This is a genomic window from Escherichia sp. E2748 (assembly GCF_005781125.1).
Classification (GTDB): domain Bacteria; phylum Pseudomonadota; class Gammaproteobacteria; order Enterobacterales; family Enterobacteriaceae; genus Escherichia.
In genome coordinates this window covers 1-57,671 of the sequence record NZ_VATP01000012.1, presented here as the reverse complement: position 1 = coordinate 57,671, position 57,671 = coordinate 1, and the positions used below count along the sequence as shown (strand labels likewise).

Genomic DNA, 57,671 nt, shown 5'->3' with positions numbered 1-57,671 from the left:
GCGCGATGCTTGACTCCACACCAGAGGGCAGCACTTTGACACGTTGCCCGACTTGCACGCTGCCGGAAGCCAGCGTTCCGGCGTAGCCACGAAAATCGAGATTAGGGCGGTTAACGTACTGAACCGGGAAGCGCATCGGCTGGGCATCAACCACTCGCTGAATCTCCACGGTTTCCAGCACTTCAAGTAATGTTGGGCCGCTGTACCACGGCATTCTTTCACTTTGCGAAGCTACATTGTCGCCTTCCAGCGCAGAGAGCGGCACAAAGCGAATATCCAGATTGCCCGGCAATTGTTCGGCAAAAGTCAGGTAGTCTTCACGAATGCGGGTGAATGTCTCTTCACTGTAATCCACCAGATCCATTTTGTTGATCGCTACGACCAGATGTTTGATCCCCAACAGCGTGGAGATAAAACTGTGACGACGGGTTTGATCGAGCACGCCTTTACGGGCGTCGATCAATAAGATCGCCAGCTCACACGTTGACGCGCCAGTCGCCATATTGCGGGTGTACTGCTCGTGCCCAGGGGTATCGGCGATAATAAATTTACGCTTCTCGGTGGAGAAATAGCGATAAGCCACATCGATTGTGATGCCCTGTTCGCGTTCCGCTTGCAGGCCGTCCACCAGCAGCGCCAGATCCAGTTTTTCGCCCTGGGTGCCGTGACGTTTACTGTCGTTATGCAGCGATGAGAGCTGATCTTCGTAGATTTGGCGGGTATCGTGCAGCAGGCGACCAATCAGGGTACTTTTGCCGTCATCGACGCTACCACAGGTCAGAAAACGCAGCAGGCTTTTATGTTGTTGCGCAATCATCCAGGCTTCGACGCCGCCTTCATTGGCGATTTGTTGTGCAAGTGCGGTGTTCATCTTAAAAATACCCCTGACGTTTTTTCAGCTCCATAGAGCCTGCCTGGTCGCGGTCAATCACGCGCCCCTGACGTTCACTGGTGGTGGAAACAAGCATCTCTTCGATGATCTCCGGCAGCGTTTGTGCATTCGACTCAACCGCACCGGTCAGCGGCCAGCAGCCCAGCGTGCGGAAGCGCACCATCCGTTTTTTAATCACTTCGCCCGGTTGCAGGTCGATACGGTTGTCATCAATCATCATCAACATACCGTCGCGTTCCAGAACCGGACGTTCAGCGGCGAGATACAGTGGAACAATGTCGATATTTTCCAGCCAGATGTATTGCCAGATATCCTGCTCGGTCCAGTTAGAGAGCGGGAAGACGCGGATGCTTTCGCCTTTGTTGATCTGCCCGTTATAGTTGTGCCACAACTCCGGACGCTGGTTTTTCGGATCCCAGCGATGAAATCGGTCACGGAAAGAGTAGATTCGTTCTTTGGCGCGGGACTTCTCTTCATCGCGACGTGCGCCACCGAAGGCGGCATCAAAACCGTATTTGTTCAGAGCCTGTTTCAAACCTTCGGTTTTCATAATGTCGGTATGTTTGGCGCTGCCGTGCACGAACGGGTTAATCCCCATCGCCACGCCTTCCGGGTTTTTATGTACCAGCAACTCGCAGCCGTAAGCTTTCGCCGTACGATCGCGGAACTCATACATCTCGCGGAATTTCCAGCCGGTATCGACATGCAGCAGTGGGAACGGCAGCGTACCAGGATAAAACGCCTTGCGCGCCAGATGCAGCATGACGCTGGAATCTTTGCCGATGGAGTAAAGCATCACCGGATTTGAGAATTCTGCCGCCACCTCGCGAATGATGTGGATGCTTTCCGCCTCCAGCTGTCGTAGGTGGGTAAGTCGTTTTTGATCCATAACCGTTCCTTTGCAATACCGCTATTTTCTTGCCATCAGATGTTTCGACTATAGGGAGCGCAGGAGAACGAATGAAATTACCAATTGGAATGAGTAGTTCCTTAACGGAATAACGCTTTGGCAAAGCAAATATCAAAAAGTGCTTAAGCTACCGAATTTCGGGCGTTTAGGAAGATTTGAAATTGTTTTAGCGCAGCGGCAGTTTCATACTATGGCGGTAAAAATTTTGCATGGTATTTAAGGACTCACTATGTTTTCCGCATTGCGCCACCGTACCGCTGCCCTGGCGCTCGGCGTATGCTTTATTCTCCCCGTTTACGCCTCATCACCTAAACCTGGTGATTTTGCCAATACACAGGCGCGACATATTGCCACTTTCTTTCCGGGACGAATGACCGGAACACCCGCAGAAATGTTATCTGCCGATTATATTCGGCAACAGTTTCAGCAAATGGGTTACCGCAGTGACATTCGAACATTTAATAGCCGATATATTTATACCGCACGCGATAACCGCAAAAACTGGCACAACGTGACGGGAAGTACGGTGATTGCCGCTCATGAAGGCAAAGCGCCGCAGCAGATCATCATTATGGCGCATCTGGATACCTATGCCCCGCAGAGCGACGCAGATGCAGATGCCAATCTCGGCGGGCTGACGTTACAAGGAATGGATGATAATGCCGCAGGTTTAGGTGTCATGCTGGAGCTGGCTGAACGCCTGAAAGATATTCCGACTGAGTATGGGATTCGTTTTATTGCCACCAGTGGTGAAGAGGAAGGGAAATTAGGTGCTGAGAATTTACTCAAGCGCATGAGTGATACCGAAAAGAAAAATACTTTATTGGTGATTAACCTCGATAATCTGATTGTTGGCGATAAGCTGTATTTCAACAGTGGCGTAAAAACACCTGAAGCAGTAAGGAAATTAACGCGCGACCGGGCGCTGGCAATTGCCCGCAGTCACGGAATTGCCGCCACCACAAATCCAGGTTTGAATAAAAACTATCCGAAAGGCACTGGGTGTTGTAATGACGCAGAAATATTCGACAAAGCGGGCATTGCTGTACTTTCGGTGGAAGCGACAAACTGGAATCTTGGGAATAAGGATGGTTATCAGCAACGAGCAAAAACAGCCGCATTCCCTGCGGGAAATAGCTGGCATGACGTAAGACTGGATAATCAACAGCATATAGATAAGGCACTTCCTGGAAGAATAGAACGCCGCTGCCGTGATGTTATGCGGATAATGTTACCGTTGGTGAAGGAGCTGGCGAAGGCGTCTTGATGGGGTTGAAAATGAGAGTTGGGAGTTCCCCGCTGGCGCGGGGAACACGCCGCTCGATCAACCCTTCAAGAATGCACGACATGTAAGCGTCACAGGCGTGGATCTCATCAGCCAGCAGGATTTTATTACTCAGCCCCAGAAGCCGCAGATTATTATGTTTGAACGGCATCACCGCCATCATCGCCTGATCCAAAGTGCCGACGCCAATTTCAGCCAGTAACGCCTTCTTGTTACTGTCGGCAAACCAGGCCGCACATCCCTGACTGAACGTTTGTTCATCCGATTCTTCTGACCCGACTAAATCACCGGACCAGAGTGATTCATTAAAGCGGTCCATTAATGTGCGGGCACTGTGTGCCAGCACCAGGCTGGGGCGAGATTCTGGAGAATAGAAAGCAAGCCAGGTTTTGACCAACCGATCGTACATGGCATTGGCCGTTGCCATTGTTGGCAGGCCAAAAAACAAACCCTGTGCTTTCCCCGCAGCCATCAACCTGTGCGCCAGGATAAGAGCCGCTTCTGTTTTACCTGCGCCAGTCACATCTTCCAGAATAAATAATTGTGGCCCTGGCTGGCTGATATCCAGATCCAGCACCTTTTGCTGTAACGGTGTCGGGTGCTCAATAAAAGGAAACAGCGTATTAATTCCGGTGAAAGGTGCAGTTTTTGCTTTTGGAGGAAAGACGGTTAATGCGTTTTGAGCCTGAACTAAAATTTTCTGCCAGTAATCTTCAATATCCATAGCACGTGCGACGCGTGGAAAAAACCGCGTTGACGAACCCGTCCAGTCTGCGAGTACGACGGTTGCAGAGATATACCAGGAAAGTTGTTTTAAAAGTTCAACGCCCTCGTCATCATTCCAGAATGCGGGGATCTCGATGAGCGGAAACAGTGCCTTGATTTCAAGGAGAAAATCTCGTGCGGCAGCTTTGTCTTCAGGCAGAAAATTATCCAGTTCATCAATACGATCTGGGGGCCGACCATGATGCCCGGTAGTCATGGGCATCCACATCTCCATCACCCGTTTAAGTTTGCGCGGAGAGAGTAAAGAGGAAGGAAGCAATTCTTCGCATTCACTTAAATAATGATGCCACAACCAGTATGAATGAGAGATCTTTTCGTAATTCTTTCTTGCGCCTTCCGGAACCTTGAGTTGTGGGTTCAGGTAAAGTTGCTGAAATGAGCGGGCAAATTTTCCAATATCGTGCCAGCACAGCAACCAGGCGAAAAATTGTGCCGCCTGTTCCCTATCTGAAATACCTAATTGACGAAAATAGTCAGCCAGCCCGAAGCAATTACTTTTGACCATTAAATAGCCCATCGCGGCTACATCGAGCGAATGCCAACAAAGAAGATGATAGTCGTCCCCCCCTCTTTCTCGGCACGTCGGGTTTTTCCCCAGAAATCAAAGAAAGTCACAATGTTTTTATCCTTCAGTAAAACTTAAAGGATATTTATGCATATATTAAAAATTATCTGTGATATATATCGTTCAATAAAATATCTGCATTATGAATAATTAAATGACTTTCATCCGTAATATATATGAATAATAAATACAGGCATAATATTCACATAAACAATATAAATTAAAAAAGGGTGCAGGAGACCAAACCATCACAATTCAGTACGCGGGGTTTTACCCCCGCGTGGTGGCTACTTCTTCGATTCGTAAGCGAGAACAGCCTTAAACTCCATACCACGTTCTCTGATACTCAACTCACACAACGAGTCGCCTACCATCAGCGTGAATCCCAGTACTGTACAACACAGTACGATGATTGCCGCAAGGGCATATTTTGTCAGCATGTCTTGCCTCCCTGCAAAGAAGAGACTAACATTCGAATTGTTTGGGTTCGAACGTAAGCCTCAGGTTGATAGAAATATCGCCTGGGGCTTTTGTCCATCTGGAACCTCGCGAATGCTTAACGCCAGACAGCCTCAAGCACCCAATGCCATTCTATACCTGTTAATTCTCCCTGCGACGCTCACGTTTAAATGCCGGAATGCTGCTCGCAAAATAAATACGCCCCCATCGTTTCCGACAGGGGCGCTTATTAACGGTACCGATTTATTACCCTTCGTGAAGCCCACATTCTCTTTTTAATCCAAAGAAACGCGTTTCTTCTTCCGCCATGCCAGGTTCCCATTTACGGGTTGTATGGGTATCTCCCACCGATAAATATCCTTCATCCCATAATGGGTGATATTTCAGGCCATGTTTTTGCAGGTACTGATATATCATCCGGTTATCCCAGTCGATAATCGGCAGCACCTTAAATACGCCACGCTGAATTGCCAGCACCGGTAAATTAGCGCGGCTGCCGGATTGTTCGCGGCGCAGGCCAGCAAACCAGGTTTGCGCATTCAGTTCTTTCAGCGCCCGGTTCATCGGTTCAACTTTGTTGATGTCATTGTATTTTTCAATGCCTTCAACGCCCTGCTCCCACAGTTTACCGTAGCGCGCTTCCTGCCAGGCGGCGCTTTCGGTAGCACGGTACACTTTCAGGTTGAGCTTGAGTTTGTCCGTTAACTCGTCAATAAAGCGGTAAGTTTCCGGGAACAGATAACCGGTATCGGTGAGGATCACCGGAATGTCCGGGTGAATCTGATTCACCAGATGCAGGCTCACCGCCGCCTGAATGCCGAAGCTGGAAGAAAGCACATATTCACCGGGCAGATTATCCAGCGCCCAGGCAACGCGGCCTTCAGCGTCCAGTTTTTCCAGTTCGGCGTTAGTTTGGGCCAGCGCCAGAATCCGGTCTACCTTTGGCAGTTCGTTCAGGGTGTTTAGATCGAGTTTGGACATAAGTTCCTCACTGTTTGCCTTGCCTGATGCGACGCTGACGCGTCTTATCAGGCCTACAAGACCGGGCTCAACCGTAGGTCGGATAAGGCGTTTACGCCGCATCCGGCAAAGGTGCCAACTTGCCTGATGCGACGCTGGCGCGTCTTATCAGGCCTACAAGACCGGGCTGATGGTTAATCCCACAAATCGCGCGCCGGGTCGAGCACCGGGCGAATGATGCCCGCACGCACCGTAAAGTCGCCGAAGCCTTCACCCGCTTCACGCTCTTTCGCCCAGCGCCCTATCAGTTCATCAAGCGACGCCAGGATTTCCGGCTCGGAGATGTTTTCTTTATACATCCGTGGGATACGTGTCCCCATGCGGTTGCCGCCAAGATGCAGGTTGTAGCGACCCGGCGCTTTACCCACCAGACCCACTTCCGCCAGCATCGCGCGACCACAACCGTTCGGGCAGCCTGTTACACGCATCACGATATGCTCATCGCTAATGCCATGTTTCGCCATTAAATTATCGATGTTATCGATAAACGACGGCAGGAAACGCTCCGCTTCCGCCATCGCCAGCGGGCAAGTCGGGAATGACACGCAAGCCATTGAGTTTTCACGCTGCGGCGTGACGGCATTCATCAACCCGCTCTCTTTGGCGATCTTCTCGATCTTCGCTTTCTCACTTTCCGGTACACCGGCGATGATCAGATTCTGGTTCGCCGTAATGCGGAAATCGCCTTTGTGGATCTTCGCGATCTCCAGCAAGCCGGTTTTCAGCGGACGCCCAGGATAATCAAGGATGCGACCATTTTCGATAAACAGCGTCAGATGCCAGTTATCATCAATGCCCTTAACCCAGCCAATACGATCACCGCGTCCGGTAAACTCATACGGACGGATCGGTTCAAATTTGATCCCCGCGCGACGCTCCACTTCCGCTTTAAACGTCTCAACACCCACGCGCTCCAGCGTGTATTTGGTTTTGGCATTTTTACGATCGGTTCGGTTACCCCAGTCACGCTGAGTTGTCACGACGGCTTCCGCCACCGCCAGCGTATGCTCCAGCGGCAGATAGCCAAACTCGCTCGCCGTGCGGGCGTAGGTTTTCTTGTTACCGTGCTCCATGGAAAGCCCACCGCCCACCAACAGGTTAAAGCCCACCAGCTTGCCGTTTTCCGCGATCGCCACGAAATTCATGTCGTTGGCATGCAGATCGATATCGTTCTGCGGCGGGATCACTACCGTGGTTTTAAACTTACGCGGCAGGTAGGTCTGACCAAGGATCGGCTCTTCATCAGTAGTGGCGACTTTTTCCTGATCGAGCCAGATCTCCGCGTACGCGCGAGTACGCGGCAGCAGATGTTCAGAAATTTTCTTCGCCCATTCATACGCTTCCGCATGCAGCTGCGACTCGAACGGGTTCGAGGTGCACAGCACGTTACGGTTCATGTCGTTGGCGGTGGCTAACGCATCCAGACCAACCGAGTGCAGCATCTGGTGCGCAGGTTTGACGTTCTTTTTCAGAATACCGTGGAACTGAAACGTCTGACGGTTGGTCAGGCGGATGCTACCGTAAATGGTGTTTTCCACCGCAAATTTATCGATCGCCTGCCACTGTTTGGTGGTGATAACACCGCCAGGCAAACGGCAGCGCAGCATCATGGCGTGGCGCGGTTCCAGCTTCTGCTCAGCACGTTCAGCGCGGATGTCACGGTCATCCTGCTGATACATACCGTGGAAACGGATCAGCAGGAAGTTATCGCCCTTAAACCCACCGGTCAGGCCGTCATTTAAATCTTCAGCAATCGTGCCGCGCAGATAGTTGCTTTCAAGCTTCATGCGCTCGGCGTCTGCCAGTTTACCTTCGACCACTAAAGGCCCTGGATGTTTTTCGCTCATTAGTAGACATCTCGCTGATAACGGCGCTCTACGCGCAGCTCACTTAAAAATTCATCCGCCGCTTCGGTGTCCATGCCACCAAATTCGGCAATCACTTCCAGAAGCGCCTGTTCAACGTCTTTCGCCATGCGATTAGCGTCGCCGCAGACATAAATGTGGGCACCGTCATTGATCCAGCGCCACAGTTCTGCGCCCTGTTCGCGCAGTTTGTCTTGTACGTAAATTTTTTCTTTTTGATCGCGCGACCAGGCGAGATCGATGCGCGTCAGCACGCCTTCTTTCTCGTAACGCTGCCATTCCACCTGGTAGAGGAAATCTTCCGTAAAGTGTGGGTTGCCGAAGAAAAGCCAGTTTTTGCCCGGCGCTTCGTCGGCGGCACGTTGCTGCATAAAGGCGCGGAACGGCGCAATACCAGTACCTGGGCCAATCATAATCACCGGGGTTTCCGGGTTAGCAGGCAGGCGGAAGTTGTCGTTATGTTCGATAAAGACGCGGACTTCGCCCTCTTCTTCCACGCGATCCGCGAGGAAACTAGAAGCACCACCGGCACGGGCGCGGCCTTCCACGTCGTAACGCACCACGCCAACGGTGACGTGTACTTCGTTCTCGACTTCCGCCTGCGAGGAGGCTATGGAATAGAGGCGCGGGGTCAGCGGGCGCAGCAGATTAATCAGCGCTTCGGCATCCAGTTGTGCCGGCGAGAAACGCACCATGTCGACAATCGGCGTGGTCGCGGCGTAATGCTGCAACTTCGCTTTATCGCCCACCAGCGGCAGCAGCGTTTCGCTGCGCGTTAAGGTAGCGTAGTTCTCAACGATATTGGCGGTGTTGACGGTCAGTTCGAAGTGCCACTGTAGCGCCTCATTCAACGGCAGGGTTTTGCCCTCAACGGTGACAGGTTCATCGCCTTTCAGCCACAGCAGTTCGACAAGTTCTTTCACCAGTGCCGGATCGTTCTGATACCAGACGCCCAGCGCGTCACCCGGCTGGTAACGCAGGCCTGAGTCGCCTAAGTCAATTTCGATATGACGAATGTCTTTTTCAGAGTTACGCCCGGTAATTTTCTGGTTAACCGAAAGGCTAGCCACCAGCGGCGCGTCTTTGCTGTACGGGCTGGTGTGGATTTCATTTAGCGCGCCAGTAGCGACGGATTGTGAAGGTGCTGCGACAGGCGCGCGCGATTTAAGCGCATCAACCACGCGGGCGCGCCACTCGCTGGCAGCGGCCTGGTATTCAACGTCGGCATCGACACGATCGAGCAGGCGTTCACCGCCCAGTTCCGCCAGCTTGCTGTCGAAATCTTTCCCGGACTGGCAGAAAAATTCATAAGAGCTATCGCCAAGGCTAAACACGGCAAACGCGGTGTTTTCCAGCTTCGGCGCTTTTTTGGAGAACAGAAACTTATGCAGCGCGACGGCTTCTTCCGGCGGTTCCCCTTCCCCTTGTGTTGACGTCACCACGATAAGCAGTTTTTCGCTGGCGATTTGTTTGAATTTATAGTCGCCCGCGTTCACCAGCTTAACGTTCAGTTTTACCGCTAATAAGTCATCGCGTAACGCTTCGGCGACCCGACGCGCATTGCCGGTTTGCGAAGCGGAGATAATAGTAATACCCGGCATTTCTGCGGCGGGCGCTGGCGTCGCTGCAAGCGTAGCAGGCTGCTGATTGAGCACGCCCCAGAAATAGCCAGAAACCCAGGCAAGCTGGGTGGGCGTTAAATCGGTCGTGGCCGCCTGGAGGCGTGCCAGTTGCTCCGGGTTCAGCGGAAGCAAAGCGGAAGGTGGGACCTGTGTCGTCATGCGTCGTTATGTTCCAGTAAGCAAAGCTGTTTATCGGCCCTGTCAGCGCCCATAAAACAGAAGAGAAGGTAAGGTTAACGGCGCGAAGGGGGTGGATTAAAGACGGGATAGCGATAACTAATAACCAAATCGACTAACCTGTTTTAGCAATAGTCTTTAACAACAAAATAGATTTATTAACTCAATGAAAAATAAATAAATATCGACCGCAATTAAGTTAAATCGGTCATTTTGCGCAACAAACCCGTTTTTAGTAATGCGAAAAAACAGGCTTTCCGGTACTCTACGGCGGTTTTATCGTCCTGTAGAGAAATTATGATGTCCACCACGTTATTTAAAGATTTCACCTTCGAAGCCGCTCACCGTCTGCCGCACGTCCCACAGGGACATAAGTGCGGGCGCTTACACGGGCATTCTTTTATGGTGCGCCTGGAAATCACAGGGGAAGTCGATCCACATACGGGCTGGATTATCGATTTCGCTGAACTGAAAGCGGCGTTTAAACCAACCTACGATCGCCTCGACCACTATTACCTCAATGATATACCCGGTCTGGAAAACCCAACCAGCGAAGTTTTAGCAAAATGGATTTGGGATCAAGTTAAACCCGTTGTGCCGCTATTAAGTGCGGTGATGGTGAAAGAAACCTGCACTGCAGGCTGTATCTATCGCGGCGAATGATAAGAGTGTGTCGGCGGTCAATTTCCCTTAAGTAACGCTATGTTAGGGTGTTGCGCTCAGGATATCTGGAGCACACCATGGAAGATGACTGCGACATTATTATCATCGGTGCGGGTATAGCAGGCACCGCTTGTGCTTTACGCTGCGCGCGGGCAGGTTTGTCCGTTCTGTTACTGGAACGCGCTGAAATTCCCGGCAGTAAAAACCTTTCCGGCGGGCGTTTATATACCCATGCGCTCGCTGAACTCCTCCCGCAATTTCATCTGACCGCGCCCCTTGAGCGTCGCATCACCCACGAAAGCCTTTCTTTATTAACACCAGATGGCGCCACAACATTTTCCAGCTTACTGCCCAACGGCGAGTCATGGAGCGTGTTACGCCCGCGATTCGATCCGTGGCTGGTTGCCGAAGCCGAAAAAGAAGGTGTCGAGTGTATCCCTGGTGCGACGGTAGATGCGCTGTATGAAGAAAACGGCAGAGTGTGTGGCGTTATCTGTGGTGACGATATTCTCCGCACCCGTTATGTCGTCCTGGCAGAAGGTGCCAATAGCCTCCTGGCGGAACGCCACGGATTAGTTACCCGCCCTGCTGGCGAATCAATGGCGTTAGGAATCAAAGAAGTGCTGGCGCTGGAAACATCCGCTATTGAAGAACGTTTTCATCTGGAGAATAACGAAGGCGCAGCGTTGCTGTTCAGCGGCGAAATCTGTGATGACTTGCCCGGCGGCGCATTTCTTTATACTAATCAACAAACGCTCTCGTTAGGGATTGTTTGCCCGCTCTCTTCCCTTACGCAAAGTCGTGTTCCGGCAAGCGAGCTGCTGGCCCGCTTTAAAACGCATCCAGCAGTGCGCCCGCTTATCAAAAACACGGAATCGCTGGAGTATGGCGCGCATCTGGTGCCAGAAGGTGGCCTGCACAGTATGCCGGTGCAATACGCCGGTAACGGCTGGCTACTGGTGGGCGATGCGTTACGCAGTTGCGTCAATACTGGAATTTCCGTACGCGGCATGGATATGGCGCTGACTGGCGCACAGGCGGCGGCACAAACGCTGATAAGCGCCTGCCAGCACCGCGAGCCGCAAAATCTGTTTCCGCTTTATCATCAAAACATAGAACGCAGTCAGCTGTGGGATGTTCTACAACGTTATCAGCATGTTCCGGCGCTTTTGCAACGCCCGGGATGGTACCGTGCGTGGCCTGCGTTAATGCAGGATATTTCCCGTGATTTATGGGATCAGGGGGATAAACCTGTTCCGCCGCTGCGCCAGTTACTCTGGCGTCATATACGTCGTCATGGCCTGTGGCATCTGGCGGGCGATGTTATCAGGAGTCTGCGATGTCTGTAGCCCGTAATCTCTGGCGCGTTGCTGATGCGCCGCACATTGTTCCGGCTGACTCCGTTGAGCGTCAGACGGCAGAACGATTGATTAACGCCTGTCCGGCAGGTCTTTTTTCGCTCACGCCGGAAGGGGACTTACGTGTTGATTATCGCGGTTGCCTTGAGTGCGGAACCTGCCGTTTGCTGTGCGACGAAAAAACACTACAACAGTGGCGCTATCCGCCTTCCGGATTCGGCATCACCTACCGCTTTGGATAAATAATAAGGATAATTTATGTCCCTCTTACACCTGCTCCGCCAGAATCCGGTGATTGCTGCCGTTAAAGATAATGCCAGCCTGCAACTGGCAATCGATTCTGAATGCCAGTTTATTTCCGTGTTGTACGGCAATATCTGCACCATCAGCCATATCGTTAAAAAGATTAAGAACGCCGGGAAATATGCCTTTATTCATGTCGATTTGCTGGAAGGTGCATCGAACAAAGAAGTGGTGATTCAGTTTCTGAAACTGGTGACCGAAGCGGACGGCATTATCAGCACGAAAGCATCGATGCTGAAAGCGGCAAGAGCGGAAGGTTTTTTCTGTATTCATCGCCTGTTTATTGTCGATTCGATTTCGTTTCACAACATTGATAAGCAGGTTGCGCAATCGAACCCAGATTGTATTGAGATCCTCCCAGGCTGCATGCCCAAAGTGCTGGGCTGGGTGACGGAGAAAATCCGCCAACCGCTGATTGCTGGTGGGTTGGTGTGCGATGAAGAAGATGCGCGTAATGCGATTAACGCGGGTGTGGTGGCGCTTTCCACCACGAATACCGGGGTCTGGACGTTAGCGAAAAAATTGCTTTGACGGGATAATCGTAACGAATTGAATTTGTGTGATTTGTAGGCTGTATGCCAAATCCGGCATTCAGCGCCTGATGCGACGCTTGACGCGTCTTATCAGGCCTACAAGTCCCGAGCCTGGCCCCCGTCCACGCCGCATCCGACTGTACGTTATTGGCGGTCTGCGTGAATGTTTGTCACCAGTGCCTCCAGCACGGCTTTCCAGTCATCTACCACACCAACATCTGCCTGCGAAAATACCGCCGCGCTGGCGTCATGATTAATCGCCACCACAAACTTACTATTACGTACGCCCGCCATTAACGCTGCCGCACCGGATGCGCCCGCCACAATGCAAACATCTGGCGCCAACAAATGCCCGGAAATGCCAATGACCTTTTCGGCTTCAAAGCCACCGTTCATCACTCGCGCCCGACTGTAGCCCACTTCTGCCCCCAGCTTTTCAGCCAGCGTAGCGATGTCATGGCTATCTGCCTCGCCGCCCTGCCCCACTACCAGTACTCGTCTGGCCTCAGCTAATGGGTCACGGGTAACATTTTTAAGATCCTCTGTGCTAACCAGCCAGTCGGGAAGCGCCCCGGGAACAATGTTCAGTTGCTGCATACCAGAGGGCAACGTGGCGTTTTTCGCTGCTCCCACCTGACGTGCCAGCGAAAGGCATAGCGGGCGTTTTTCTGTTTGCAACGTCGCCGTTAGCGCATTTCCCCAGTGGGATTTGCGCACGCTTACGGTTGGAATATCTAACGAAGTCACCTGGCAGATGCTTGCACCATGTAAACGCCAGGCCAGCCGGGTCGACAGTTCATCACCAAACGTTCCCGGCGGAAAGAGAACAACGTCCACAGGCGTTCGCTGCCACTGTTCTACCAGCGCATCCAGCACCTGTTCCGCGACCATCGGCTGCGGCTCGATTTGCCAGTGCGTTAGTGTGCTGCCGCTGAAATCCTGCTCCACCAGCCAGCCCGCTATTGCGGCATGTTCCTGATTTATTGTCACAATTGCGATATTCATGGCTGCATCCTTTGGCGTAAATAGTCCTGCCATAGCTTTTGCGCTTTTTCTGCTACCGTTTGCCCATCAATCAGCGTCGCTCTGCGTCGTTGCTCTGGCCTTGCCAGTTGCAGGCACTGCATCGCTGGCGATTCAGCAGCAACAGTTTTGCGGATAATTTCCGCTTTCCCCGCCGTCATACGCTGGCGCATTCCCGGTACTGGCAAGGCCACTTCGCCACACTGGCGCACAGCAATCACCACGGGCAAGCGGACACGACAACAGCGCAGCCCATTTTCAGTACGCTGTTCGAGGGTGATAAACGGCGCGTCGAGAGTGAAACGCTCCACCTGGGTGAAACAGGGCCAGCCCAGCATTTCCGCCAGCAAAAATGGCGTTTGCCCATTCTGTCCTTCGCTGCTTTGGCAGCCGGTAATTAGCAGATCCAGCGGATTCTGGCGCTGCCATTCGCCAATATGCCAGGCGACAAATTCCGGCGCAAAGCGCAGATCTGCCGCCGTCTCCAGCAATACAGCTTCCTCAAACCCAAGAGCCATGAGATAGCGCAGCCAGTGCAACGCCCGTTCATCGCCTATGCTCAACGCGGTTAAAGTCATCGGCGTGCCATTTTTTCTCTGCGCCAACAGCAGCGCGGCAGCGGCCTGTTCATCAGCACCGAGTAAACTTCGCAGTAGCGAAACATCCGGTCCGCTATTACCCTGAGCCGCCGCCAGCCACTCTTTTTCCGCCAGCATCCCGGCATCCGGTTCGGCTTTAAACGCTAACAGTATGTTCATTCGCACCTCATACATTTCCCGCCGCCACCAGCAGGAGGGCTTTAGTTTCTGGTGCCCATAGCCAGGTCACGACAAAACCAACTAACAACACTGCCGCCAGGATCAATAAGGTAATTTGCATCCCCCACTGCGCCAGAATCCACGGCAGCAGACCCGTACTTACCGCCGCGCCAAGTCGACTCATGGCAGTGGCAAAACCGACGCCCAGCGAGCGAATGTCAGTAGGAAAACTTTCCGCAGGCAAAATGCCCACCAGATTACTGACCGCCGAAATGGTGGTGCTGAAGAGAACAAAAAGCAGTAGCGTTAATGAACTGCCGGAAGGCAAACAGGCCATCACTACCAGCGTTGCCGCCAGCAGCAAAAAACTTCCCAGCAAAAATTTGCGATGTGCCAGCAAGTGCGTCAGAACTAATCCCAGCAGCGCGCCCACAATTAACAACGCATTAAGCATCAGGCTGGCGGTCAGCGCATCTTCCAGACCAATAGTTTGGGCAATGGTCGGCAGCCAGGTATAAATCACAAACCATGGGATTACGAGGCAGACAAAGAAGACGCTGTTAAACGCCGTGCGCCGCCAGTAGCGCGAAGAGAACAAGGTTTTGATGTGTTTATGGGTCGCCGCTGCCACTTCATCGCCCAATAAAACATGGGGACCAAAATAGCGATGTACGATAGCGTGAGCTTCTGCAAAACGTCCCTGGCGAAGTAGCCAGCGTGGCGATTCTGGCGTTCCCCAGCGTAATAACGTAATCAACAACGCGGGCAGAGCTGCCGATGCCAGCAGCCAGCGCCAGGCTTCCGGGTTTTCGGAAATAAAGTGATGTCCGGCGATACTTGCCAGCACATAGCCTACGGTCCACACCACGCTGAATGCGCCCAGCAAAATACCGCGATGGCGGCGCGGGGAAAATTCAGCCAGCAAGGTGTGACCGACTGAGTAATCGCCTCCCAGACCAATGCCAATCAAAATGCGCAGTCCAATAAGATGCTCTGGCGTGGTGGCAAAAAATTGTAAAAACGAAGCAAGCGTAATCAGCAAAAAACTGAAGGTGAAGATTTTTTGTCGCCCAATATGGTCGGAGATCCACCCCAAAACCAGGCTGCCGATAAACAGGCCAAGTAACGCCGAGCCGCCAATCATACCCGCCATAAACGGCGTCAGTTGCATGGCTGGAGTAAGCTGAATAATGGCGTAACCAATGACGCCGAGGACATAACCGTCGGTCAGGTGCGCACCGAAAGTGAGCGCAGCAATGCGGCAGTGAAAACGGTTAAGTGGTAAATCATCCATTCGCACCGGTGAAGTGTTCATCTTTACCCCTTCATTGTCCGGTAATAAGAACGGCTTCCTGGTTGAGAAGCCGAAAAGGCAACGCCCCGACATCACGGGACGCTGCCTGACACATTATTTTTCAATCGGATAGATAGTACCCGTATTCATAATGCCGTTAGGATCGAACTGCTTTTTCAGCCCTTCCAGCAACGCCCACGCGCTGCCGTGTTCCAGTTTGCTCCAGTGAACGCGATGTTTACCGATACCGTGGTGGTGCACCATCGAACCGCCGAGGCGAATGGTTTCTTCGCAGATGATTTTGTTGAGCGGATTGTGGTACTTGTCGATTTCCTCTTCCGGCTTACAGTCAACGACGTTGTAGTCGTAGACGAAGTACATGTTGGTGCCGTTCTGGTAGCTATGAGAGGAGTGACCGCCCAGCATGGTGATGTCGTCGGCGTGCGGGAACTCGGTACGAATACGGTTAATAACGCTTTCGTAGATTTCGTGGATGCAGCTCCAGCAGCCGGACACTTCAGTGGTAAAGCCCATGTTGCCGGTTTTGAGGATCTGCACACGTTCGGCAGCCACTTTATCTGGTCCCCAGTTCAGATTGTTAAACCAGGTTTCGATCAGCTTGCTGTCCACGCGCTGGCATTGCGGGTAGCGGGCAACGATTTCCGCAATCCCTTCGCCCGTCGCCTTCGCAATGCGAGGGTTACCTTCAGCCATAAAGATCAGCACGCATTTTCCGTCGGCAAAATGGGTGAAGTGTTGGGTGCCATCTTCAGCGTCATACAAACGAGCGATCGACGGACGATACCCTTCCACCATGATTTCACGCAGGATGTTGAAGCCGGTTTTCATGTCTTCCAGGATATAGCCGTAGAAGAGGTTGTTTTCCGGGGTGAATTTAAAGATTTTCACTGTTACTTCAGTGATATAGCACAATGCACCTTCGTTGCCGATGATGATGTGACGAATGTCCGGGCCAGCCGCGCGGCGTGGCACGTTTTTAATGCGTGTCACAGTGCCATCTGCCAGTACTGCTTCCAGACCAACGACCATATCTTCGATTGCGCCGTAGAGTGTGGAGAACTGCCCGATACTGCGGGTTGCTACCAGGCCGCCCATCTGAGCCAGCGGTTTTGATTGCGGAGAATGCCCCGTGGTGTAACCTTTTTCACGCAACGCGTTTTCCAGCACCTCCAGCGGAACGCCACATTGCGCCGTGGCTTGCATATTCTCAATATCAATATTAATGATTTGATTCATGGCGGAGCCGTCGAGCACCACCGAGTTTTCCACAACGGTTTCCAGCCCACCTTCAGTGGCGGAAGCACCGGTACGCGGCACACCGTTAATTTTGTGCGCATTCATAAAATTCAGCACACGGGAGACTTGTTCTGTGGAACCGAGTTTTACGACCGCTGCCGGAATCGGCAAAGTATAAATGCCATGAATATCCGGAAATTTACGAAAACGGTCAATACTGTTTTTCTTTAATACGGTTTCATCGGTAATTACGCGATCTGCACCAACAATTTCCTTTAGCTGGTCGACAATCGCTGCGCGAGATAAAGACATAGTAATTCCTTCCTGATAATAAAAATGGAATAATCATTAATAAGAGAAAACAGAAACCACCGTTATGGGTTAGCGCACTAAATAACCGCCATCAACCACTAATAAATGTCCGTTGACATAATTTGAAGCCGGACTTGCGAGGAATACGGCTGCGCCCATTAAATCCTGAGTGTCGCCCCAACGGTTTGCCGGAATATGATCAAGAACGCGCTGGTTAGTTTCTGGATTACTACGGGTCGCCAGAGTGATATCGGTAGCGTAATATCCCGGAGCAATACCATTCACCTGAATATTATATTGGCCTAATTCATCGCAATAGGCTTTGGTGAATCCGGCAAGAGCATGTTTAGTGGCAGAATAAGCAGGTGACCATTGTCCACCTAAGTAAGAGAACAATGAACAGATATTAATGATTTTACCGCTTTTCTGCGGGATCATAATTTTTGCCGCTTCATAGCTTAACTCGAATGCGGCGGTCAGGTTCACATCAATCATTGGATCCCAGTCGGCACGACCGAAGTCCAGCACTTTATTCAGCTTACAAATACCGGCATTGTTAACCAGAATATCGACGGTACCGAAGCGCTCACAGCAGGCAGCGATAATCTTCTGCGGTGCGCCTTCTGCGGTGATATCCACCTGCATGAAGTCCACTTCAACACCCTGTTTTTCAATCATTTCCTTTGTTTCGCCGTTATCTTTGACAAAACTTGGAATAAAAATATTTGCGCCAGCTTTGGCCAACGCCATTGCAAATGCCTGACCTAAACCGCTATTCCCGCCGGTAACAATTGCTGTTTTACCTTTCAGGGAGAAAAAATCCATTGAGAACGCATTGAGAGATTCGATTGACATAGTTAGCTCCAATTTCCGTAAGGCAAAAAAAAAGAAAGGTAACTTCCCCCGCGAGAGGGAAGTTACCTTTCTCATTATCTCTGGTAACTGGAGATAATTTTTAGCATAAGGGCATAACTGCTAATGTGATCGTAATCACAGTGTGCTGTTCGTATTATCAAATAGTTTTAAAAAGCAGAAGCGTGATTACTCTCACACAACACCTTTTCTTTCCATGTTATTTCTTATCGCAATTACTAGAGACCTGAGAAAAGTAATCCACCTGAAAGGGCGGCTTACTTTTCTCTTTTTTTTGTCTATTACAAATGGGAATACGATATGCAACACAACTCATATCGCCGTTGGATAACCCTCGCGATAATTAGTTTTAGCGGCGGCGTAAGTTTTGACCTGGCTTATTTACGTTATATTTATCAAATTCCCATGGCGAAATTTATGGGATTCAGCAATACCGAGATAGGTTTAATAATGAGTACATTTGGTATTGCGGCCATTATTCTTTATGCCCCCAGCGGCGTTATTGCCGATAAATTTTCACACCGCAAAATGATTACTTCCGCGATGATCATTACTGGGTTGCTGGGCCTGATAATGGCAACCTATCCACCACTCTGGGTAATGCTCTGTATTCAGGTCGCCTTTGCCATAACCACTATTTTAATGCTGTGGTCAGTGTCGATTAAAGCCGCCTCATTACTTGGCGATCATAGCGAGCAAGGGAAGATCATGGGCTGGATGGAAGGGCTGCGCGGCGTCGGTGTAATGTCGCTGGCGGTGTTTACCATGTGGGTCTTTTCTCGCTTTGCACCGGATGACAGCGCCAGCCTGAAAACGGTCATTATTATCTACAGTGTGGTTTACATCTTATTGGGGATTCTGTGCTGGTTTTTTGTTAGCGATAACAACAACCTGCGCAGTGCCAATAACGAAGAAAAACAGTCATTCCAGCTTAGCGACATCCTGGCCGTTTTGCGCATCAGCACCACCTGGTATTGCAGCATGGTGATTTTTGGCGTCTTCACCATCTACGCCATTCTGAGTTACTCCACCAACTATCTGACCGAGATGTACGGCATGTCGCTGGTGGCGGCGAGCTACATGGGGATTGTGATCAACAAAATCTTCCGCGCACTGTGTGGTCCACTTGGCGGCATCATCACCACCTACAGCAAAGTGAAATCCCCTACCCGCGTGATCCAAATCCTTTCCATCATCGGCCTGCTGGCACTGACTGCCCTACTCGTTACCAACTCTAACCCGCAATCGGTCGCGATGGGGATTGGCCTGATTTTACTACTGGGATTCACCTGTTACGCCTCACGCGGGCTGTACTGGGCCTGCCCCGGCGAAGCGAGAACACCGTCTTACATTATGGGTACCACGGTAGGTATTTGTTCGGTGATTGGATTCCTGCCGGATGTCTTCGTTTACCCGATTATCGGTCACTGGCAGGACACCCTGCCCGCTGCAGAAGCCTACCGCAACATGTGGCTGATGGGCATGGCGGCGCTCGGCATGGTGATCGTCTTTACCTTTTTGCTGTTCCAAAAAATTCGTACTGCTGATATCGCCCCCGCAACGGCTAACAGCAAGTAAGCCAGAAAAATTACAGGAGAAAAATCATGTCGAAGAAATACATCATAGGGATTGATGGCGGAAGTCAGAGCACAAAAGTAGTGATGTACGATCTGGAAGGTAATGTAGTTTGCGAAGGTAAAGGCTTATTACAGCCGATGCACACGCCGGATGCCGATACCGCAGAACATCCTGACGACGATTTATGGGCATCATTATGTTTTGCCGGTCACGATTTAATGAGCCAGTTTGCCGGGAATAAAGAAGATATTGTTGGCATCGGCCTGGGATCAATCCGTTGCTGTCGTGCGTTACTAAAAGCCGATGGCACGCCTGCTGCTCCGTTGATTAGCTGGCAGGATGCACGCGTTACACGCCCTTACGAAAATACGAATCCTGATGTGGCGTATGTCACCTCTTTTTCGGGTTATCTGGCGCACCGTTTAACGGGGGAATTAAAAGATAATATCGCCAACTATTTTGGTCAGTGGCCAGTTGATTATAAGCGCTGGGCATGGAGTGAAGATGCTGCGGTAATGGAGAAGTTTAATATCCCCCGCCAGATGCTTTTTGATGTGCAAATGCCAGGCACTGTTCTTGGGCATATCACACCTCAAGCCGCGCTGGCGACGCATTTCCCGGCAGGACTGCCGGTTGTTTGTACCACCAGTGATAAACCGGTAGAAGCTCTGGGAGCCGGGTTACTGGATGATGAAACGGCAGTAATTTCTCTTGGCACTTACATCGCATTGATGATGAACGGTAAAGCACTGCCGAAAGATCCGCTGGCGTACTGGCCGATTATGTCTTCTATTCCGCAAACGTTGCTTTATGAAGGTTACGGTATCCGAAAAGGCATGTGGACGGTGAGCTGGCTGCGCGACATGTTAGGCGAGTCGTTAATTCAGGATGCCAAAGCACAAGATCTTTCACCGGAAGATTTGCTCAACAAAAAAGCTTCTTGTGTGCCACCTGGCTGTAATGGTCTGATGACAGTGCTGGACTGGCTGACCAATCCGTGGGAACCCTACAAGCGTGGGATTATGATCGGCTTTGATTCCAGCATGGATTACGCATGGATATATCGCTCGATACTGGAAAGCGTGGCGCTAACGCTGAAGAACAATTACGACAATATGTGTAATGAAATGAATCACTTTGCGAAGCATGTAATCATTACTGGCGGTGGTTCGAACAGCGATCTGTTTATGCAGATTTTTGCCGATGTATTCAATCTTCCGGCGCGCCGTAATGCCATTAACGGTTGTGCAAGCCTGGGGGCGGCGATCAACACGGCTGTAGGGCTTGGTCTGTATCCAGATTACGCAACGGCTGTCGACAAAATGGTTCGCGTGAAAGATGTCTTTATGCCGATTGAGAGCAATGCCAAACGCTACGATGCGATGAATAAAGGTATTTTCAAAGATTTAACCAAACATACTGATGTGATCCTGAAAAAATCGTATGAAGTGATGCATGGTGAGCTGGGGAATGCAGATTCAATCCAGAGCTGGTCGAATGCGTAAGTGAGGAAGGCCGGGCGGGAAACTGCCCGGCCTGAACATACCTGAATGGTTATCCCCGGCTGACGCGGGGAGCTCATAGTCGAAGTCTTCATGACTTCCTTGATATTCGGTTTATCCCCGCTGGCGCGGGGAACTCCATAGGGAAAAAGGGTGCGGCTCCGCAAGGAGGCGGTTTATCCCCGCTGGCGCGGGGAACTCTCTAAACATAACCTATTATTAATTAATGATTTTTTAAGCCAGTCACAATATACCAACTTTACAGGATCACACAAACAACATACCCATTATGTTAAAGAGCACTTAATCCATTGATTGAAAAGATAAATATATAAAATAACTCTATACAAACTAAAATCTACCAAACTCCGACGTAATAATTTTCACTCCAGTGAAAAATTAACGCCACAGAATTTGTAGAGAATGACAATGATTAGCCCGGAATGGGCAAAATGGATGAGTGTTCAGAGGCGACAAAAAATATAAATGAGTGGGAGTCTTTACAAACCCCACCCATTTACAACGCTTATAAATGTTTAATCAGGCAATATTTAAATATTTATGTGTTTGCATCGACAAACGCCAGTTACGCGCAATGCAAGTTTCAATGCACAAACGCGTAGCATCTTCCTTCTGGCTAATTGGCTGAAGTGCAATGACTCGCGGTTTATCATCGGTCAGCGTCGCCAGCAATTCATCCAGTGCTTCGATATCCCGTACGCGTCCAACTGGGTGTTTGATTTCGTTAGCTCGCTCCAGGGCTTGCGACAATACTTCATAACCGCCACGCATATTCAGTTTTGGCGACACGGTGACCCAGGTATTCGGCGTACAACGCACTTCATGAGTACCGCTGGTTTCTATCTGGCAACTGAAACCGTTCTTTTCGAGCAGGTCAGTTAGTGGCATCAAGTCATGAATACAAGGTTCACCACCCGTAATCACCACGTGACGCGCGGTGTATCCCTGACGACCGATGACTGCGAGCAAGTCTTCACTGCTTGCTGCTCCCCACTTATCACTCTCTTTCGTTTTCCCCAGAATGCTGAAAAGGGAAACTTCCCGATCCTCAAGCTTTTCCCATGTGTGTTTGGTGTCGCACCAGGCACAGCCGACCGGGCATCCCTGTAAACGAATAAAAATGGCGGGGACGCCGGTAAAGTAACCCTCACCTTGCAGGGTCTGGAACATCTCGTTAATCGGGTACTGCATAGCATTCTCTGAGAAGTGGATAATTGTTAATTATTGCAGATCCTGCCGCAATATTCATGCTTTATTAACATTCTGTTACAGGCGGGTTTAAGGTAAAAAGTGAATCAGATCATTAAGAATAAAATGAAGCGGCGTATTATGTTTTAAGGAATTAAATAAAAGGGATTTAAACATGTTTAGAATATTCATCGTATTTATATTTATTTTCAATTTATCAGGTTGCGGTTATAACGATATTCAAACCTATGATGAACAGGTCAATGCCTCCTGGTCAGAAGTATTGAATCAGTATCAACGCCGTGCAGATCTTATTCCTAATCTTGTCGCCAGCATTAAAGGTTATTCCAGCCATGAAAAAGAGGTACTGGAGGCCGTTACGTTAGCTCGTAGTCAAGCTAATCGTGCCAGCAGCGATCTTCAGCAAGCTCCGGGAGATGAGCAAAAATTACAAGCCTGGCAACAAGCTCAGGCGCAGGTAACTCGCACTCTCGGGCAGTTAACGATTATTAGTGAACGTTATCCAGAATTAAAGGCTCAGGAACTCTATCAAAATTTAATGGTACAACTCGAAGGAAGCGAAAATCGAATTGCTGTCGCGCGAGGAAGATACATTAAAGCCATTGAACAATATAATGTCACTATCCGCAAATTTCCCGCAGTGTTAACCGCAAAGGTCATGGATTACACACCAAAGAAAAATTATTTGCCGGATGATGTCGCCGCAGTAAGCAAAGCCCCAACAATAGATTTTAGCCAGAATTCTAATGCTCATTAGGCGAGTTAATTATATGAAAAATTTTATCTTACTTCTTGTTCTGGTCTGTTCATCTGCGTTTGCAGTGCAAGTTCCAGTACCTGAATTACCTAAATATATGAATGATTTAACAGGGACATTAACCAGAGGGGAAGTAAGTACGCTGACCAGCCAGATTAAAGCCCTGACGCAAAAAGAACAGACGCAGCTTGTGGTATTGGTGGTTGAAACCACAGGCGAAGAAACCATCGAGCAATATGCAACACGTGTGTTCGAGAGTTGGCAGCCCGGCCATAAAGGTCGTGATGACGGTATTTTACTGGTAGTTGCCTGGCAAGATCATACAGTTCATATTGAAATCGGTTACGGGCTTGAGGGTATTCTTACTGATGCACAGTCCGGGCAAATTATTCGCAACAGTATTATTCCAGCGTTTAAAAAAGGCGACCTTACTGGCGGCTTGCAACAGGGTATCAGTGATATTGAAACCCGACTATCAGGAAATGATTTAGTCAATAACACATCGCCCGATCACCCTTTGCCCTTTAGCGGTTGGTGGGCTTTGATAGTCTGGGCGATAGTACTGACCTTTATTTCCGCCAGAGGATATGTCAAAACGCTGGGAGTGATTTGCTTTGCTGCCATAGTACTGGCTTTTGTACTTCCCATCGCTGGATATAGCGGGAGCTGGGGAGTTCTTGCCACATTATTATGTTTCGCCACACCATTCCTGACCGTAGCTATCGCTTTCACACCTTTCGGCAGAAAGGTGCGTGATTCAATGCGTAGCGCCAACCGACCATCACGTTACGAAAGAAGCAACTCGGCCTCCTGGCATTCTTCATCATCGTCGTCATCTTCCTCTTCATCCTCTTTCGACAATGACAATTTCAGCGGTGGCGGCGGTTCGTCTGGTGGCGGTGGCGCTTCCGGGCGCTGGTGATCGTAATGCGCTTAATCTTTATTTTACTCGCTTTGTGGTGCCTTCCGGTGCTTGCCCAGCAAATTGCTGTGCCGGAGTTGCGCCAACAGGTGACCGATATTACTGGTACGTTAAGCTCGTCTGAACAACAATCACTGACACAACAGCTGCAGGATATTACACAAAAAACACGAGCCCAGGTCGCCGTATTAATTGTGCCATCCACCGGGGACGATACCATTGAACAATATGCAACTCGCGTTTTTGATAGCTGGAAACTGGGGGATGAGCGGCGTGACGATGGTATTCTGATCCTGGTCGTCTGGGAAGATCGTAAAGTTCGCATTGAAGTGGGCTACGGGCTGGAAGGGGTGGTTACCGACCTGCAAGCGGCGAAGATTATCCGTGATATATTAATCCCTGCTTTCAAAAGTGATGACCTTATGGGTGGGTTAACACTGGCAAGCGAAAATATTGGCGCACTTCTGCTGAATGGTGAATTACCGGAAAACAGGGGGAATTACTACAGTATCAATCCCCCTATTCCATTATCGCTTGCTGTAATTATATTACTGGCGGTGCTTTCATATTTTATTGTTTTTACCGATCCGTCAAATCTCCCCTGGATAGCACTCACTGGCGCCATTTACGGGATGGTATTCCTCTATGTTGCCGAGCCTGGGCCATGGACGTCTTTAATCGTTGCCTGCGGTATGTTAACGCCTTTCGCGATCGTAGTGCTGCTTATCTTTTGGCTTATCGTTAGTAAAAAACTACGCGCCAAATATAAGAAACTCGGTAAAGAAAGAGCTTCAAGAAAAGGTTCTTCTTCATCCTCTGCCGGTGGTGGCTCAAGTGGTGGTGGGTTTAGCGGCGGTGGCGGATTTAGCGGTGGCGGTGGTTCATCTGGAGGCGGTGGTTCCTCAGGCCGCTGGTAACTCGACCATAAAAAATGCCAGCCCGAAGGCTGGCATTTTTAAATCAGATAAAGTCAGACTTATGCCTGGCCTTTGATCTCTTTACGACCGTTGTACGGTGCTTTTTCGCCCAGAGCTTCTTCGATACGAATCAGCTGGTTGTATTTAGCAACACGGTCAGAACGGCTCATAGAACCAGTTTTGATCTGGCCTGCAGCAGTACCAACAGCCAGGTCAGCGATGGTAGCGTCTTCAGTTTCGCCAGAACGGTGAGAGATTACTGCAGTGTAGCCAGCGTCTTTCGCCATCTTGATTGCAGCCAGAGTTTCGGTCAGAGAACCGATCTGGTTGAATTTGATCAGGATGGAGTTAGCGATGCCTTTTTCGATACCTTCTTTCAGGATCTTGGTGTTGGTTACGAACAGGTCGTCACCAACCAGCTGGATTTTGTCGCCCAGAACTTTGGTCTGGTATGCGAAACCGTCCCAGTCAGATTCGTCCAGACCGTCTTCGATAGAAACGATCGGGTACTGTTTGGTCAGTTCTTCCAGGAAGTGAGTGAATTCTTCAGAGGTGAAAGCTTTGTTGCCTTCGCCAGCCAGAACGTATTTACCGTCTTTGTAGAATTCAGAAGCTGCGCAGTCCATCGCCAGAGTGATGTCTTTGCCCAGTTCATAGCCAGCAGCTTTAACAGCTTCAGCGATAACAGCCAGAGCTTCAGCGTTGGAACCCAGGTTCGGCGCATAGCCACCTTCGTCACCAACTGCAGTGTTCATGCCTTTCGCTTTCAGAACTTTTGCCAGGTGATGGAAAACTTCAGAACCCATGCGGATGGCTTCTTTCACAGTTTTCGCGCCAACCGGCTGAATCATGAATTCCTGGATATCAACGTTGTTGTCAGCGTGCTCACCACCGTTGATGATGTTCATCATCGGAACCGGCATGGAGTATTTGCCCGGAGTACCGTTCAGTTCAGCGATGTGCTCGTACAGCGGCATACCTTTAGCAGCTGCAGCAGCTTTGGCGTTAGCCAGAGACACAGCCAGGATTGCGTTTGCGCCGAAGTTAGATTTGTTTTCGGTGCCGTCCAGGTCGATCATGATCTTGTCAATGCCAGCCTGATCTTTGGCATCTTTGCCAATCAGCGCCTGAGCGATCGGGCCGTTAACCGCAGCAACAGCTTTGGTTACGCCTTTGCCCAGGAAACGGGATTTGTCGCCATCGCGCAGTTCCAGAGCTTCACGGGAACCAGTAGAAGCACCTGATGGAGCAGCTGCCATACCGACGAAACCACCCTCCAGATGTACTTCGGCTTCAACAGTCGGGTTACCACGGGAGTCGATGATTTCACGACCGATGATTTTTACGATTTTGGACATTAGGTTTTCCTCAAGTCACTAGTTAAACTGAAACTCCAGACAAACAACGCGTACCCAGGGTACGCGTTGCCGTTCTAACTTTTTTACTTACTTCGCCTGACGTTTCTGGAACTCGCTGGCGGCTTTTACAAAGCCAGCAAACAGCGGGTGGCCATCACGTGGAGTAGAAGTAAACTCCGGATGGAACTGACAAGCCACGAACCACGGGTGATTCGGAACTTCGATGATCTCGACCAACTGATCATCCCCGGAACGGCCCGCAACGCGCAGACCTGCATCTTCAATCTGTTTCAGCAGCATGTTGTTGACTTCGTAGCGGTGACGATGACGCTCAACAATTGTCGGCGCATTGTACAGCTGGCGAACCAGGCTATTGTCAACCAGCTGGCACTGCTGTGCGCCAAGACGCATGGTGCCACCGAGATCGCTCTTCTCGCTACGAACTTCAACGTTGCCGTTTTCATCGCGCCACTCGGTAATCAGCGCCACAACCGGGTACTTACAGTCTGGCACAAATTCCGTAGAGTTGGCGTTCTCCATGTTGGCAACATGGCGAGCGTAATCAATTAGCGCCACCTGCATACCCAGGCAAATGCCCAGATAAGGAATATTGTTCTCACGCGCAAAGCGCGCGGTAGTAATCATGCCTTCTACGCCACGATAGCCGAAACCACCAGGTACGAGGATCGCGTCCAGACCTTTAAGGATTTCAACACCGCGCGTTTCAACATCTTGTGAATCGATCAGTTTGATGTTGACGCTGACACGATTTTTCAGCCCGCCGTGTTTCAGTGCTTCAATCACTGATTTGTAAGCGTCCGGCAGTTCAATGTACTTACCGACCATACCGATGGTGACTTCACTCACCGGATTCGCTTCTTCGAAGATAACCTGTTCCCATTCGGACAGATTCGCTTCCGGGCAGTTTAAGCTGAATCGTTTACAAATATAATCGTCCAGCCCCTGAGATTTCAACAGGCCCGGAATTTTATAGATGGAATCGACGTCTTTCAGAGAAATAACCGCTTTTTCCGGAACATTACAGAACAATGCAATCTTCGCACGTTCGTTCGCCGGAACGGCGCGATCTGAACGACAAATCAGGATGTCAGGCTGGATACCGATGGAGAGCAGCTCTTTTACAGAGTGCTGGGTCGGTTTGGTTTTGACTTCACCAGACGCTGCCATGTACGGCACCAGCGTCAGGTGCATAAACAGAGTGTGCTCACGGCCAATTTCAACAGCCAACTGGCGAATCGCTTCGAGGAACGGCAGGGATTCGATGTCACCTACGGTACCGCCGATTTCGACCAGAACCACGTCGTGGCCTTCGCCACCTGCAAGAACGCGTTCTTTGATAGCGTTAGTGATGTGTGGAATAACCTGTACGGTTGCGCCGAGGTAGTCACCGCGGCGTTCTTTACGCAGAACGTCTGAGTAGATACGACCCGTGGTGAAGTTGTTGCGGCGGCTCATTTTGGTACGAATGAAACGCTCGTAGTGACCCAGGTCCAGGTCGGTTTCAGCGCCGTCTTCAGTAACGAACACTTCCCCGTGTTGGATTGGGCTCATAGTACCTGGATCGACGTTGATGTACGGATCCAGTTTCATGATAGTCACATTGAGGCCACGGGCTTCAAGAATGGCTGCGAGGGAGGCTGCGGCAATGCCTTTACCCAGAGAGGATACGACCCCGCCGGTCACAAAAATATAGTTCGTTGTCATGCTGAACCTGAGAAGTTAGGTTGAAAAGACGATGGAATAACCAGGACGGGAAAGCAGTATACCCGAACATGACCTGTGCCACAAACTTTCATTATCCCTCCTCTTCGCCAGCGCACCATTGAAATCAGGAGTGAGAAAATAGCCCCTTTGGGGTAAATGTTTTTGACGCAAATCAAGCGCTTGTCATTTAAAAAATGACACAAATGGCGCTTGACCGCGTAATTCCCTTAGAGATCAATTTCCTGCCGTTTTACCTGTTGCCAGACTTCTTCCATTGTTTCGAGGTCAACACCTGTCATTTCCAGTCCACGCGCGGCAACAATACGCTCCACTTCGCGAAAACGACGCTCAAATTTTTCGTTCGCTTTTTGCAATGCGATTTCTGCTTTCGTCCCTAAATGGCGAGCCAGATTAACCGTGGCAAACAGCAGGTCGCCCATTTCCTCCTCCAGTTTAGCCTGGTCGACAACAGCCTGCCGCGCCTCGTACATCACCTCGTCGATCTCTTCGTAGACTTTATCAACCACCGGGCCAAGCGTCGTCCAGTCGAAGCCAACGTTGGCACAACGTTTCTGGATTTTTTGTGCGCGCATTAAAGCCGGCAAACTGCGAGGAATATCGTCCAGCGCCGAATGCTGTGCTTTCTGCGCGCGTTCTTCGGTTTTGATCTGCTCCCAACGGGCGAGAACTTCACTGCTGTTTTCGGCAGAACTATCAGCAAAAACATGCGGATGGCGACGCTCTAATTTATCGCTGATCGCAGCACAAATATCATTAAAGTCAAAGCGCCCTTCTTCCTGGGCCATTTGCGCGTAAAACACCACCTGGAACAACAGATCGCCCAGTTCACCGCGCAGATCGTCAAAATCTTCGCGGGCAATGGCGTCCAGCACTTCGTAGGTTTCTTCAAGGGTATAAGGCGCAATAGAAGCAAATGTCTGCTCCTTATCCCACGGGCAGCCGTTTTCCGGATCGCGCAGGCGCTGCATGATAGTGAGTAAACGGTCGATTTGATTCATTGGAATGTCCTGAAAATTGCGGGTCTGTCAGGTGGAAGCCTGTGACCAGAATAGAAGTGAGTTAGTAACACTTACCCAATCAGCACGTTAATTTTGGCTTTAATGAGTTGTAATTCCTCTGGGGTAACCGTTCCTTTCTTCGTTGCTCCTCTTGCCCGCCAGGCGATACTTTTTACCTGATCAGCTAACGCTACGCCATCACATTCCTGACCGGATAAAACAACTTCGAACGGATATCCTTTTGATTGTGTTGTACAAGGAACACACAGACACATACCTGTTTTGTTGTTATACATGAACGGACTCAGGACAACAGCCGGACGATGTCCGGCTTGCTCGCTACCTTTTGTCGGGTCAAAATCAACCCAAATCAGATCGCCCATATCGGGTACGTATCGGCTTACCATTACCAGACTTCCTTATCTTTCGGCTCCCCCCAGTCGATATTCTCGTGGAGGTTTTCCGGTGTGATGTCGTTGACCAGTTCAGCAAGCGTAAATACGGGCTCTTTACGCACTGGCTCAATAATTAATTTGCCATCCACCAGGTCAATCTTCACTTCATCATCAATATTCAGATTGAGCGCCTGCATTAACGTAGCCGGGATCCGCACTGCAGGAGAATTTCCCCAACGCTTTACGCTACTGTGGATCATAACCCTTTCCTCAAACCGCTATCATATGTAGATACAGTATATATCAATCTACATTGTAGATACGAGCAAATTTCGGCCTAACTCCCGTGCAGTCGACGCGCGTCGATAACATCCGGCACCTGATTGAGTTTACCCAGCACGCGGCCCAGCACCTGCAGGTTATAAATCTCAATGGTCATATCGATGGTTGCCAGTTGCTGTTTGGTATCGCTACGGCTGGCAACGCCAAGCACGTTCACCTTCTCGTTGGCGAGAATGGTCGTGATATCACGCAACAACCCACTACGATCATTAGCCAGCACGCGGACCACCAGCGAATATCCGGCGGAGTAGCTCTCGCCCCATACTGCATCAACAATGCGTTCTGGCGCATGGGAGCGTAGCTCCACCAGTTGTTCACAATCGGCGCGGTGCACAGAAATACCGCGTCCCTGAGTAATGAAACCAACAATTTCATCACCAGGAATCGGCTGACAGCAGCGCGCGATGTGGTGCATCAGATTGCCGACACCTTCTACTACCACGCGCCCGTTATCTTTACTGCGGTTTTGCGGGGCATGGCTTTTTTGCTGAAGCTGCTTCAGCGCGGCGGCATCCTGCTCTTCGGCACTCGGCTTATTAAATTGCGATTGCAGGAAATTCACCATCTGATTGAGCCGGATATCCCCGCCACCAATCGCCGCCAGCAACTCGTCGACATCATTGAAGTTGTAACGCGGCAGCAGGTGTTTTTCTGCTTCTTTCAGGCTGATCCCCAGATGTTCCAGCTCGTCATCAAGGATTTGTCGTCCAGCCAGAATGTTTTTGTCACGATCCTGTTTACGGAACCAGGCATGAATTTTCGAACGCCCACGGCTGGTTGTGACATAGCCCAGGTTTGGGTTTAACCAGTCACGGCTGGGATTGGGCTGTTTCTGGGTGATAATTTCAATCTGGTCGCCCATTTGCAGCTGGTAGGTGAACGGCACAATGCGCCCGCCAATTTTTGCCCCGATGCAGCGGTGTCCGACATCACTGTGGATGTGGTAAGCGAAGTCCAGCGGCGTTGATCCCGCAGGCAAATCAACGACATCACCTTTCGGCGTAAAGACGTATACCCGGTCGTCAAAGACCTGGCTGCGTACTTCGTCGAGCATTTCGCCGGAATCAGCCATCTCTTCCTGCCACGCAATCAGTTTACGCAGCCAGGCAATCCGGTCTTCATGTCCCGAACGCGCCCCGCCAGCAGCCGCACCTTCTTTGTATTTCCAGTGCGCAGCGACACCCAGCTCTGCATCTTCATGCATCTGTTTGGTGCGGATTTGGATCTCAACGGTTTTGCCACCCGGCCCCAGTACCACAGTATGAATAGACTGATAGCCGTTTGGTTTCGGATTTGCGACGTAATCATCAAATTCATCCGGCAAGTGGCGATAGTGAGTGTGCACTATCCCCAGCGCGGCGTAGCAGTCTTGTAAACGCTCGGCAACAATACGAACTGCACGGACATCAAACAGCTCATCGAAGGCGAGGTTCTTTTTCTGCATTTTGCGCCAGATGCTGTAGATGTGTTTCGGACGACCATACACCTCAGCTTTAACGCCTTCAGCTTTCATCTCAGCGCGCAGATGACCGACAAACTCTTCGATATAGTGTTCGCGGTCGAGACGGCGTTCATGCAGCAATTTGGCGATGCGCTTGTATTCAGTCGGGTGGAGATAACGGAAGCAGTAATCTTCCAGTTCCCATTTCAGTTGCCCGATCCCGAGACGGTTCGCCAGCGGCGCGTAGATATTGGTGCACTCTTTTGCTGCAAGTACGCGTTCATCTTCTGGCGCATCTTTTACTTCGCGCAGATGAGCAATACGCTCCGCCAGTTTGATGACCACGCAGCGAAAATCATCGACCATCGCCAATAACATCCGGCGAACGTTATCGACCTGTTCGGAGGAAACAGAATCAGTGTGCGTCGCTTTCAGCTGGCGGATTGCCGCCATATCGCGCACACCGTGAATAAGATTAACGACCGACTTACCGACGCTCTCGCGCAGTACGTCTTCGCTGACTACATTGGCATCGGCCAGAGGGAACAGCAGCGCCGCCCGCAGCGTGTCAATGTCCATACTTAATGTCGAGAGGATCTCCACCATCTCGACACCACGCCACAACAGCAAACTGGCATCCGGATGCCCCTGCGTCTGCTGCAGACAATACGCCCAGGTTTCGGCTAAGCACTCACACGACTTCTGGCTGGCAATCCCCAGACTTGCGATCCATTTGTCCGGATCAAATTCACCAGCCTTATTGATATGTGCACTTCTTACCGCAACCATTGTCCTCTCCTTTAGGGACCTGACCTGCCGAAATCAGCAAATCGTAACTATTTAACGCGCGAAAAAAGCACCATCGATTCCAGATGCCCCGTGTGTGGGAACATATCCAGCATCGCCAGTCGCGCAATGGTATATCCTGCTTTTAATAACGCCTCGCTATCCCGAGCCAGCGTCGCAGGGTTACAGGATACATAAACTATACGAATGGGTTCCAGTTTTATAATTTGCTGCATGACGCCAGCAGCACCTGCTCGCGCCGGGTCCAGCAACACTTTGTCAAAGCCGTTTTTAGCCCACGGTTGCTTTGTGACATCATCTTCAAGATTCTCATGATAAAACGTCACATTTTGTAAACCATTAAGTCGCGCATTTTCCTGACCTTTCTCCACCAGCGCCGCAACACCTTCTACCCCTACCACGCTAGCCGCTCGTGTCGCTAATGGCAGTGTGAAATTGCCCATACCGCAGAACAGATCAAGCACGCTGTCTTCAGCCTGCACATCCAACCACTCCAGCGCGCGAGCCACCATTTTCTGGTTCACACCCGCGTTGACCTGAATAAAATCACGCGGGCTAAAAGTTAAACGCAACCCATTTGAGTCATACCAGGGCATCTCGCCAGAGACGGTTTCGAGTATCTCACTATCGGGAGCGAGAAACAGATCCAGGCCTTCAGAATGCGAAAAGCGTTCCAGTTTTTCACGATCAGCCGAACTTAGCGGTGCGGTATGGCGTAAAATCATCAGCGTGCCGCTGGTTGCCTGCACCAGTTCAACGTGACCAAGATGGCGCATGGCTTGTAAGCTGGTCAGGCATGCCCTGACTTTGGGCAGCAATGCTTCAAGTTGGGGCGCTAAAATGGGGCATTGCTTAACATCGACAATGTCACTGGAACCCGCTTTGCGAAATCCCATCTGTAATTGTTGTGTTTTCGGCTGATAGTTCAGGCTTAAGCGCGCGCGGCGACGGTACCCCCAGGGAACATCGGCGATCACTTCAGAGACGTCGTGCTTCATTAACCGGGCGAGCGCCGCACTTTTGCTTCGCTGCTGTAGTTCGATGCTGGCGTGTTGTTGCTGACAGCCGCCGCATACGCCAAAATGAGGGCAGCGTGGCGTTTCGCGTTCCGGGCTGTCGCTTAGCCTGCGCACGACTTTAGCGCGGGAATACTGTTTTTTATCTTCAGTAACAGTAACTTCCGCGTCTTCCTGCGGCAATAGCCCGGGGATAAATAACGCTTTTCCGTTATGTCGTGCCACGCCCTGACCAAAAGAGTCGAGGTCGTTGACTGAAACGGTTATGATCTGACGCGTCGTCACGCGTCGTTTTGCAGAGTAGAATTGCGCCATTGGCGAGACTTTCTCAATTTAACAGTGTGACCTTAATTGTCCCATAACGGAACTCCATGACCAACTACAGCCTGCGCGCACGCATGATGATTCTGATCCTGGCGCCGACCGTCCTTATTGGTTTATTGCTCAGTATCTTTTTCGTCGTGCATCGCTATAACGACTTGCAGCGTCAACTGGAAGATGCCGGTGCCAGCATTATTGAGCCGCTTGCAGTTTCTACTGAATATGGCATGAGCCTGCAAAATCGCGAATCTATCGGTCAGTTGATAAGCGTTTTGCATCGTCGCCATTCTGATATTGTTCGCGCCATTTCAGTTTACGATGAAAATAACCGACTCTTTGTCACCTCCAATTTTCATCTCGACCCTTCAGCAATGCAGCTCGGTAGTAACGTGCCATTTCCGCGCCAGCTCACTGTCACACGTGATGGCGATATTATGATTTTGCGTACGCCGATTATCTCCGAGAGTTATTCTCCCGACGAATCGCCCATTAGCGATGCCAAAAATAGTCAGAATATGCTGGGGTATATTGCCCTTGAGCTGGACCTTAAATCGGTGCGCTTACAGCAATATAAAGAGATTTTTATTTCCAGCGTGATGATGCTGTTCTGTATTGGTATTGCGCTTATTTTTGGCTGGCGACTCATGCGCGATGTAACCGGCCCGATTCGCAACATGGTGAATACTGTCGACCGCATCCGCCGAGGACAACTCGACAGCCGGGTGGAAGGATTTATGCTCGGCGAGTTGGATATGCTGAAAAACGGCATCAACTCGATGGCAATGTCTCTGGCGGCTTATCACGAAGAGATGCAGCACAATATCGACCAGGCGACGTCCGATCTGCGTGAAACGCTGGAGCAGATGGAAATTCAGAACGTTGAGTTGGACCTGGCGAAAAAGCGCGCCCAGGAAGCGGCGCGTATTAAGTCCGAGTTTCTGGCGAACATGTCACATGAGCTGCGTACACCGCTGAATGGGGTTATTGGCTTTACCCGCCTGACGCTGAAAACAGAATTAACGCCAACGCAGCGCGATCACCTGAACACGATTGAACGCTCGGCAAATAATTTGCTGGCAATTATTAATGATGTTCTCGACTTCTCGAAACTGGAAGCGGACAAGCTGATTCTGGAAAGTATTCCGTTCCCGCTGCGCAGCACGCTGGATGAAGTGGTTACTCTTCTGGCGCATTCTTCTCACGATAAAGGGCTGGAATTGACGCTCAATATTAAGAGCGACGTGCCAGATAACGTGATAGGCGATCCGCTGCGTTTACAGCAAATCATCACTAACCTGGTAGGGAATGCGATTAAATTCACCGAGAATGGCAACATCGATATTCTGGTGGAAAAACGAGCGCTGAGTAATACCAAAGTTCAGATTGAAGTGCAGATCCGCGATACCGGTATTGGTATTCCTGAACGCGATCAATCGCGCCTGTTCCAGGCCTTCAGGCAGGCAGATGCCAGTATTTCACGCCGTCATGGCGGCACCGGGCTGGGGCTGGTAATTACGCAAAAACTGGTTAATGAGATGGGCGGAGATATCTCGTTCCATAGCCAGCCGAATCGTGGCTCAACCTTCTGGTTCCATATTAATCTCGATCTGAACCCGAATATTATTATTGAAGGACCATCCACCCAATGCCTCACAGGCAAACGCCTGGCTTATGTCGAACCGAACTCGGCAGCCGCGCAGTGCACGCTGGATATTTTAAGCGAAACACCGCTTGAGGTGGTCTACAGCCCAAGCTTCTCGGCACTCCCTCCCGCGCATTACGACATGATGTTGTTAGGGATTGCGGTGACTTTCCGCGAACCGCTAACGATGCAACATGAGCGGTTAGCGAAAGCGGTGTCGATGACCGATTTTCTGATGCTCGCCCTTCCGTGCCATGCACAGGTCAATGCCGAAAAACTCAAGCAAGATGGTATCGGCGCGTGTCTGCTGAAACCCCTGACGCCTACACGTCTGTTACCTGTACTGACCGAGTTTTGCCATCAAACACAAAATACGCTGTTGCCTGTCACCGACGAAAGTAAGCTGGTAATGACGGTTATGGCTGTTGATGATAACCCCGCCAACCTGAAACTTATCGGCGCATTGCTGGAGGACATGGTTCAGCATGTGGAGTTGTGCGATAGCGGACATCAGGCGGTTGAACGAGCAAAACAGATGCCGTTCGATTTAATCTTAATGGATATTCAAATGCCGGACATGGACGGCATTCGTGCATGCGAACTTATCCACCAGCTTCCGCACCAGCAACAAACGCCAGTCATCGCGGTGACTGCACATGCGATGGCTGGGCAAAAAGAGAAATTACTTGGCGCGGGGATGAGCGATTATCTGGCGAAACCGATAGAAGAAGAGCGATTGCATAATTTGCTGCTGCGCTACAAACCCGGCAGCGGCATTTCTTCCCGCGTTGTGACGCCAGAAGTGAACGAAATTGTGGTGAACCAGAATGCGACTCTGGACTGGCAACTGGCGCTACGCCAGGCCGCTGGCAAAACCGATCTGGCGCGCGATATGCTGCAAATGTTGCTCGATTTCCTGCCAGAAGTTCGCAACAAAGTTGAGGAACAACTGGTTGGGGAAAACCCGGAAGGCCTGGTTGATTTGATTCATAAACTGCATGGCAGTTGCGGCTATAGCGGTGTGCCGCGTATGAAGAATCTCTGTCAACTTATCGAACAACAGCTACGAAGCGGTACTAAAGAAGAAGATTTGGAGCCGGAGCTACTGGAATTGTTGGACGAGATGGATAATGTGGCACGCGAAGCCAGTAAAATTCTTGGGTAATAAATATTTTATCGAGTAAAAATCGGCTTCTTATGAAGCCGGTTTCAGAATGGTAACAAGGTGCCTGTGTTTATGCCGGATGCGGCGAAAACGCCTTATCCGGCCTACGAAACCATTCAAATTCAATGAATTAAAAAAGTATGTAGGCCTGATAAGCGTAGCGCATCAGGCAATTTTGTGTTTGGCATCAGTCTCAAACCGGCTCCTGACAGAGCCGGTTTTTGTTTTCTGTCTTAACGCACCATACACGGACGTTTGTTATCGAACGTCCAGCCAGGAATCAGGTACTGCATCCCCATCGCATCATCACGCGCGCCAAGCCCGTATTTCTGATACAGCTCGTGGGCTTTCATCACCTGATCTATATCGATTTCTACACCCAGACCCGGTTTTTCCGGCACTTGTACCAAACCGCCTTTGATCTCAAAAGGCTCTTTAGTCAGGCGCTGATTACCTTCCTGCCAGATCCAGTGCGTATCAATCGCGGTGATTTTACCCGGTGCAGCTGCGGCAACATGGGTAAACATCGCCAGGGAAATATCGAAGTGGTTGTTAGAGTGTGAACCCCAGGTCAGGCCAAATTCATGGCACATTTGCGCCACACGTACCGAACCCTGCATCGTCCAGAAATGCGGGTCCGCCAGCGGGATATCAACAGATTGCAGGGAGAGCGTATGGCCCATCTGCCGCCAGTCGGTGGCGATCATATTGGTTGCAGTCGGCAGACCAGTCGCGCGACGGAACTCTGCCATCACCTCACGCCCGGAGAAACCTTGCTCCGCACCACACGGATCTTCTGCATAAGCCAGCGAACCTTTCAGGTATTTACCAATTTTAATCGCTTCGTTCAGCGACCAGGCACCGTTAGGATCGAGCGTAATACGTGCCTGCGGGAAGCGTTGCGCCAGTGCCACAATAGATTCGGCTTCATCTTCCCCGGCCAGTACACCGCCCTTCAGTTTGAAATCGTTGAAGCCATATTTTTCATACGCCGCTTCCGCCAGGCGCACCACCGCATCCGGCGTCATCGCTTCTTCGTGACGAAGACGATACCAGTCGCATTTGTCATCCGGCTGGCTTTGATACGGTAACGGTGTGGCTTTGCGATTGCCGACAAAGAACAGATAACCCAGCATTTCGACTTCGCTACGCTGTTGACCATCGCCCAGCAAGGATGCCACGTTAACTCCAAGGTGTTGCCCAAGCAGATCCAGCATTGCCGCTTCTATCCCGGTAACTACATGGATAGTGGTACGCAGATCAAAAGTCTGTAAACCACGCCCGCCAGAATCACGATCGGCAAAAGTATTACGCACCAGCGTCAGAACGTTTTTGTATTCACCCAGCGTTTTACCTACCACCAGCGGAATCGCATCTTCCAGCGTTTTACGGATTTTCTCGCCGCCGGGAATTTCCCCTACGCCGGTGTGACCAGAATTATCTTTGATGATCACAATATTACGCGTGAAGAACGGTGCGTGTGCGCCACTCAGATTCATAAGCATACTGTCATAACCCGCCACCGGGATGACCTGCATTTCAGTAACAACAGGCGTCGTAAATTGAGAATTCATATTTATATCCTTATTCAAAATCAATGACGGCCGAAAACGGGACGTTTACGGTCAAAGGTCCAGCCGGGGATCAGGTACTGCATCGGACCCGCGTCGTTACGCGCGCCGCCAGGCAGACGTTTATAGGCTTCGTGCGCCTTTTGTACCTGTTCCCAGTCCAGTTCCACGCCCAGGCCGGGCGCATCAGGAACGACTATTTTTCCGTTTTTAATCTCCAGCGGATTTTTCGTCAGGCGGCAATCGCCCTCTTGCCAAATCCAGTGGGTATCAATTGCGGTAGGATTACCCGGAGCCGCCGCGCCCACATGGGTAAACATCGCAAGAGAGATATCGAAGTGGTTGTTGGAATGACAGCCCCAGGTCAGCCCCCAGTCGTCGCAAAGCTGTGCCACGCGGACTGCACCGGAAAGCGTCCAGAAGTGCGGATCGGCAAGTGGAATATCTACCGCATTGAGCATCACCGCATGACCCATTTCACGCCAGTTGGTGGCGATCATGTTGGTCGCGACGGGCAAGCCGGTCGCCCGCCGAAACTCCGCCATCACTTCACGACCGGAGAACCCCTGCTCAGCGCCGCACGGGTCTTCCGCATAGGTCAGCACATCATTCAGGCCTTTACACAAAGAAATGGCTTCATCAAGCAGCCAGGCACCGTTGGGATCAACGGTAATCCGCGCATCAGGGAAGCGTTTCTTCAATGCACGAACGGTGTCGATTTCTTGCTCGCCGGGTAATACACCGCCTTTGAGTTTGAAATCTTTAAAGCCATAGCGATCCTGTGAGGCTTCCGCCAGACGCACAACGGCTTCGCTGTTCATCGCTTTCTGGTGGCGCAATTGATACCACTCATGGTTGCCTGGCGTACTGTCCAGATAAGGAAGATCGGTTTTAGTCCGATCACCGATATAAAACAGATAACCGAGGACGGTAATAGCATCGCGTTGCTTGCCTGGGCCAAGCAGTTCACAGACCGGAACATTCAGCGCCTTACCTAACAGGTCAAGCAAAGCGGCTTCCAGCGCCGCCACGGCGTTAACGCGCAATTCAAAGGTCCAGGCACCTTTGCCGAAGGTATCAAAATCGGCGGCCTGATTACCTTTATGCACCCGCTGGACCACTTTATTCAGTCGCGCGACTTCCTGGCCCAGAACCATCGGAATAGCATCGACAAGCGTTTGATAAATCACCTCTCCGCCCGGTGCTTCACCAATGCCGGTATGTCCGGCATTATCGGTGAGTACCACAATGTTGCGGGTGAAATATGCGTTATGTGCACCACCAATATTGAGCAACATGCTGTCATGTCCGGCGACCGGAATGACTTTCATATCAGTAATGACTGGACTGGATTGTGTCGTCATCTTATTGCCCCGCGACAGGTTTCAGCTCAATACGTTTAATATCGCCCACCAGCACCAGGTAGCTCAGCACCGCAATTAAGGCATGAACCCCGACATAAATCAGCGCCCCATTAAAGGAGCCAGTCGTGCCAACGATATAACCAATTGCGATTGGCGTGACGATACCGGAAATGTTACCGAACATATTGAACAGGCCGCCGGAAAGACCGCTAATCTCTTTCGGCGCAGTATCTGCCATTACCGCCCAACCCAGCGCCCCGATGCCTTTACCGAAGAAGGCCAACGCCATGAAACCGATGATCATCCACTCAACATCGACGTAGTTACAGAACACCATCACCATCGACAGCAACATGCCCATCACGATCGGTGTTTTACGCGCAATGTTCAGCGAGCCCGTGCGGCGCATCAGCCAGTCGGAAATAATCCCCCCCAGCACGCCGCCGATAAAACCGCAAACAGCAGGAACGGAAGCCACAAAGCCCGCTTTCAGAATCGACATCCCGCGCGCCTGCACCAGATAAACCGGGAACCAGGTAATAAAGAAGTAAGTCAGGGCGTTGATACAATACTGACCGATATAAACACCGATCATCATCCGCGAACCGAGCAGCTGTTTGATCTGCCCCCACTTCACGCTGAACGGCACTTTAACTTTGGTGTTTTGCTGATCCATATTGATCAGCGCGCCGCCAGCGGCGATGTACTCCAGCTCTTTCTGATTTACGCCCGGATGTTGATTTGGCTCGTGGATGACTTTCAGCCAGAAAAAACTGATGACAATGCCCAGACCGCCCATAAAGAAGAAGACGTGTGACCAACCCACTTCATGAGTCAGCCAGCCCATAATCGGCGCGAAGATCACCGTTGCGAAGTATTGGGCGGAGTTAAAAATCGACACCGCCGTTCCCCTTTCCTGCGCCGGGAACCAGGCTGCCACGATTCGGCTGTTGCCGGGAAAAGAAGGTGCTTCGGCAAGCCCTACCAGGAAGCGGAGAGTAAACAAGGCAACGATAATGCCGAATCCACTAAAGATATCGACGAAACCTTGCAGCAAGGTAAACATCGACCAGATAAAGATTGACCAGAAGTAGACGCGTTTTGAACCAAAGCGATCCAGCAACCAGCCGCCAGGGATCTGCCCAATAACATAAGCCCATGAGAAAGCAGAGAACACATAGCCCATACCCACTGGATCAAGACCGATATCTTTGGCCATTTCCGAACCGGCGATCGAGAGCGTAGCGCGATCGCCGTAGTTGAAAGATGTGACGATAAACAGCATCACCACTATCCAGTAACGAGCATTCGTGCGTTTTTCCACACTGCTCGCAGCCTGACTTAAAGAACTCATTGTTGCACTCCTGAAAATTCGCGTTAGCCACGCTCACTCTGGACTGCGACATCGCCAGGAAATCAGAGGTGACGTAGGGTGTTTTTGCCGTTTTTATAGGTCGTTCGCCGAATGCGGCGCGTGTTTTATATCTGGCAATAGCAGTATAAAAAGCGCGCCATAGCGGCTCACCGTGCAACAACACAACATTAATGCGTTCAATGAGGCTCGATTTTGGCATTAGCCCTGGACGGTGGAATCCACTTCACGGAAATGAAAACAAGAACAAGAAAGGAAGGGTTAAATCGGAGAAATAAAGAAGAGTATGAAATGGATCGCTTGACTCCAGGCAAACGCCAGTAAAAATCCGCGCTAAGAAGCAGTTTTTACAGGCATTTGCCTGAAAAGACTCGATTCAGCACCGCTAAAACGGTATTTTGCCGATCGCTGAACAAATCAGGGCAACAGCGTCCCCCACTGCTCAACCCACGGATTGGATTCCGTTTCTGGTTCCGGGGTTTCACTGGCATCGATCAGCAGCATTTCCCCTACCCGCTGCGCGCTCTGTTCCTGTAACAAAGCATCAAACTGTTTGCCACCGTTGCAGAAATTCACATAACTACTGTCGCCGAGCGCAATCACGCCGTAACGCAGGTTCGGCTGGAAACCGAGGTTATCCTTTATGCCCAGAAAGAGTGGCACAATGCTGTCAGGAAGGTCGCCCTGCCCGGTGGTGGACGTAACTACCAGAACATACTTGTCCTGATAGGGTAACCAGTCGCTTAATTCTGGGTCTTCAAACACCGTTGCTTTGTGGCCCTGTGCGGTCAGAATCGCTTCCGCTTCTTCGGCCACTAGCAGTGAATTCCCGTACATGGTGCCTACAAAAATACCAATTTCCGCCATACCGTTTTCTCCCTGGATTAGGAACTTATCTCATCATCCTGACCCGATGGCGCGCTGAACTCAACCCTTTCATTTTCAGGAAGCAGACCGCGCCAGCCAAATTGTGATAATGCCCGCATCCAGGTGTCGTCCAGACCGGCGTGGATAGTCAGCGGCTCGCCAGTAAAAGGATGCGTCAATGACAACTGACTGGCGTGCAACATCAACCGCTGGAGGCCAAAATGTTCAGCTGCGCTGCGATTCTGGCGCAAATCGCCATGTTTGCTGTCGCCAATAATCGGATGGCGCAAATGGGCGAGATGGCGACGAAGCTGATGTTTGCGTCCGGTTTTCGGCTCCAGTTCCACCAGACCGTAGCGTGTCGTCGGGTAACGCCCGGTCGCGACTGGCATTTCAACCGTCGCCAGACCGCGATAATGCGTCACTGCTGGCTGCGGGCCTTTATCTTCGCGGGCATACTTATCGGCGATTTTATCCAGTTCTTCCACCAGCGGATAATCCAGCACCGCTTCTTCCATCAGCCAGCCACGCACAATCGCATGGTAACGTTTCTGGATTTGGTGCTGTTCAAACTGTTGCGCTAACAGCCGTCCGGCCTCGCTGGATAATCCCATCAGCAATACGCCGGAAGTCGGTCGGTCCAGCCGATGCGCGGTAAACACGTGCTGACTAATCTGGTCACGTACGGTTTGCATGACCACCACTTTTTCGTCGCGATCCAGCCAGCTGCGGTGAACCAGCCAGCCAGACGGTTTGTTAACCGCAACCAGCCATTCATCCTGGTAGAGTATTTCCAGCATCAGTTTGTATCATCCGCAAAAAGCGCATCCAGTTTTTCCAGCTCCGCCAGAATAAGCGCGCGCTGGGGGTGGTCCGTCGCCAGCGCCATTTCATAATACGGCGCCACGGCGAAAGCCCCTGGCAATGGCTGATTATTATCTAAGAGATCGTGCATTCGTGGGATCAGTACCCATTGCAACCATTCCAGTGGCTCCATCGTATCCATAAAGAAAGGTTGGGTACTGTTGAATTGATGCGGCTGCGGTCCATCGCTCCGCCAGTGCTGATGTTCACGCAGTAATGTTTCAAGCGCCTGCAACTGAAGACGAACGCGGTCATGAGTGGTCATAAAACAACCTCAAGAAGAAAAAACTGCCGCGAAGGATAGCAGGAATAAAAAAAGGGAGCACTGTATTCACAGTGCTCCCGGTTCGTTTCGCAGCATTCCAGCTACTTTTGTTGCTCCCTGCTCATCCTTGACAACTTTTCCTGTGGTCTTGCGACCAATCGTTCATCCTGAACTAATGCTTCCTGCTCACACCACCCCGATGTGATACTTCATCCTGAAGTGTCCCTGGCCATCCTGACCCACCGAATCATCCTGACCGGTTCTCATTCTCCGTCCTGGAGGTGTCCTTTAACGCATCCAGCGTTTTCCTCTTCGCTTCATCCAGAAGCCTTTCCCTGAAGCACCATCCTGGCGTGTCCTTTAGAAGTGTCATCATCCTGATGTTCACTTCGTTGTCTGACTCCCTGTCGACGAAGATAGAATCGTCTTTTTCGCTGAGTCTTACAAGGCGCTTACAGACAATGCCTTAAGGAAAATTTCATATGAAAGTTAAGAATCTTTCTTCAATGCATTGATTTAAAATAGAAATATCGATTCTTATCTTTTTAAGTATTCACTTACTTCCTGGCGATCTCCTACAGGGTCTGTAAGAGATCTCTCACAACTAGACGGGGTATTTGGATTACAGAAGAGGCTTAAGCTGCATAAGGAATTCCGCAAGATTTGAGGCTAAATGCATACGATTCCGCGTCCCCAGCGTCTCTTTGCATACTTCGCCAGAGAGATTACACACCGAAATCACTTCCAACTCTTCTTCCAGTGTGGCGATAAATAACGTGGGGGGCAGTTTCAGACGTTTCTGGGTAACCAGATGTCCAATCAGGTTTTCCTGCACCCGGCGGAAGTCATCTTCGCTCCAGGTTTGCAGTAATGTCAGTTTGATATCGCCAAACTGCGCATGCATATCCCCGGCAAACTGGGTCGTATAGAAGGTATGAATTGCGGGTTGTATCACAATATCAAACGCACGCTCAACCGCGTTTACATTTTGCTCACCGCTAAACGGCTGCGGTTGCCAGAACACAGCATCATTAGTGGTTGAAATAATGCACGGTGAAGGAACGCCATACAGCTCCTCGCTTAACGGCCAACTATTGTGCTGTTCGTGCCATGCATCACAGTAACGCGTGGTAAAATCTCTCAAGGCTTGTGCGGTCAATTCGTCCACTAATTTCTCTCTTCACTTAAACCAGATACACTTGTCGTTTAGTTTATCTGGTTTATGACGGTGAAACATGTCTTCTTATGCAAACCATCAGGCACTTGCGGGCCTGACTCTTGGAAAATCAACCGATTACCGGGATACCTATGACGCCAGCCTGCTACAAGGCGTTCCACGTAGTTTGAATCGCGATCCGCTGGGCCTGAAAGCAGATAATCTGCCTTTTCACGGTACGGATATCTGGACGCTATATGAACTTTCCTGGCTGAATGCGAAAGGTTTGCCGCAGGTTGCCGTGGGTCATGTTGAACTTGATTACACCAGCGTAAATCTCATTGAGTCGAAGAGTTTTAAGCTCTATCTCAACAGCTTTAACCAGACACGCTTTAACAATTGGGATGAAGTGCGCCAGACGCTGGATCGCGACTTAAGCACTTGCGCCCAGGGTAACGTTAGCGTGGCGTTATATCGTCTTGATGAACTGGAAGGTCAGCCGGTGGGGCATTTCAATGGCACCTGCATTGATGACCAGGATATCGCTATCGATAACTATGAATTCACCACTGACTATCTTGAGAATGCCACCAGCGGCGAGAAAGTGGTGGAAGAAACACTCGTTAGCCACCTGCTGAAATCAAACTGCCTGATTACTCATCAACCAGACTGGGGATCTATCCAGATTCAGTATCGTGGACGCAAGATTGACAGGGAAAAACTGCTGCGTTATCTGGTTTCTTTCCGTCATCATAACGAGTTCCATGAACAGTGCGTAGAGCGCATTTTTAATGACCTGTTACGCTTCTGCCAGCCAGAGAAATTAAGCGTTTACGCACGTTATACCCGTCGTGGCGGTCTGGACATTAACCCATGGCGCAGTAACTGTGATTTTGTCCCATCGACAACCCGTCTGGCACGGCAATAAAATTTTTCTCAATTTTGCGGGCTGGATTCACGCATAAGGTTGTGAAAGGTCATCAGGCAGGGCTATTGTAATCAAAGGGAATGACGATAATCGTCCCATAAGGAGTTTTTCTTGATTACACATATTAGCCCGCTTGGCTCCATGGATATGTTGTCGCAGTTGGAAGTGGACATGCTTAAACGCACCGCCAGCAGCGACCTCTATCAACTATTTCGCAACTGTTCACTCGCTGTTCTGAACTCCGGTAGCCTCACCGATAACAGCAAAGAATTGCTGTCCCGTTTTGAAAATTTCGACATTAACGTGCTACGCCGTGAACGCGGCGTTAAGTTAGAACTGATCAATCCCCCGGAAGAAGCTTTTGTCGATGGGCGTATCATTCGCGCCTTGCAGGCCAACTTGTTTGCCGTTCTGCGCGACATTCTCTTCGTCTATGGGCAAATCCATAACACCGTTCGTTTTCCAAATCTGAATCTCGACAACTCTGTTCATATTACCAACCTGGTCTTTTCTATCTTGCGCAATGCTCGCGCGCTGCACGTGGGCGAAGCGCCCAATATGGTGGTGTGCTGGGGCGGTCACTCCATCAACGAAAACGAGTATTTGTATGCCCGTCGCGTTGGTAATCAGTTGGGCCTGCGTGAGTTAAATATCTGCACTGGCTGTGGCCCAGGCGCGATGGAAGCGCCGATGAAAGGCGCAGCGGTTGGACACGCCCAACAGCGTTACAAAGACAGCCGTTTTATTGGTATGACTGAACCATCGATTATCGCTGCTGAACCGCCTAACCCGCTGGTTAACGAGCTGATCATCATGCCGGATATCGAAAAACGTCTGGAAGCGTTTGTCCGTATCGCCCACGGCATCATTATCTTCCCTGGCGGTGTGGGTACAGCGGAAGAGCTACTGTATTTGCTGGGAATTTTAATGAATCCGGCCAACAAAGATCAGGTCTTGCCATTGATCCTCACCGGCCCGAAAGAGAGTGCTGATTACTTCCGCGTACTGGACGAGTTTGTCGTGCATACGTTGGGAGAAAACGCGCGCCGCCATTATCGCATCATCATTGATGACGCTGCAGAAGTAGCCCGTCAGATGAAAAAAGCGATGGCGCAGGTGAAAGAAAACCGTCGCGATAAGGGCGATGCCTACAGCTTTAACTGGTCAATGCGTATTACGCCAGATTTGCAAATGCCGTTTGAGCCGTCTCACGAGAATATGGCTAATCTGAAGCTTTACCCGGATCAGCCCGTTGAAGTGCTGGCTGCCGACCTGCGTCGTGCATTTTCTGGCATTGTAGCCGGTAACGTAAAAGAAGTCGGCATTCGCGCCATTGAAGAGTTTGGGCCATACAAAATCAACGGTGATAAAGAGATCATGCGCCGTATGGACGACCTGCTTCAGGGGTTTGTTGCCCAACATCGTATGAAATTACCTGGCTCTGCCTACATCCCTTGCTACGAAATCTGCACCTAATCCTCCCTTCCCCGGTAACGTTTGTTGCCGGGTTTTTCTCTTTTTTTGGTCGCTCACTAATCAATCTATTTCATTTGTTATATGAATGTTTAAGCGCGTCATCATGTCATTAATATCACCACCTGTAATATGTCATACAATTTATGTTGCAACGCAAACGTTTCCCTTCATTTGAAGACCGCATTTTATCTCCGCAAAAAAGAAAATCTTGTAATCATTAACTAAAAGTATTGATTTTTGCAGTTCAACCTACATATATTGCGCGCCCCGGAAGAGGCCAGATGTCGTTAATCTGCCAAATATTGCCCTTAAATTCTCTTTTACTTTTGATTTACAGAGTAAAGCATTGGGATTATCTATCTTCCAAGTAGATTATTGTATTTGAGATCAAGATCACTGATAGATACATAACTTGTGTGTATCTTTCCGCCCTCAAATTATTACGGCGGAAAATGATTAAGCCATCGCCGATAGACAGATTTCATTTTTACGGCCAGGCACCTTCCCGGGCTGAACTGGCTAAAAGCTGAATTATTTGCATTCCTCCAGGAGAAATAGATGGAAACGACTCAAACCAGCACGATTGCGTCGAAAGACTCTCGCAGTGCCTGGCGCAAGACAGATACCATGTGGATGCTGGGCCTTTACGGCACGGCGATCGGCGCGGGCGTGCTGTTCCTGCCAATCAACGCCGGTGTTGGCGGTATGATCCCGCTGATCATCATGGCTATCCTTGCGTTCCCGATGACGTACTTTGCGCATCGTGGCCTGACTCGCTTCGTGCTGTCTGGCAAAAACCCAGGCGAAGACATCACCGAGGTAGTAGAAGAACACTTTGGTATTGGCGCAGGTAAACTGATTACCCTGCTTTACTTCTTCGCTATCTACCCGATTCTGCTGGTTTACAGCGTGGCAATCACCAACACGGTTGAAAGCTTCATGTCTCACCAGCTGGGTATGACGCCACCGCCGCGTGCGATTCTGTCACTGATCCTGATCGTGGGTATGATGACCATCGTTCGCTTCGGTGAGCAGATGATCGTTAAAGCGATGAGTATTCTGGTATTCCCGTTTGTTGGCGTACTGATGCTGCTGGCTCTGTACCTGATCCCGCAGTGGAACGGCGCAGCACTGGAAACTCTGTCTCTGGACACTGCATCGGCAACCGGAAACGGTCTGTGGATGACCCTGTGGCTGGCAATTCCGGTAATGGTGTTCTCGTTCAACCACTCTCCGATCATCTCTTCTTTCGCCGTTGCGAAGCGTGAAGAGTACGGCGATATGGCAGAACAGAAATGCTCGAAGATCCTGGCATTCGCTCACATCATGATGGTGCTGACCGTAATGTTCTTCGTATTCAGCTGCGTACTGAGCCTGACTCCGGCAGACCTGGCTGCGGCTAAAGAGCAGAACATCTCGATTCTGTCTTACCTGGCTAACCACTTTAACGCGCCGATCATCGCGTGGATGGCTCCGATTATCGCGATTATCGCTATCACCAAATCCTTCCTGGGCCACTACCTGGGCGCACGTGAAGGCTTCAACGGTATGGTGATCAAATCACTGCGTGGTAAAGGTAAGTCTATCGAAATCAACAAGCTGAACCGTATCACTGCGCTGTTCATGCTGGTAACGACCTGGATTGTTGCCACCCTGAACCCGAGCATCCTGGGTATGATTGAAACCCTGGGCGGCCCAATCATCGCGATGATCCTGTTCCTGATGCCGATGTACGCCATTCAGAAAGTACCGGCAATGCGTAAATACAGCGGTCACATCAGCAACGTATTCGTTGTCGTGATGGGTCTGATTGCAATCTCCGCAATCTTCTACTCTCTGTTCAGCTAAGTCCTTTCGCGCCGCTTTCGGGCGGCGCTTCCTCCGTTTTAACGCGATGTATTTCCTATGATTAGCGTATTCGATATTTTCAAAATCGGCATTGGCCCTTCCAGTTCTCATACCGTTGGACCAATGAAAGCGGGTAAACAATTTACCGACGATCTGATTGCCCGTAACCTGCTTAAAGACGTGACCCGCGTGGTGGTTGACGTCTATGGTTCGCTCTCTCTGACCGGCAAAGGGCACCACACTGATATCGCCATTATTATGGGCCTGGCAGGGAACCTGCCGGATACCGTGGATATCGATTCTATCCCTGGTTTTATTCAGGATGTGAATACTCACGGTCGCCTGATGCTGGCAAACGGTCAGCACGAAGTCGAGTTTCCGGTTGATGAATGCATGAACTTCCATGCCGATAACCTTTCTCTGCATGAGAACGGCATGCGCATTACCGCGCTGGCGGGCGATAAAGTTGTTTACAGCCAGACGTATTACTCCATCGGCGGCGGCTTTATCGTTGATGAAGAGCATTTTGGCCAGCAGGATAGCGCACCGGTTGAAGTTCCGTATCCTTACAGTTCAGCAGCCGACCTGCAAAAACATTGCCAGGAAACCGGGCTGTCACTCTCTGGTCTGATGATGAAAAACGAGCTGGCGCTGCACAGCAAAGAAGAGCTGGAACAGCACCTGGCGAACGTCTGGGAAGTGATGCGTGGCGGTATTGAACGCGGTATTTCCACCGAAGGTGTGCTGCCGGGCAAACTGCGTGTTCCACGTCGCGCCGCGGCACTGCGCCGGATGCTGGTCAGCCAGGATAAAACCACCACTGACCCGATGGCGGTTGTTGACTGGATCAACATGTTCGCACTGGCAGTGAACGAAGAGAACGCTGCGGGCGGTCGTGTGGTGACTGCGCCGACTAACGGTGCGTGCGGGATTATCCCGGCAGTGCTGGCGTACTACGACAAGTTTATCCGCGAAGTGAACGCTAACTCACTGGCTCGTTACCTGCTGGTAGCCAGCGCCATTGGTTCTCTTTATAAGATGAACGCGTCGATTTCTGGTGCCGAAGTGGGTTGCCAGGGTGAAGTTGGCGTGGCGTGCTCAATGGCGGCGGCGGGTCTGGCAGAACTGTTAGGCGCAAGCCCGGCGCAGGTGTGCATCGCGGCGGAAATCGCTATGGAGCATAACCTCGGCCTGACGTGTGACCCGGTTGCTGGACAGGTTCAGGTACCATGCATTGAGCGTAACGCCATTGCGGCAGTGAAAGCGGTGAACGCCGCGCGTATGGCACTGCGCCGTACCAGCGAACCGCGCGTCTGCCTCGATAAAGTTATCGAAACCATGTACGAAACAGGTAAAGACATGAACGCCAAGTACCGCGAAACATCTCGCGGCGGCCTGGCAATGAAGATCGTTGCCTGCGATTAATCGCTCTCCAGAGGCCTCGTTTTGCGAGGCCTCACATTGTTGATAATGTACCTGTTGTTTATGTCGGATGCGGCGTAAACACCTTATCCGACCTATAAAACAGCGCAAATTCAATAGATTGCGATTCTTTTGTAGGCATGATAAGCGCAGCGCATCAGGCAATTTGGCGTTGTCATCAATATCAGATCTCGTTTTGCGAGCCCTCTTCCTGTTTTCTCATCCAGCCGTAGCCTGTTCCGGCATCGAATGTTACCCTTATCGCCTGATCTTTAAGGGGGTTATCGTGGCTGTTCATTTGCTTATTGTCGATGCACTGAATCTTATTCGTCGCATTCATGCCGTGCAGGGTTCACCCTGCGTGGAAACCTGTCAGCACGCCCTTGATCAACTTATTATGCACAGCCAGCCGACCCACGCCGTCGCCGTTTTTGATGATGAAAACCGCAGTAGCGGCTGGCGTCATCAGCGCCTGCCAGATTACAAAGCGGGTCGCCCGCCAATGCCGGAAGAGTTGCACAACGAGATGCCCGCGTTACGTGCAGCCTTTGAGCAACGCGGTGTCCCGTGCTGGTCAGCCAGCGGCAACGAAGCCGATGACTTAGCCGCCACGCTGGCGGTCAAAGTGACCCAGGCGGGGCATCAGGCAACCATCGTTTCGACAGATAAAGGCTACTGTCAGCTACTTTCACCTACATTACGTATTCGCGATTACTTCCAGAAACGCTGGCTGGATGCACCGTTTATCGATAAAGAATTTGGCGTTCAACCGCAGCAATTGCCCGATTACTGGGGGCTGGCGGGGATCAGTAGTTCAAAGGTGCCAGGCGTTGCGGGAATTGGGCCCAAAAGCGCCACGCAGTTGCTGGTCGAGTTTCAGAGTCTGGAAGGCGTATATGAGAATCTGGATGCGGTTGCCGAAAAGTGGCGCAAGAAATTAGAAGCCCATAAAGAGATGGCGTTCCTGTGCCGTGATATCGCCCGCTTACAGACTGATTTGCATATCGACGGCAATTTACAGCAGCTAAGACTTAAACGCTGATAAACCAATGCCGGGAGCAGACAGTTATAGCTTCCGGCACACGGAGTCAGCGATTAGCGCTCGTCGCGACGACCACCTACCGCAGCCCAGATGCGACGGACATGCACCGTCACTTCTTCGCGATCGTGATACAACTGACGCGCCTGAATCTGGGCGTTAATGCCATGTTCATCAAGCTGTGCCTGAATGTACGCCAGATTGTGTGATACTTCTTCGTAGCGTTTTTTCATCGGCAATTTAAGGTTGAAGATAGTTTCACGACACCAGCCATTAACCAGCCACTGCGCCATCAAAGCCGCGACCTTCGCCGGTTTTTCCACCATGTCACACACCATCCACGAGATATTGCTACGTGTCGGGCGGAATTTAAAACCATCTTCCCGCAGCCACGTTACTTGTCCGGTATCCATCAGACTTTGCGCCATCGGGCCGTTGTCGACGGAATAAACCCACATGTTGCGCTTCACCAGTTGGTAGGTCCAGCCGCCCGGGCAAGCGCCCAAATCCACCGCCCACATCCCGTTCGCCAGGCGTTCATCCCATTCATCCGCAGGAATAAACACATGAAATGCCTCTTCCAGCTTGAGCGTGGAACGACTTGGCGCATCTGCCGGAAACTTCAGGCGCGGAATGCCCATATAGAACGGCGAGTTATTATTGCTGTAGGAGTAGCCGGTATAACAGCAGCCTGGCGCGATAAAGAACACATGCACCACTGGACGCTTCGGCGTTTCATAGCTCGCCAGGACGCCCGCATCACGCAAGGCAGCCCGTAACGGTACAGTAAATTTGCGGCAGAATTTCAGTAACTCTTTACTTTCGTTGGTGTCCGCGACTTCAACACGCAGTTCGCCACCCTTCTCTACCACCCCCTGCAACATGCCAACTATTGGCGTAATGCGGTCTTCCTGCGGCAAATGCTGGAGCAGTTCCCCCACCACAAACCACTGGCGGGCAAAAATTAATGAACTAAATGGCAGTTCACGGATTAACTTATCGCCATCTTCCGCTTGATAACATTCATAAATCACATAACCCGCATTCTCTTTTACACGGGCAAAACCGAATATTTCCCGCTGCCCGGCTTTATCGGTAATTTCTGCGGCGCACTCTTTTTCAAAGCCCGGACGGCACAACAATACAACTTTATTCATGACTTACGCCCTTGCGCTTTAAACGGATAGCACCAACTAACATTAACGCCCAGCCCGCGAGAAAACTCACACCGCCGACCGGAGTGACAAACGCCCACAAACGCAGATGAGACAGCGCCAGGCAATAAAGGCTGCCACTGAACAGCACCGTACCTAGCGCCAGAAAGACGCTACTCCAGTAAAACCAGATACTGATGCGACGTTGCATTGCCACCGCCAGACCTAAAATTGCCAGCGTATGAAATGCCTGGTATTCGAGGCCGGTCTGGATCCAGCCCATTTCAACGGCGCCCATGGTTTTACTTAAAACATGCGCACCAAAAGCACCCAGAGCGACAAAAATGAAGCCGCTAATGGCGGCGAAAATCAGCATAAAACGGCTGGTCATGGTCGTACCCTACATAAATTATTGTTCATAACGAAAGCGGAATTTTTCTTGTTCAGCAGCGGCTTTCGCCAGGATCCATTGGCGAAAGGCGGCTATTTTACCCAGTTCTGCCTGGCTGTCATGACATACCAGATAAAAAGCATTTTTACTGACCAATACGTCATTAAACGGGCAAACAAGGCGTCCGGCCTCGATTTCAGATTGCGCCATCACGTTATTTGCCAGCGCCACACCCTGCCCGTGAATAGCTGCTTGTAGCACCATGGCGCTATGGCTGAAGATAGGCCCTTGCTGAACGTTAATATGGGTCAGCCCCAACTGGCGGGTATATGTCTGCCAGTCTCGCCGGGATGCATCGTGTAATAACGTATGTTTAGCCAGATCTTCCGGCGTCTTCAAGGATTTCTCACCGGTTAATAGTAAAGGCGAACACACTGGCAACAGGTATTCGGCGTAAAGCTTTTCCACCCGCAGCCCCGGCCAGTTGCCTCGGCCATAAAATATCGCCACATCGACATCATCCGCCAGTTTATCTTCCTGTCGGTCGACCGCCTGGATTCGAACGTCGATTCCCGGATAAGCTGAATTAAAGCTGGAAAGTCGCGGTACCAGCCAGTGGATGGCAAAACTGGGGAGTAAGCTAACCGTCAATGCCCCTTTGGCGCTACGGGCCTGGAGTTTACGCGTCGCTTCGGTTAATTGCGAAAATATCTCTTTGATATCGAGAAAATAGCTTTGCCCTTCCTCGGTCAATAGAAGTGAACGATTACGGCGGCGGAACAGTTTTAGCCCCAAAAAATCCTCAAGGGACTTGATTTGATGACTTACTGCGGCCTGGGTCACAAAAAGCTCTTCTGCTGCACGCGTGAAGCTTAAATGGCGGGCTGCGGCATCAAAAACTCGTAAGGCATTTAGCGGTGGTAATCGTTTAGACATGGCTTTTAAACTTTGATGTTAAATGAATTTAACAATTAGATCACACTGTGTAACCTATTAGTTTTTTTAATCTGAGCCATTATAAATTGTCCGTTGAGCTTCTACCAGCAAATACCTATAGTGGCGGCACTTCCTGAGCCGGAACGAAAAGTTTTATCGGAATGCGTGTTCTGGTGAACTTTTGGCTTACGGTTGTGATGTTGTGTTGTTGTGTTTGCAATTGGTCTGCGATTCAGACCATGGTAGCAAAGCTACCTTTTTTCACTTCCTGTACATTTACCCTGTCTGTCCATAGTGATTAATGTAGCACCGCCTAATTGCGGTGCTTTTTTTTACCTTGCGATCGCGAATTACTGATCCAGTTCGACCATCTCTTTCACGTCGGTACGGTTGATCTGCTGTTTGTTGCCATTAGCGTCTTTATAAGAAATCATACCGGTTTCATCATCCGTCATCGGTTTGCCGTCAGCAACAATGGTGCGCCCATCGTTGGTGTGCATGACATAATTTGAACCGGAGCAGGCGCTAAGGGCAAAAGTCAGCATACAGGCAGAGATAATTGCGGCGGTCTTTTTCATCTTCTTCTCCTTAAAGCGATTATTAGCTCGCAATGAAAATCAATTAACAGGCTAAAATTTGCACCTGACACTATTCAGCATATGTCACTGCTGCGGTTTCGCCTGGATATCCAGACAATTCCGATGGTTAGCACTCACCTTGTATCAAAGTGAATTTTGCGTCACGATCGGCGAATCAAGCCGAGGAGTCTCATGAACGTTTTTAATCCCGCGCAATTTCGCGCCCAGTTTCCCGCGCTACAGGATGCGGGCGTTTATCTCGATAGTGCAGCGACCGCACTCAAACCCGAAGCTGTGGTTGAAGCAACCCGGCAGTTCTATAGCCTGAGCGCCGGAAACGTCCATCGCAGCCAGTTTGCCGAAGCCCAACGCCTGACCGCACGTTATGAAGCTGCACGGGAAAAAGTAGCGCAATTGCTAAATGCACCGGATGATAAAACTATCGTCTGGACGCGCGGCACCACCGAATCCATCAACATGGTGGCACAATGCTATGCCCGTCCGCGTCTGCAACCGGGCGATGAGATTATTGTCAGCGTGGCAGAGCATCACGCTAACCTCGTTCCCTGGCTAATGGTTGCCCAACAAACCGGAGCCAAAGTGGTGAAACTGCCGCTTAATGCGCAACGGTTGCCGGATGTCGATTTATTGCCGGAGTTAATTACTCCCCGTAGTCGAATTCTGGCGTTGGGCCAGATGTCGAACGTCACTGGCGGTTGCCCGGATCTGGCGCGAGCGATTACCTTTGCTCATTCAGCCGGGATGGTGGTGATGGTTGATGGTGCTCAGGGCGCAGTGCATTTCCCTGCCGATGTTCAGCAACTGGATATCGATTTCTATGCTTTCTCTGGTCACAAACTGTATGGCCCGACGGGTATCGGCGTGCTTTACGGCAAACCAGAACTGCTGGAAGCGATGTCGCCCTGGCTGGGCGGCGGCAAAATGATTCACGAAGTGAGTTTTGACGGCTTCACTACTCAATCCGCGCCGTGGAAACTGGAAGCCGGAACGCCAAATGTCGCTGGTGTCATAGGATTAAGCGCGGCGCTGGAATGGCTGGCCGATTATGATATCGACCAGGCAGAAAGCTGGAGCCGTAGCCTGGCGACGCTTGCAGAAGACGCTCTGGCAAAACGTCCAGGCTTTCGTTCATTCCGCTGTCAGGACTCCAGCCTGCTGGCCTTTGATTTCGCGGGTGTTCATCACAGCGATATGGTGACGCTACTGGCGGAATATGGTATTGCCCTGCGCGCCGGGCAGCACTGTGCTCAACCGCTGTTGGCAGAATTAGGCGTAACCGGCACCCTGCGCGCCTCTTTTGCGCCATATAATACAAAGAGTGATGTGGATGCGCTGGTGAATGCCGTTGACCGCGCGCTGGAATTATTGGTGGATTAATGACGAACCCGCAATTCGCCGGACATCCGTTCGGCACAACCGTTACCGTAGAGACGTTACGCGATACTTTCGCGCCATTGACGCAATGGGAAGACAAATATCGCCAGCTGATTATGTTGGGGAAACAGCTGCCTGCGTTGCCAGACGAATTAAAAGCACAGGCCAAAGAAATTGCCGGATGTGAAAACCGCGTCTGGCTTGGATATAACGTCGCAGAAAACGGCAGGATGCATTTCTTTGGTGATAGCGAAGGGCGCATTGTGCGCGGCCTGCTGGCCGTATTGCTGACTGCCGTTGAGGGCAAAACTGCCGCCGAGTTACAAGCACTGTCGCCGCTGGCATTGTTTGATGAGCTGGGATTGCGTGCGCAACTTAGCGCCTCTCGCAGTCAGGGGTTGAATGCGTTAAGCGAGGCAATTCTCGCCGCGGCGAAACAACCTTGATGTTACACAGTTTCTGGTCGGATAAGACACACCAGACGTCGCATCCGACCTAATGTTTACCCCTGACGCGCCGCTTTCGCCATCATCTTCTTCAGCGCATGAGAAACCGCAACAAACCCAAAGGTGGCGGTTACCATCGTCGCAGCGCCAAATCCAGATGCGCAATCCATCCGCTTTGGCCCTTCCGCCGTGGCTTTCATTGCACAAACCGTGCCGTCTGACTGCGGGTACACCAGTGCTTCGGTAGAGAACACGCAATCCACGCCGAGCTTACCTTTACTGTTTTTCACCACGCCGAAATCGCTTTTCAGGCGCTCGCGCAGCTTCGCCGCCAGCGGATCCTGAATCGTCTTCGCCAGATCGGTAACCTGAATCTGCGTCGGATCAATCTGCCCACCAGCGCCACCGGTCGTGACCAGCGGGATTTTATTGCGCCGACAATAAGCAATCAGCGCCGCTTTGGGTCGCACGCTATCAATGGCATCAATTACATACGAATAACCTGCACTCATGTATTGCGCTACGTTATCCGGCGTCACGAAGTCATCGACTACTGTTACACGGCACTCAGGGTTAATCTGGCGAATGCGCTCCGCCATCACTTCCGCTTTTGCCAGCCCGACGTTATCGCGCAGCGCGTGAATTTGCCGATTGGTATTGGTGACGCACACATCATCCATATCAATAAGCGTGATTGCGCCAATCCCCGTGCGCGCCAGCGCTTCCGCCGCCCAGGAACCGACACCACCGATACCCACCACACAAATATGCGCATCAGCGAACAGTTGCAACGCTTTTTCACCATACAGACGCGCTGTGCCACCAAAACGCTGACGCCATGCATCACTAATTACAACAGACATAGCACCTCAGAATTAAAAAGGGCGAGGTTATCCCTCACCCTAAACGCATAAATGCCTGATGCGCTACGCTTATCAGGCCTACATAACTCCTGCAATATATTGAATTTGCATGATTTGTAGGCCGGATAAGGCGTTCACGCCGCATCCGGCATGAACAACGCGCACTTAGTCAACAATCAGGATGTGAGGTTATTCCTCACCCTGCCTTATCCGTAAAAACGGCATACAGAATATCACATCAGCCGCTAAAGACGTTACCTGCGCCCGGGGCAGTTTTCAGCACCCAGACACGTCCATAGTGGTTGTACCAACCTGCGCGGTGTCCGGCTTCAGGTCCAATCCCCTGGTAGATATCGAAGTGTTGGCCTTTGATTGCACCACCGACATCTAACGCCACCATCAAACGCAGTTCGTACTGACCGTTAAATTTGCCGTTATTATCCAGCAGCGGCACTTCTGCCAGCAAGGTTGTACCTGGCGGGATAATGGAACGATCGGAGGCAACTGAAGCGCGACCAACCAGCGGCACCGCACTTGCCCCTTTCACCGGTGCAAAAGACTGCGGTTTAAAGAAGACGAAAGACGGGTTCTGTTCCAGCAGCTCGCGAACTTCGGCTTCACTGTGTGTTTCACCCCAGTGACGAATCGCCTGCATCGACATATCTTCTTTTTTCACTTCGCCACGATCGATCAACACCTTGCCAATACTGCGATAGGCATGACCATTCTTTCCGGCATAGCTGAAGAAGTTAAGCGGACTGCCATCACCAAAGTCGATATACCCACTACCCTGCACATCCATAATGAAGTTATCCATCAGAGAGTTGCTGTAAGCGAGGATGTATTTATCGCTCAATGCTCCCGCGTAGATCTCCGCGCGAGACGGCAAACGCCCACGTTTTGGCGGTATTCGATAAATAGGATACTGGAACTCGCCCTGACGAGTATGGCGCGCCTGAATCACCGGCGTGTAATAGCCCGTAAACTGTACGTTACCGTAATTATCCGTACCTTCCATCTGCCAGGCGTCAATGCCGAACTGGCGCATATTGCGGGTATCACCGCCTGCACGCAGCCACTCCTGCACGGCGTTATAAACGCTACTCTGGTTGCCATACAGACGCGGCGACGCGTTGCGGATATGGTTAATTTGTTCGGCAAAATCACCGGCGTTAATCGGCGCGCCAACAGCATCTGGTTGGTTCACCAGAGAGAAAGGCTGGGTAAATTTCCCGTCTTTATATTGCTGTCCGCGATCGGTTGGTTTGGAGGAGCAGGCGGCCAGTATCGTCACAACCGCGCCCATAAGAAGGTACTTTACCCAACGTCCTTTCATTGTTCTCTTCTTCAGGTTAAAAAATAAGGCGTTAATGAAGATAACAAACCGTCGCCTTTAATGAAATCCGTAGTATTCCCTGATGCAAATTTTGTACAAAAAATAGACTTCAATGCTTTGTTTTTGTTCAAAATCATGCCAAATCCGTGATCAGAGTAAAAAAAAGGTTGCATGAAAACGCGAGCGGAGTATAGTGCGCATCCACGGACGCGGGGTGGAGCAGCCTGGTAGCTCGTCGGGCTCATAACCCGAAGGTCGTCGGTTCAAATCCGGCCCCCGCAACCAATTAAAATTTGATGAAGTAATAG

General features: G+C 50.8%; 49 protein-coding genes, 1 tRNA gene and 2 pseudogenes (1 of these 52 running past the window's edge). 19 read left to right on the top strand and 33 right to left on the bottom strand.

Annotated elements, in window-relative coordinates; all coding sequences use genetic code 11:
* Together cysN and cysD are read right to left on the bottom strand one after the other, a co-directional pair.
* A protein-coding gene (gene cysN / locus FEK42_RS11985) for a sulfate adenylyltransferase subunit CysN (RefSeq protein WP_135492932.1) crosses the window boundary here: on the bottom strand, nucleotides 1-871 show its 5' portion. Its footprint begins 557 nt before the window's first position; only the first 871 of its 1,428 coding nucleotides appear in the window; the start codon lies at nucleotides 869-871; the stop codon falls past the left edge of the window.
* Nucleotide 872: 1 nt separating this feature from the next.
* Nucleotides 873-1,781, bottom strand: coding sequence for a sulfate adenylyltransferase subunit CysD (gene cysD, locus FEK42_RS11980; RefSeq protein ID WP_000372392.1), 909 nt, complete (start codon nucleotides 1,779-1,781; stop codon nucleotides 873-875).
* A gap of 250 nt (nucleotides 1,782-2,031) precedes the next feature.
* Between cysD and iap the strand changes: the two genes are divergently transcribed.
* Nucleotides 2,032-3,069 carry an alkaline phosphatase isozyme conversion aminopeptidase gene (gene iap, locus FEK42_RS11975; protein ID WP_131162384.1) on the top strand — a complete coding sequence of 346 codons (1,038 nt, stop codon included), beginning with the start codon at nucleotides 2,032-2,034 and terminating at the stop codon, nucleotides 3,067-3,069.
* Between the two features lie 46 nt (nucleotides 3,070-3,115).
* Here the strand turns inward: iap and FEK42_RS11970 are convergent.
* The 5 genes and pseudogenes from FEK42_RS11970 to cysJ form a co-directional block, all read right to left on the bottom strand.
* Nucleotides 3,116-4,488 (bottom strand): annotated as a pseudogene (locus FEK42_RS11970) (CRISPR-associated endonuclease Cas3''); the annotation flags it as partial.
* A 237-nt stretch (nucleotides 4,489-4,725) separates the two neighbouring features.
* Nucleotides 4,726-4,878 carry a Hok/Gef family protein gene (locus tag FEK42_RS11965; protein ID WP_130214493.1) on the bottom strand — a complete coding sequence of 51 codons (153 nt, stop codon included), beginning with the start codon at nucleotides 4,876-4,878 and terminating at the stop codon, nucleotides 4,726-4,728.
* Between the two features lie 265 nt (nucleotides 4,879-5,143).
* The gene (cysH, locus tag FEK42_RS11955) at nucleotides 5,144-5,878 is read right to left on the bottom strand and encodes a phosphoadenosine phosphosulfate reductase (protein ID WP_135407655.1); all 735 of its coding nucleotides are present in this window, start codon (nucleotides 5,876-5,878) and stop codon (nucleotides 5,144-5,146) included.
* Between the two features lie 173 nt (nucleotides 5,879-6,051).
* A complete protein-coding gene (gene cysI / locus FEK42_RS11950) occupies nucleotides 6,052-7,764 on the bottom strand; it encodes an assimilatory sulfite reductase (NADPH) hemoprotein subunit (protein WP_135492933.1) in 1,713 nt (570 codons plus the stop codon).
* Entirely contained in the window at nucleotides 7,764-9,563 is a 1,800-nt protein-coding gene (gene cysJ, locus FEK42_RS11945) for an NADPH-dependent assimilatory sulfite reductase flavoprotein subunit (RefSeq protein ID WP_138211837.1), read from the bottom strand. Before cysJ ends, cysI begins: the two co-directional genes overlap by 1 nt.
* A gap of 315 nt (nucleotides 9,564-9,878) precedes the next feature.
* On the opposite strand from cysJ, the gene queD reads away from it, so the two are divergent.
* From queD to FEK42_RS11925, 4 genes are all read left to right on the top strand, one after another.
* Entirely contained in the window at nucleotides 9,879-10,244 is a 366-nt protein-coding gene (gene queD / locus FEK42_RS11940; protein ID WP_016159619.1) for a 6-carboxytetrahydropterin synthase QueD, read from the top strand.
* Between the two features lie 77 nt (nucleotides 10,245-10,321).
* Nucleotides 10,322-11,593, top strand: a complete 1,272-nt coding sequence (locus FEK42_RS11935; RefSeq protein ID WP_135492934.1) for an FAD-dependent oxidoreductase — start codon at nucleotides 10,322-10,324, stop codon at nucleotides 11,591-11,593.
* The gene (locus tag FEK42_RS11930) at nucleotides 11,584-11,844 is read left to right on the top strand and encodes a ferredoxin family protein (RefSeq protein ID WP_130207668.1); all 261 of its coding nucleotides are present in this window, start codon (nucleotides 11,584-11,586) and stop codon (nucleotides 11,842-11,844) included. The genes FEK42_RS11935 and FEK42_RS11930 overlap by 10 nt, the downstream gene beginning before the upstream one ends.
* A gap of 16 nt (nucleotides 11,845-11,860) precedes the next feature.
* Entirely contained in the window at nucleotides 11,861-12,436 is a 576-nt protein-coding gene (locus FEK42_RS11925) for a glycerol-3-phosphate responsive antiterminator (protein WP_130207669.1), read from the top strand.
* Between the two features lie 146 nt (nucleotides 12,437-12,582).
* Here FEK42_RS11925 and FEK42_RS11920 read toward each other — a convergent pair whose 3' ends face one another.
* From FEK42_RS11920 to FEK42_RS11900, 5 genes are all read right to left on the bottom strand, one after another.
* Nucleotides 12,583-13,443: an electron transfer flavoprotein subunit alpha/FixB family protein gene (locus FEK42_RS11920; protein WP_138211836.1), complete on the bottom strand. Its 861-nt coding sequence runs from the start codon at nucleotides 13,441-13,443 to the stop codon at nucleotides 12,583-12,585.
* Nucleotides 13,440-14,219 carry an electron transfer flavoprotein subunit beta/FixA family protein gene (locus tag FEK42_RS11915; RefSeq protein ID WP_135492935.1) on the bottom strand — a complete coding sequence of 260 codons (780 nt, stop codon included), beginning with the start codon at nucleotides 14,217-14,219 and terminating at the stop codon, nucleotides 13,440-13,442. The genes FEK42_RS11920 and FEK42_RS11915 overlap by 4 nt, the downstream gene beginning before the upstream one ends.
* A 7-nt stretch (nucleotides 14,220-14,226) precedes the next feature.
* On the bottom strand, nucleotides 14,227-15,606 hold the full coding sequence (locus FEK42_RS11910; protein WP_167852531.1) for an MFS transporter: 1,380 nt from the start codon (nucleotides 15,604-15,606) through the stop codon (nucleotides 14,227-14,229).
* A 21-nt stretch (nucleotides 15,607-15,627) separates the two neighbouring features.
* Nucleotides 15,628-17,082, bottom strand: a complete 1,455-nt coding sequence (locus tag FEK42_RS11905) for an FAD-binding oxidoreductase (RefSeq protein ID WP_000059300.1) — start codon at nucleotides 17,080-17,082, stop codon at nucleotides 15,628-15,630.
* A gap of 69 nt (nucleotides 17,083-17,151) precedes the next feature.
* The gene (locus tag FEK42_RS11900) at nucleotides 17,152-17,937 is read right to left on the bottom strand and encodes an SDR family oxidoreductase (RefSeq protein WP_000021321.1); all 786 of its coding nucleotides are present in this window, start codon (nucleotides 17,935-17,937) and stop codon (nucleotides 17,152-17,154) included.
* 318 nt (nucleotides 17,938-18,255) lie between these two features.
* Here FEK42_RS11900 and FEK42_RS11895 point away from each other — a divergent pair, with 318 nt between their 5' ends.
* Both FEK42_RS11895 and FEK42_RS11890 read left to right on the top strand, forming a co-directional pair.
* A complete protein-coding gene (locus FEK42_RS11895; protein WP_130207674.1) occupies nucleotides 18,256-19,533 on the top strand; it encodes an MFS transporter in 1,278 nt (425 codons plus the stop codon).
* Nucleotides 19,534-19,559: 26 nt separating this feature from the next.
* Nucleotides 19,560-21,038, top strand: a complete 1,479-nt coding sequence (locus FEK42_RS11890) for an FGGY-family carbohydrate kinase (RefSeq protein WP_135492937.1) — start codon at nucleotides 19,560-19,562, stop codon at nucleotides 21,036-21,038.
* Nucleotides 21,039-21,575: 537 nt separating this feature from the next.
* Here FEK42_RS11890 and queE read toward each other — a convergent pair.
* Nucleotides 21,576-22,247 (bottom strand): 7-carboxy-7-deazaguanine synthase QueE, encoded by a 672-nt coding sequence (gene queE, locus FEK42_RS11885; RefSeq protein ID WP_130214529.1) that lies wholly within the window; start codon nucleotides 22,245-22,247, stop codon nucleotides 21,576-21,578.
* 172 nt (nucleotides 22,248-22,419) lie between these two features.
* On the opposite strand from queE, the gene FEK42_RS11880 reads away from it, so the two are divergent.
* The 3 genes and pseudogenes from FEK42_RS11880 (at nucleotide 22,420) to FEK42_RS11870 (ending at nucleotide 24,861) form a co-directional block, all read left to right on the top strand.
* Entirely contained in the window at nucleotides 22,420-23,022 is a 603-nt protein-coding gene (locus FEK42_RS11880; RefSeq protein ID WP_135492938.1) for a LemA family protein, read from the top strand.
* A gap of 13 nt (nucleotides 23,023-23,035) precedes the next feature.
* Nucleotides 23,036-23,707 (top strand): annotated as a pseudogene (locus FEK42_RS11875) (YgcG family protein); the annotation flags it as partial.
* A 233-nt stretch (nucleotides 23,708-23,940) separates the two neighbouring features.
* Complete coding sequence (locus tag FEK42_RS11870) at nucleotides 23,941-24,861, top strand: YgcG family protein (RefSeq protein ID WP_138211835.1); 921 nt, start codon at nucleotides 23,941-23,943, stop codon at nucleotides 24,859-24,861.
* Between the two features lie 59 nt (nucleotides 24,862-24,920).
* Here FEK42_RS11870 and eno read toward each other — a convergent pair whose 3' ends face one another.
* From eno to rlmD, 7 genes are all read right to left on the bottom strand, one after another.
* Nucleotides 24,921-26,219: a phosphopyruvate hydratase gene (gene eno / locus FEK42_RS11865; RefSeq protein ID WP_064528183.1), complete on the bottom strand. Its 1,299-nt coding sequence runs from the start codon at nucleotides 26,217-26,219 to the stop codon at nucleotides 24,921-24,923.
* A gap of 87 nt (nucleotides 26,220-26,306) precedes the next feature.
* Nucleotides 26,307-27,944, bottom strand: coding sequence for a CTP synthase (glutamine hydrolyzing) (gene pyrG, locus FEK42_RS11860; protein WP_130207680.1), 1,638 nt, complete (start codon nucleotides 27,942-27,944; stop codon nucleotides 26,307-26,309).
* 227 nt (nucleotides 27,945-28,171) lie between these two features.
* Nucleotides 28,172-28,963 (bottom strand): nucleoside triphosphate pyrophosphohydrolase, encoded by a 792-nt coding sequence (gene mazG / locus FEK42_RS11855; RefSeq protein WP_112912024.1) that lies wholly within the window; start codon nucleotides 28,961-28,963, stop codon nucleotides 28,172-28,174.
* Nucleotides 28,964-29,034: 71 nt separating this feature from the next.
* Nucleotides 29,035-29,370 (bottom strand): endoribonuclease MazF, encoded by a 336-nt coding sequence (mazF, locus tag FEK42_RS11850; protein ID WP_130259344.1) that lies wholly within the window; start codon nucleotides 29,368-29,370, stop codon nucleotides 29,035-29,037.
* Entirely contained in the window at nucleotides 29,370-29,618 is a 249-nt protein-coding gene (mazE, locus tag FEK42_RS11845) for a type II toxin-antitoxin system antitoxin MazE (RefSeq protein ID WP_000581937.1), read from the bottom strand. The genes mazF and mazE overlap by 1 nt, the downstream gene beginning before the upstream one ends.
* Nucleotides 29,619-29,695: 77 nt before the next feature.
* Nucleotides 29,696-31,930 carry a GTP diphosphokinase gene (gene relA, locus FEK42_RS11840; RefSeq protein ID WP_130207682.1) on the bottom strand — a complete coding sequence of 745 codons (2,235 nt, stop codon included), beginning with the start codon at nucleotides 31,928-31,930 and terminating at the stop codon, nucleotides 29,696-29,698.
* A 47-nt stretch (nucleotides 31,931-31,977) separates the two neighbouring features.
* A complete protein-coding gene (rlmD, locus tag FEK42_RS11835; protein ID WP_130259345.1) occupies nucleotides 31,978-33,279 on the bottom strand; it encodes a 23S rRNA (uracil(1939)-C(5))-methyltransferase RlmD in 1,302 nt (433 codons plus the stop codon).
* Between the two features lie 56 nt (nucleotides 33,280-33,335).
* Between rlmD and barA the strand changes: the two genes are divergently transcribed.
* Nucleotides 33,336-36,092, top strand: a complete 2,757-nt coding sequence (barA, locus tag FEK42_RS11830; RefSeq protein ID WP_135492939.1) for a two-component sensor histidine kinase BarA — start codon at nucleotides 33,336-33,338, stop codon at nucleotides 36,090-36,092.
* Nucleotides 36,093-36,325: 233 nt separating this feature from the next.
* On the opposite strand, the gene gudD is transcribed toward barA, so the two are convergent.
* From gudD to syd, 7 genes are all read right to left on the bottom strand, one after another.
* Nucleotides 36,326-37,666 carry a glucarate dehydratase gene (gudD, locus tag FEK42_RS11825; RefSeq protein WP_138211834.1) on the bottom strand — a complete coding sequence of 447 codons (1,341 nt, stop codon included), beginning with the start codon at nucleotides 37,664-37,666 and terminating at the stop codon, nucleotides 36,326-36,328.
* A 20-nt stretch (nucleotides 37,667-37,686) separates the two neighbouring features.
* The gene (locus tag FEK42_RS11820) at nucleotides 37,687-39,027 is read right to left on the bottom strand and encodes an enolase C-terminal domain-like protein (RefSeq protein ID WP_135492940.1); all 1,341 of its coding nucleotides are present in this window, start codon (nucleotides 39,025-39,027) and stop codon (nucleotides 37,687-37,689) included.
* A 1-nt stretch (nucleotide 39,028) separates the two neighbouring features.
* Complete coding sequence (gudP, locus tag FEK42_RS11815) at nucleotides 39,029-40,381, bottom strand: galactarate/glucarate/glycerate transporter GudP (protein WP_135407692.1); 1,353 nt, start codon at nucleotides 40,379-40,381, stop codon at nucleotides 39,029-39,031.
* A gap of 435 nt (nucleotides 40,382-40,816) precedes the next feature.
* Nucleotides 40,817-41,266, bottom strand: coding sequence for a flavodoxin (locus tag FEK42_RS11810; protein ID WP_130207688.1), 450 nt, complete (start codon nucleotides 41,264-41,266; stop codon nucleotides 40,817-40,819).
* Between the two features lie 17 nt (nucleotides 41,267-41,283).
* Nucleotides 41,284-42,066: a tRNA pseudouridine(65) synthase TruC gene (truC, locus tag FEK42_RS11805; RefSeq protein WP_135492941.1), complete on the bottom strand. Its 783-nt coding sequence runs from the start codon at nucleotides 42,064-42,066 to the stop codon at nucleotides 41,284-41,286.
* Nucleotides 42,066-42,395 (bottom strand): YqcC family protein, encoded by a 330-nt coding sequence (locus FEK42_RS11800; RefSeq protein WP_130259351.1) that lies wholly within the window; start codon nucleotides 42,393-42,395, stop codon nucleotides 42,066-42,068. The genes truC and FEK42_RS11800 overlap by 1 nt, the downstream gene beginning before the upstream one ends.
* A gap of 622 nt (nucleotides 42,396-43,017) precedes the next feature.
* Nucleotides 43,018-43,563 carry a SecY-interacting protein gene (syd, locus tag FEK42_RS11795; RefSeq protein ID WP_130207694.1) on the bottom strand — a complete coding sequence of 182 codons (546 nt, stop codon included), beginning with the start codon at nucleotides 43,561-43,563 and terminating at the stop codon, nucleotides 43,018-43,020.
* Nucleotides 43,564-43,630: 67 nt separating this feature from the next.
* Here syd and queF point away from each other — a divergent pair, with 67 nt between their 5' ends.
* The 5 genes from queF to xni all read left to right on the top strand — a co-directional run bounded on the left by queF (nucleotide 43,631) and on the right by xni (nucleotide 50,267).
* Nucleotides 43,631-44,479 (top strand): NADPH-dependent 7-cyano-7-deazaguanine reductase QueF, encoded by an 849-nt coding sequence (queF, locus tag FEK42_RS11790; RefSeq protein ID WP_135492942.1) that lies wholly within the window; start codon nucleotides 43,631-43,633, stop codon nucleotides 44,477-44,479.
* 111 nt (nucleotides 44,480-44,590) lie between these two features.
* Nucleotides 44,591-45,955, top strand: coding sequence for a nucleotide 5'-monophosphate nucleosidase PpnN (gene ppnN / locus FEK42_RS11785; RefSeq protein WP_135492943.1), 1,365 nt, complete (start codon nucleotides 44,591-44,593; stop codon nucleotides 45,953-45,955).
* A 558-nt stretch (nucleotides 45,956-46,513) separates the two neighbouring features.
* Nucleotides 46,514-47,803 (top strand): HAAAP family serine/threonine permease SdaC, encoded by a 1,290-nt coding sequence (gene sdaC, locus FEK42_RS11780; protein ID WP_064528228.1) that lies wholly within the window; start codon nucleotides 46,514-46,516, stop codon nucleotides 47,801-47,803.
* Between the two features lie 57 nt (nucleotides 47,804-47,860).
* Nucleotides 47,861-49,228, top strand: a complete 1,368-nt coding sequence (sdaB, locus tag FEK42_RS11775) for an L-serine ammonia-lyase II (RefSeq protein ID WP_130207700.1) — start codon at nucleotides 47,861-47,863, stop codon at nucleotides 49,226-49,228.
* 283 nt (nucleotides 49,229-49,511) lie between these two features.
* Nucleotides 49,512-50,267, top strand: coding sequence for a flap endonuclease Xni (gene xni, locus FEK42_RS11770; RefSeq protein ID WP_135492944.1), 756 nt, complete (start codon nucleotides 49,512-49,514; stop codon nucleotides 50,265-50,267).
* A gap of 53 nt (nucleotides 50,268-50,320) precedes the next feature.
* On the opposite strand, the gene rlmM is transcribed toward xni, so the two are convergent.
* The 4 genes from rlmM to FEK42_RS11750 form a co-directional block, all read right to left on the bottom strand.
* The gene (rlmM, locus tag FEK42_RS11765; protein ID WP_130214557.1) at nucleotides 50,321-51,421 is read right to left on the bottom strand and encodes a 23S rRNA (cytidine(2498)-2'-O)-methyltransferase RlmM; all 1,101 of its coding nucleotides are present in this window, start codon (nucleotides 51,419-51,421) and stop codon (nucleotides 50,321-50,323) included.
* Entirely contained in the window at nucleotides 51,414-51,809 is a 396-nt protein-coding gene (locus FEK42_RS11760) for a DUF423 domain-containing protein (RefSeq protein WP_000203905.1), read from the bottom strand. The genes rlmM and FEK42_RS11760 overlap by 8 nt, the downstream gene beginning before the upstream one ends.
* Nucleotides 51,810-51,827: 18 nt before the next feature.
* The gene (gcvA, locus tag FEK42_RS11755; protein WP_130207706.1) at nucleotides 51,828-52,745 is read right to left on the bottom strand and encodes a glycine cleavage system transcriptional regulator GcvA; all 918 of its coding nucleotides are present in this window, start codon (nucleotides 52,743-52,745) and stop codon (nucleotides 51,828-51,830) included.
* A gap of 350 nt (nucleotides 52,746-53,095) precedes the next feature.
* Complete coding sequence (locus tag FEK42_RS11750; protein WP_000750396.1) at nucleotides 53,096-53,323, bottom strand: YgdI/YgdR family lipoprotein; 228 nt, start codon at nucleotides 53,321-53,323, stop codon at nucleotides 53,096-53,098.
* A gap of 192 nt (nucleotides 53,324-53,515) precedes the next feature.
* On the opposite strand from FEK42_RS11750, the gene csdA reads away from it, so the two are divergent.
* Both csdA and csdE read left to right on the top strand, forming a co-directional pair.
* Nucleotides 53,516-54,721, top strand: a complete 1,206-nt coding sequence (gene csdA, locus FEK42_RS11745; RefSeq protein WP_130214559.1) for a cysteine desulfurase CsdA — start codon at nucleotides 53,516-53,518, stop codon at nucleotides 54,719-54,721.
* Nucleotides 54,721-55,164, top strand: coding sequence for a cysteine desulfurase sulfur acceptor subunit CsdE (gene csdE / locus FEK42_RS11740; RefSeq protein ID WP_135492945.1), 444 nt, complete (start codon nucleotides 54,721-54,723; stop codon nucleotides 55,162-55,164). Before csdA ends, csdE begins: the two co-directional genes overlap by 1 nt.
* Nucleotides 55,165-55,220: 56 nt before the next feature.
* On the opposite strand, the gene tcdA is transcribed toward csdE, so the two are convergent.
* Nucleotides 55,221-56,027 carry a tRNA cyclic N6-threonylcarbamoyladenosine(37) synthase TcdA gene (tcdA, locus tag FEK42_RS11735; RefSeq protein ID WP_000117724.1) on the bottom strand — a complete coding sequence of 269 codons (807 nt, stop codon included), beginning with the start codon at nucleotides 56,025-56,027 and terminating at the stop codon, nucleotides 55,221-55,223.
* A 238-nt stretch (nucleotides 56,028-56,265) separates the two neighbouring features.
* A complete protein-coding gene (mltA, locus tag FEK42_RS11730; RefSeq protein ID WP_135492946.1) occupies nucleotides 56,266-57,363 on the bottom strand; it encodes a murein transglycosylase A in 1,098 nt (365 codons plus the stop codon).
* A gap of 208 nt (nucleotides 57,364-57,571) precedes the next feature.
* Between mltA and FEK42_RS11725 the strand changes: the two genes are divergently transcribed.
* A tRNA-Met gene (locus FEK42_RS11725) sits at nucleotides 57,572-57,648 on the top strand.
* Nucleotides 57,649-57,671: the final 23 nt, after the last annotated feature.

Excerpts from the sequence above, each read along its gene's own strand:
- cysD (WP_000372392.1), bottom strand. The coding sequence starts at position 1,781 with ATGGATCAAAAACGACTTACCCACCTACGACAGCTGGAGGCGGAAAGC.
- iap (WP_131162384.1), top strand. The coding sequence starts at position 2,032 with ATGTTTTCCGCATTGCGCCACCGTACCGCTGCCCTGGCGCTCGGCGTA.
- FEK42_RS11965 (WP_130214493.1), bottom strand. The coding sequence starts at position 4,878 with ATGCTGACAAAATATGCCCTTGCGGCAATCATCGTACTGTGTTGTACA.
- cysH (WP_135407655.1), bottom strand. The coding sequence starts at position 5,878 with ATGTCCAAACTCGATCTAAACACCCTGAACGAACTGCCAAAGGTAGAC.
- cysI (WP_135492933.1), bottom strand. The coding sequence starts at position 7,764 with ATGAGCGAAAAACATCCAGGGCCTTTAGTGGTCGAAGGTAAACTGGCA.
- cysJ (WP_138211837.1), bottom strand. The coding sequence starts at position 9,563 with ATGACGACACAGGTCCCACCTTCCGCTTTGCTTCCGCTGAACCCGGAG.
- queD (WP_016159619.1), top strand. The coding sequence starts at position 9,879 with ATGATGTCCACCACGTTATTTAAAGATTTCACCTTCGAAGCCGCTCAC.
- FEK42_RS11935 (WP_135492934.1), top strand. The coding sequence starts at position 10,322 with ATGGAAGATGACTGCGACATTATTATCATCGGTGCGGGTATAGCAGGC.
- FEK42_RS11930 (WP_130207668.1), top strand. The coding sequence starts at position 11,584 with ATGTCTGTAGCCCGTAATCTCTGGCGCGTTGCTGATGCGCCGCACATT.
- FEK42_RS11925 (WP_130207669.1), top strand. The coding sequence starts at position 11,861 with ATGTCCCTCTTACACCTGCTCCGCCAGAATCCGGTGATTGCTGCCGTT.
- FEK42_RS11920 (WP_138211836.1), bottom strand. The coding sequence starts at position 13,443 with ATGAATATCGCAATTGTGACAATAAATCAGGAACATGCCGCAATAGCG.
- FEK42_RS11915 (WP_135492935.1), bottom strand. The coding sequence starts at position 14,219 with ATGAACATACTGTTAGCGTTTAAAGCCGAACCGGATGCCGGGATGCTG.
- FEK42_RS11910 (WP_167852531.1), bottom strand. The coding sequence starts at position 15,606 with ATGTCGGGGCGTTGCCTTTTCGGCTTCTCAACCAGGAAGCCGTTCTTA.
- FEK42_RS11905 (WP_000059300.1), bottom strand. The coding sequence starts at position 17,082 with ATGTCTTTATCTCGCGCAGCGATTGTCGACCAGCTAAAGGAAATTGTT.
- FEK42_RS11900 (WP_000021321.1), bottom strand. The coding sequence starts at position 17,937 with ATGTCAATCGAATCTCTCAATGCGTTCTCAATGGATTTTTTCTCCCTG.
- FEK42_RS11895 (WP_130207674.1), top strand. The coding sequence starts at position 18,256 with ATGCAACACAACTCATATCGCCGTTGGATAACCCTCGCGATAATTAGT.
- FEK42_RS11890 (WP_135492937.1), top strand. The coding sequence starts at position 19,560 with ATGTCGAAGAAATACATCATAGGGATTGATGGCGGAAGTCAGAGCACA.
- queE (WP_130214529.1), bottom strand. The coding sequence starts at position 22,247 with ATGCAGTACCCGATTAACGAGATGTTCCAGACCCTGCAAGGTGAGGGT.
- FEK42_RS11880 (WP_135492938.1), top strand. The coding sequence starts at position 22,420 with ATGTTTAGAATATTCATCGTATTTATATTTATTTTCAATTTATCAGGT.
- eno (WP_064528183.1), bottom strand. The coding sequence starts at position 26,219 with ATGTCCAAAATCGTAAAAATCATCGGTCGTGAAATCATCGACTCCCGT.
- pyrG (WP_130207680.1), bottom strand. The coding sequence starts at position 27,944 with ATGACAACGAACTATATTTTTGTGACCGGCGGGGTCGTATCCTCTCTG.
- mazG (WP_112912024.1), bottom strand. The coding sequence starts at position 28,963 with ATGAATCAAATCGACCGTTTACTCACTATCATGCAGCGCCTGCGCGAT.
- mazF (WP_130259344.1), bottom strand. The coding sequence starts at position 29,370 with ATGGTAAGCCGATACGTACCCGATATGGGCGATCTGATTTGGGTTGAT.
- mazE (WP_000581937.1), bottom strand. The coding sequence starts at position 29,618 with ATGATCCACAGTAGCGTAAAGCGTTGGGGAAATTCTCCTGCAGTGCGG.
- relA (WP_130207682.1), bottom strand. The coding sequence starts at position 31,930 with ATGGTTGCGGTAAGAAGTGCACATATCAATAAGGCTGGTGAATTTGAT.
- rlmD (WP_130259345.1), bottom strand. The coding sequence starts at position 33,279 with ATGGCGCAATTCTACTCTGCAAAACGACGCGTGACGACGCGTCAGATC.
- barA (WP_135492939.1), top strand. The coding sequence starts at position 33,336 with ATGACCAACTACAGCCTGCGCGCACGCATGATGATTCTGATCCTGGCG.
- gudD (WP_138211834.1), bottom strand. The coding sequence starts at position 37,666 with ATGAATTCTCAATTTACGACGCCTGTTGTTACTGAAATGCAGGTCATC.
- FEK42_RS11820 (WP_135492940.1), bottom strand. The coding sequence starts at position 39,027 with ATGACGACACAATCCAGTCCAGTCATTACTGATATGAAAGTCATTCCG.
- gudP (WP_135407692.1), bottom strand. The coding sequence starts at position 40,381 with ATGAGTTCTTTAAGTCAGGCTGCGAGCAGTGTGGAAAAACGCACGAAT.
- FEK42_RS11810 (WP_130207688.1), bottom strand. The coding sequence starts at position 41,266 with ATGGCGGAAATTGGTATTTTTGTAGGCACCATGTACGGGAATTCACTG.
- truC (WP_135492941.1), bottom strand. The coding sequence starts at position 42,066 with ATGCTGGAAATACTCTACCAGGATGAATGGCTGGTTGCGGTTAACAAA.
- FEK42_RS11800 (WP_130259351.1), bottom strand. The coding sequence starts at position 42,395 with ATGACCACTCATGACCGCGTTCGTCTTCAGTTGCAGGCGCTTGAAACA.
- queF (WP_135492942.1), top strand. The coding sequence starts at position 43,631 with ATGTCTTCTTATGCAAACCATCAGGCACTTGCGGGCCTGACTCTTGGA.
- sdaC (WP_064528228.1), top strand. The coding sequence starts at position 46,514 with ATGGAAACGACTCAAACCAGCACGATTGCGTCGAAAGACTCTCGCAGT.
- sdaB (WP_130207700.1), top strand. The coding sequence starts at position 47,861 with ATGATTAGCGTATTCGATATTTTCAAAATCGGCATTGGCCCTTCCAGT.
- rlmM (WP_130214557.1), bottom strand. The coding sequence starts at position 51,421 with ATGAATAAAGTTGTATTGTTGTGCCGTCCGGGCTTTGAAAAAGAGTGC.
- FEK42_RS11760 (WP_000203905.1), bottom strand. The coding sequence starts at position 51,809 with ATGACCAGCCGTTTTATGCTGATTTTCGCCGCCATTAGCGGCTTCATT.
- gcvA (WP_130207706.1), bottom strand. The coding sequence starts at position 52,745 with ATGTCTAAACGATTACCACCGCTAAATGCCTTACGAGTTTTTGATGCC.
- FEK42_RS11750 (WP_000750396.1), bottom strand. The coding sequence starts at position 53,323 with ATGAAAAAGACCGCCGCAATTATCTCTGCCTGTATGCTGACTTTTGCC.
- csdA (WP_130214559.1), top strand. The coding sequence starts at position 53,516 with ATGAACGTTTTTAATCCCGCGCAATTTCGCGCCCAGTTTCCCGCGCTA.
- csdE (WP_135492945.1), top strand. The coding sequence starts at position 54,721 with ATGACGAACCCGCAATTCGCCGGACATCCGTTCGGCACAACCGTTACC.
- tcdA (WP_000117724.1), bottom strand. The coding sequence starts at position 56,027 with ATGTCTGTTGTAATTAGTGATGCATGGCGTCAGCGTTTTGGTGGCACA.
- mltA (WP_135492946.1), bottom strand. The coding sequence starts at position 57,363 with ATGAAAGGACGTTGGGTAAAGTACCTTCTTATGGGCGCGGTTGTGACG.